This window comes from Pseudomonas sp. B2021, assembly GCF_018135665.1.
GTDB classification, from domain to species: Bacteria; Pseudomonadota; Gammaproteobacteria; order Pseudomonadales; family Pseudomonadaceae; genus Aquipseudomonas; species Aquipseudomonas lactis.
Genome location: NZ_SMOF01000001.1, coordinates 2,654,015 through 2,709,601, shown reverse-complemented (window position 1 = coordinate 2,709,601; position 55,587 = coordinate 2,654,015). Strand labels below are relative to the sequence as shown.

Here is a 55,587-nt window from a genome sequence, read left to right as displayed (position 1 = left end):
CTGCGGTAGGTTAAGGGCCGTCCAGCGCGTCAGAGGCGCCGCAGGAAGGATTTGACGATGTGGCGCGTGGCGTCTGTGGTGTCCAGCTCATCCAGGGCGTTGTAGGCATACCACTGGCAATCGACAATCTCGTTGCACGGCCGTGCCTCGTCGATATTGACTACCGATGCCTCAAACACGTGGTGGACGGTGTCTCGGGCCTTGAGCTCCTGCAGGTACAGCAAGCCGTCCACGTTTAACCCGGTTTCTTCTTCCAGCTCGCGTTCCGCCGCGCCTACCGGGCGCTCGTCTGCTTCCACTTTCCCGCCGGGCAATGCCCATTTTGATCTGGCCTTGCGCACGAAGAGAATATGCCCCTCATGTTCGCAAATGACGGTTGCCCTAATTTTCATCGAATGTGCCCCCGCGCCGAACGAATGTCATAAAAGTGTAATGCAATTGTCATGCTAAGTGGTTATGGCGCGCCAGGGCCGGTATGTGGATACTGCCCGATTGACGAATACGACCGAGGACATTAGATGAAGACCATACGCTGGGGCATGATCGGCTGTGGCAGTGTCACTGAGTTAAAGAGTGGACCGGCTTTCTATAAAGCGCCAGGTTCGGCATTGGTCGCCGTGATGGGGCGGCGTGCCGAGGCGGTGCGCGATTATGCGGCGCGCCATGGCATTGCGCGTTGCTATACCGACGCCCAGGCTTTGATCGATGACCCCGAGGTGGATGCGGTCTACATCGCCACTCCACCCGACAGCCATCTTGAATACGCCTTGAGGGTGGCGGCGGCGGGCAAGCATTGCTGCGTCGAAAAGCCGATGTCGCTGAATGCTGAACAGAGCGCGTTGATGCAGCGCACATTTGAGCGCGCCGGGCTGCACCTGTTTGTTTCTTATTACCGGCGTTCATTGCCACGCTTCCAGCAAGTGCGCACCTGGCTGCAGGAAGGCCGTATCGGTGAGCTGCGCCTTCTGAGCTGGACTTTGTGCAAACCCGCTGCCGTAACAGACACCGACGCCACCAATTGGCGCACCGACCCGGCCATTGCCGGTGGCGGCTACTTTGCCGACCTGGCCAGCCATGGGTTTGACCTGTTCCAGTACCTGGCTGGCGATATCGTTGAGGTCTCAGGCTTTTCGGCGCGACAGGCCGGACGCTATGCGGCAGAAGATGCAGTGACGGCCTGTTGGACATTCGCCAGCGGTGCGTTGGGCATGGGCTGCTGGAACTTTGTGGCGGACCGTCGCGAAGACCGTGTCGAACTGATCGGCAGTCGCGGCCGTATTCAGTTTTCGGTGTTCGAGGACCAGCCGTTACGTCTTGAAGGCGAGACCACCGAAGTGTTGGAAGTGCCGTGTCACACCCATATTCAATGGCACCATGTCTTGAACATGAATGCGCATATTCGTGGCGAGGCCGAGCATCCGTCGCTGGCCATCGAAGCGCTGAAGACCGATATCATCCTGGATAAGGTGCTACACCGTTACTCCCAGCATCCCTAGTCGTGGCGATAGCGTAAGGCTTCACTCTTTTAAAGGAATACCGGGATGAAATACTGGATGGTGTTGTGGCTGCTGATCGCCACCGCGACAACGGCGGCGCCACGCAGCCAAGGGCAGTCGGGCGAGTTTGATTTCTATGTGCTGTCGCTATCGTGGTCACCCACGTTTTGCCTGACGCACCCAGGCAATGAGCAATGCTCGGGCAAGGGCTACGGCTTTGTGCTGCACGGTTTGTGGCCGCAATACGCGCGGGGAGGGTGGCCGGCGTCCTGTACGCCGCAGACGCACTTGAGCGAGGCAGAAATGGACAAGGGCGCGGTGCTGTTTCCCACCCGTGCACTGCTCAAGCATGAGTGGGCCAAGCATGGCACCTGCAGTGGGCTGCCGCCGTTGGAGTATCTGGAGAAGACCGATGTGGCGCTTGGTGCGGTGGTGATCCCGCAGCAACTGCAGCCGTTCAACACGCCGCCGTCATTGCAGGCCAAAGAGATCGAGGCGCTGTTTCGCGAGAGCAACCCACGCATGGGCAACCACGGGATGGCGGTGATCTGCAAGGGTCAGGTGCTGTCGGAAGTGCGGGTGTGCCTGACCAAGGATCTGGCGTTTGCAGGTTGCCCGCGCAGTGTGAAAAGCCAATGCCGTGGAGGCGATATTCGTATTCCCACGCAGCGCTGAGCCGCGCAGGCGCCTAGAACTCGCCGGAATACTTCACCGCAGCTGCCGCGCGTGAGGGGACATTCAGGCTGCGCAACAATGACGACACATGGATACGCACGGTAAACGGCGAGATATTCAGGACCTTGGCAATTTCCTTGTTGGTCTTGCCCTGGGCAATCAGGCGCAGCACTTCCTGCTGACGTGGGGTGAGGGTGTGGGTGTCGAGGGGCAGCAGGCCTGAAGGGGCGAACTTGACCAGCACTTCGCCCTCGCGGATCGCCAGCAGGGCCTGGCCGATCTCGTCCGGGGCGATGTTCTTGCCGATAAAACCGTCGGCGCCCAGGGCCATGACCTGTTCGATCAGCGCGGGGTCGTCGACCATCGACACCAGGACCAAGGTGGTGCGTTTGAGTTGCTGGCGCAGTTCGGCCAGTTGGCTGATGCAGGTCAGGCCGGGAAAGCGCAAATCGAGAATCAAGGTATCGACCTCGCCCGCTTCGCACAGCAACGCATTCACCGTGGCCAGGTCGCCGGCCTCCTGCACCACCGCGCCCGGTAGCAGGCGCTGCACGGTGCGCGTCATGCCTTCGCGAAACATGGGGTGGTCGTCGGCGATGATGATTCGGCCGGTCATTGTGTGCTCCTTCCTGGGGCAAGGTTGTATCCAGGCATGCTAATTTACCACCGGGCCTGTAGGAGCGAGCTTGCTCGCGAAGAACTCACAGGCGCTGCGTTCATTCAGGCAACACGCGTTATCGTTAACGTTTTTCGCGAGCAAGCTCGCTCCTACAGATGATAGGTCAGGGATATGACGATGAGTCTTGAGACCAACTCTGAACTCGATCAGGCTAACCTGCGCATTGTGGTGGCCACCATCGCCATTGTGTATATAAGCTTACTGGGTTTCCTACCTGGGCAATCGCTGGACACCTACCTGCCGGTGATCCTCTATATCTTCGTGTTCCTGCTGGCGTCCATCGTGCTTCGCCAGGTGATCGCACGCTGGCCCGGGCATTACCCGGCGCGGCGGATCTTCGGCATGATCCACGATTACACCGGTACTTCGTTCGGCCTGGTGGTGGGTGGTGAAGCGGCGTTGCCGCTGTATGCGGTGATGGTCTGGGTGAACCTGGGCAATGGCATGCGCTACGGTTCGCGCTATCTGGCGATTGCCACGGCGCTGGCGTTGCTGGCGCTGTTGATCGTGTACCAGCTTACGCCGCTGTGGCAGGCGCAGCCGTTCATGGTGCTGATGCTGATGATCACCAGCACGGTGATCCCGGTGTATGCGCATATTCTGCTGGAGCGCACGCGCAAGGCCTCCGAGCAAGCCATCGCCGCCAACCTGGAAAAATCCCGCTTTCTCGCCCAGGCCAGTCATGACCTGCGCCAGCCGATCCACTCCATTGGCCTGTTCACCGCCTGCCTGCGCGAAGCCCGCTTGGGGGAGGACGAACAGCGCTTGGTGGACAATATCGACCGTTCGCTGCTTAACGTGTCGCAATTGTTCCGTTCGATTCTCGACCTCTACACCCTCGACAACGGGCGCCTGTTGCCCAAATACCAAGTGATTCACCTGGGCGACTTTCTCGCCGACCTGGTGCGCCAGAATGCCGAGGCCGCACGCTGGGCGGGGGTGGAGTTGCGCTTGCGCCCCTGCGCTCATTGGGTGTTGGTCGATCCGGGCATGCTGGCGACCATGGTGCAGAACCTGCTCTCCAATTGCTTCAAATACGGCGCGCAGCGACCGGTGCTGATCGGCGTGCGTGTGCGCGATAACGGCTTGGTAGTAGAGGTACACGACCAGGGGAGGGGGATTGCCAGGGAGCATCTTTCAAAAGTCTTCGAAGAGTTTTATCGCGTGCGTCAACTGCGTGACAAGGACGTTGAAGGCGTGGGCCTGGGGCTGTCCATCGTCAAGCGCCTGGGGCAATTGATGGGGTTGCAGGTGAGCCTGCGCTCGCGCGTTGGCCATGGCACTTCTGTCAGCTTGCATGGCTTGGCCCTGGCGGCCGCGCCGCGCCAACCGGCGTTGCGCGACGATGCACGCCAAGCCGGCCTGCTCACCGGCCTTAAGGTGTGCCTGGTGGAAGATGACTACAACGTGCTGCTCGCCACCCAGGCCCTGCTCGAGCGCTGGGGGTGCCAAGTGCAGGCCGAGTCCACGGGGCAGGGTTTGGTCAGCGACTGCGACATCATCGTCGCCGACTATGACCTGGGCAACCACGCCACCGGTATCGAATGCATCGACCAGCTACGCGAGCAACGTGGCTGGGCGGTGCCAGCGCTGATCCTCACCGGGCACGACGTGGAGAAAATCCAGGCCGCGTTGCATGACCGTCAGATCGCTATCCTGTCCAAACCGGTACGCCCTGTGGAACTGCGCGGCACTCTGCGTGAGCTCAGCCAGGAAAAAATTACTGCATGAATGGTGTTAATCCATTGCCTTTGGCACCCTTGGGCATGCAGTAGGCCGCTGGCTTCATCAGGCCGAAGCTGGCAATCGCGAACGCGCCGCCGCTGGCACCACTGGGCACGGAACAGTTGTACTCGCCGGAGGCCGTGTTAGCCACGTAGTAGGTGGTCATGGAGTCGCTGCGCACATTGGAGATACGTTTTACCGGCTCGCCCAGATTGGTTTCCGACAGCTTCTTGAGATGGTCTTCGGTAGGCTTGATATTGCTGCAACCGGCGACGCCGATGATCAGGGCGCCCAGCAGGGCAAGGCGAGTGACAGGGGAGAGGAGTTTCATGGTGCTTCTTCCTTGGGGTTGTTTTGGTTTTTCCAACGCGCAACGAACCCGCGCGCACTGAATGCGCGGTGTGGGTGAGAACGTTGGAAGTGCCGCGGAATATAGCGCCGCCGTGAGGTAGGGTCGATTAGCACAAATGGGCTAATGGCAGTTTGAGGTCATGGAGGGAGCTTGCGATGCTGGAGATAAAGCGCGCCACGCCGGACGACGCCGAGCGTGCGTTTGAGATTCGTCGCGAGGCCATTCTAGGCCAATGTATTGGCGCTTATAGCGCTGAAAAAATGGCGCTCTGGACTCGAGGTCGCGCCAGTGATGGTTACGGCGCGCTGATGGAAAAACAGTTCTACATGGGATGGTTCAATGGCGAACCTGTTGCCACTGGCATGCTGGATCTTGCCAACCATGAACTCGGCGCCTTGTTTGTATTGCCCGTATTCAGCGGGCGAGGGTTTGGCAAGGCGATGCTTGCTCACTTGGAGCACGTGGCGCAGCAGCAGGCGATTGAGCAGGTGGTGCTGGATGCGACACTGAACGCGGTGAGTTTTTATAGCGCGTGCGGGTATGTGGGCGATGAGCAGGCAGTGTATCGCTCTCCGTCCGGGTTGGTGCTGGCGTGTGTACCGATGGTCAAGCAGTTGCGGGTTATGAATCGCGCTTGAATGCAGCGCGCAATTGCTCGATCACAAGCTCTATTCCTGGCCCTTGTATCTGCGGCGGGGTGGGGCTCTCGCCAAATTCGCGCCATACGAACAGGGTCAGTTCAGCACCATCGGTCACGGGCTCGAGGGGGTGGGTGCCGAAAGCGTTCAGCGAGCGATAGCGCTCGTCCCGCCAGAAGGCTTGCTCTACCCAGTCATAAACGGGAATGCAATGAAAGTGCAGTGGGAAGCCGGGCATATGGCCGTAGCGGCTGATATACAACCATTTCGGCTGGAGTTGGGTTTGCATCACCCGCTGGATGTTGGCGAGCAGGCCGCCCAGTTCTGCCAGTGCGGCTTCAGGCATGTCGGGGAGGGCGTCAATCGGCGCCCTGGCGCTCAGCATCAGGTAACCCGGCAGCTTCGAGGTCAGGTGGTGGTTGAGTTGCCAGTGTTCGGTCTGGTGAAGGATGAAGGCTGGGTTGATTGGCATGTGCACGCGTCCCTGTGGGTTGGAGCGCCAGCATAGCGCGCTGAACCCGTGGCGAGGGAGCTTGCTCCCGTAACGGCCCGCCAGCCGCCCCATATCCACCTGACGCACCACGATCCAACTGTGGGAGCTGGCTTGCCTGCGAAGACGGCCTGGCAGTCAACACAGTTGGATTGTGTACATATCCATTCCTGCGGTAACGGCCACCTAGGGTTCCGCCCTGACGGCGGCTCACTTTGCAAGAGCGGCAAAGTAAGCAAAACGCTCTTGCCCCACCACTCGGCACCTCGCCTAGGCTCGGTGTGCCCGAACGCAGGCTTGAATCCGTGGGCCGCCGCCACGCGCCATCCATGGCGCGGGGCGGCTAACCCGGCGTCCTGCCGGGTTACCCACGAATTCAAGCCTGCGTTCGGCCAGCGTGGTTTAACGGGGCGCCTAAGATCAAGATCACAAGCAGATCAAGAGCAAGAGCGGCTCGCTTCGCATCGTGGTGACGTGGGAGAAAAAGCGGCCTACTCAATGCATCTTGCTATGGTCCATCTTGCTATGGTCCATGCCATCCAAGCCACGCGCCGTTGCCTTCACTTCGACAGCCTGCTTTTCACCCTTGGTATCTTGCACCGTCAGGGTCAGCGGCACCTCGTCGCCTTCCTTGATCTGGGCGGTCAGGCCCATCAGCATCACGTGGTAGCCGTTCGGGTCGAGCTTGACGGCTTTTCCTGCTGGCAGGGCCACCGCATCCACCGGGCCCATGCGCATCACGTCGTCCTTCATGCTCATCTCATGAATCTGCACGTCCTTGGCCACTGGCGAAGCGACGCTCAGCAGTTTGCTGTCGCTGTCGGCGGTGAGGGTCATGAAGGCACCGCTGGATGGCTGACCCGGTACGGAGGCGCGAACCCAGGCGTCGGTCACTTGTACTTGGGCGCTGGCGTGTGCGGCGAGGCCCAGCAGGGTGAGGCCGAGGGTGAGACGCTTGAGGTGTTGAACGGCAGTCATTAGCAGACCTCCATGACGGTGAGCAGGTCTTCTGCGCACTCTTGAGCGGTAAGGGATGCCTGCAAGCCAAGGCGCAGGTTGCCACGGGTGTCGAACACGAAACTGGTGGCGGTGTGGGAGAGGGTGTAGGTGTCGCCGGCGGGGATCTTTTCATAAAAGATCCCGAACTCCTTGGCGGCCACGGCGATTTCTTCCGGGGTGCCGTAGAGCGCTTCGAAACTGGGGTCGAAGGCCTTGACGTAATTGTTGAGAATCTCGGGAGTGTCGCGCTCGGGGTCCAGGGTGATAAACACCACCTGCATGATCTTGCCATCGCGGCCCATCAGTTTCTTGGCTTGGGCGGCGCGGGCCAGGGCGGTCGGGCAGACCGCCGGGCACTGGGTGAAGCCGAAGAACACCACCGGCATGAGGCCGCGGTACGAGCTCAAGGTGACGGTTTCGCCGTCGGTGTTCTTGAGCTTGAAGGTGCGACCCATGATCTTGTCACTGAGGTCCTTGCCGTACTTGAAGTTCAGCTTGGGGCTGTAGTCACAGCCGCCCAGCAGGCTGCCCAGGCCCAACAGGCCCATGCCGGTCAGCACTTTGCGGCGGGTGAATAACGTACTCATCAACTGTGCATCCTGTGAAACGCCTGCAAGGCAGTAGAGCTGCCCCACCAGGCTTTGAAAAGGAGTAACGAGAAGGGTGCAGAGTCTAACAACCCTGGCCCGTGCGCGTAATCTGCGACGTTCTGCCACAGGGGTGTGGCCCATTTCGTCCTTTTGTGGCTTCGGTGGTAGAGTCGCCGCCATGAAATTGCGCCACTCTGACCGCTCACTGATCGCCTGGGCCCTGTACTTCTGCGTGCTGATGAACCTGTTCGCCTGCGGTTTGGGGCATGGCCAGATGATGGGCCAGCAGCTCAACGGCATCGGCGGGCTGTTCTGTTCGGTGGACGGCGGCCAGTCGCCCATTTCCGACAAAGGGTTGGCGAACCCGTCTTTCAGCAACATCTCGAACTACTTTGCCTGCCCGGTGTGTAACGCGGTTACCGTCGCCCTCGTGTTCCTCATCGGCCTGGCCTGGCTGCTCGGTCTTACGCAAACCCCACGTGTCGCCCATGAGCGGCGCAACAAAGCGCCTCCGCGTTATTCCTGGCCTTCGGCCAACCCTCGCGCTTCTCCCGCATCCTGACGTGTGCCTTGGGCTTCCTGTCACCAGGAGGCATTCTCTCGTCACGATGGTGAGTACGTTTTATGAACCCTCAATTGCCTGCCGGCGCCAGCCGCCTGGTCAGCAAGGCGTCGCGGCGCCTGCGTGCGCAGCCGGCGCTGCCTGACTACCCGAGCAATTCGCGCTGTTTCGTGCACCTGGATGCACGCCTGCTGCCTCACTGGCATACCTTGTTCGACATCTGCCCGGCGCTGCTCAGGCTCGACCCACCGGAGGGCTTGAACCTGTTTCGCGCCTTCATGACCTGGGCCTATCACAACCAACCGCCGCTGGACTGGACCTACCATCTGAACGTATGCCGCTGGTTACTGAGTTCGGCGTATCGCACGCAGATCGATGAGGAACCGATCGAAGCCTTCATGGCCGCCGCGGCTGCGCGTTGGGTGCTGACGGACGACAGCGCGGCGGCGGGCATCGTCCTGAGCTGGGGGGATTCGACGCTGTTCGATTGCAAAGGCAGCGTTTCGATAGCCGCACAGCAGCAAGCATTGCCGGTACCCGCATGGGATTTCGCCTGGTGCCCCTTGGATGCGCAAGGCGCGTTCGGCGGCTGGCGGCCGGTGCCCTGATGCACCGCGCCCGGTAAGCCTCACGACACCCTCGGAAGCGCCGCACACGGCGCAGCGTGCGCGGCCCGCAGGCTGGCATCGAGCTGATGACTAGGCTCTAGGCTTCTTTGGTTTTTCAGGTCATCAGCTTATGTCTTCTTTGCATCACAACACGCCCACGCTGACGGTGGTCGACCCGCGAGGGTTGACCGTGCGCAGCGTGGCGTACCATCGCAATACCGCGCAGCAATCACCCAGCGCGCAGGTCACGCGGCAGGTGTTCGACGCTCGCGGCCTGTTGCAGCAACAGTGGGACCCCAGGCTGTTTGAGTTGCACGCTGCCGATCCCGACGTGCCGCCCAATCTGTCTCATCGTTATAGCTTGGGCGGGCAAGTGCTGAGCACCGACAGCGTGGATGCGGGCCGTCGGACGCGCTTGCTCGGCAGTGGCGGCCAGGTCGTGCAACAGTGGGACAGTCGAGGCACGCGCCAGCGGTTCGAATACGACCCGTTGCTGCGCCCCGTCGCGGTATTCGAGCGCGCGGAGGCGGCGGCGTCTGAACGCTGTGTCGAGCGCATGAGTTACGCGGGCATGACGTCCACGGAGGCGGCGCGCAATCGCTGTGGGCGCCTGATTCGTCACGATGACTCGGCAGGCACGTTGCTCGTTGAGCGCTACGACGTGCAAGGCAACCTCACCGAGCAAACCCGGCGCCTGTGCAAGTCGCACACCACGCCCGATTGGCCGCTGCCCGTGAGTGAGCGGGATGCGCAGTTGCAAGCCGAAACCTTCATCACCACCTGGCAGCACGATGCGCTGGGGCAACGCCTGGAGCAGGTCGACGCGCGCGGCAATCGCCAGCAATCTCAATACGGTGTCGACGGCCAGTTGACGAAAAGCGAGATCCTGTTCAAAAGCGGAGCGCGCAAGACCCTGGTGGATCAACGCAGCGTCAACGCCTCGGGCCAGGTGTTGAGCGAACGCTTGGGTAATGGCGTGCTCAGCGTTGCCGAGTATTCGGACACTGATGGACGTTTGACACGCTTGAGCGCCCACCTCAAGGATTCGGCAGGCAAGCGACTACAAGACCTCTTCTACAGCTACGACCGGGTCGGCAATGTGTTGCGCATCCGCGATGCGGCGCAGCCGACCCGCTGGGCCAGCAACGCGCAGGTGGAGGCAGTAAGCACATTCGAGTACGACAGCCTGTCGCGCTTGATCAAAGCCACCGGCCGTGAAAACGCGCGCAATACCGGCACATTCGCATTGCCGGGGCGAGTCACGTTCGGCGCCACAGACGACAACCTCTGGGGCAACTACACACGCCATTATGCCTACGACTCGGCTGCTAACCTGACGCAGATGCGCCATGTGCCCAGCATCGGCAGCGGTTATACCCAACGGATGCAGGTGGGCGAACACAGTAATCACAGCGTGATGGCCCGCGAGGGCGCAAAGGCGCCGGGCCTGGGCGATGGCTTTGACCAGGGCGGCAATCTTATGGCTTTGACGCCTGGGCAGGCGTTGACCTGGAATGGGCGCAACCAGTTGGTCCGCGTCGCGCAGGTGCTGCGTGACAATGGCGAACATGACGATGAAGTGTATCTGTACGACGGCGCCGGCCAGCGAGTCATCAAGCGTCGCGTGGCACATGGCAAGACGCAGACTCACACCCATGAAGTGCTTTATCTGCCAGGGCTGGAGCTGCATCGCCACGGGCCGGATGGCGAGTGGTTGAATGTGTTGCTCGCTCAGGGTGGGCGCCATTCGGTCAGAGGGTTACAGTGGGAACGGCAGCGTCCCGAGGCAATGCCGGATGAGCAACTGCGCTTCAGCCTCGACGACCATTTGGGCAGCAGTACCCTGGAGTTGGACGAGAAAGCCGCTCTTTTGAGTCAGGAGAATTATTACCCGTTCGGCGCAACAGCCTGGTGGGCAGCAAAAAATGCATTGGAAGCGGGCTACAAAACCCGGCGTTATTCGGGCAAGGAGCGCGACGCCAGTGGGTTGTATTACTACGGTTTCAGGTACTACGCACCGTGGTTGTTACGGTGGATCAGCGCAGACCCGGCAGGGGATGTGGATGGGTTGAACCTGTATGCGATGGTGGGAAACAACCCCATGGGTTATTTAGACGACGACGGCTTGCAGCGGCATCCCATCATCGATATTGCCACTCTTATCGTTACGCTGGTGTTGGCAGGGTATGCGGCGCAGATGGACGCACGCCAGCGCGTTCAGTTGGCTGTCCTGGGTTTTGCGCTGGGCATTCTGGGCGTGACGGCGCTTGGCTATCGTCAGTACAGAGAGCAAGTCAGCCTGCGTGCTCGACGCAAAGCGTTTTATCAGCAAGCCTCCCAGGAGTATGCACAGACTCTGGGGGGCGTACATGGCGCCAGTGAAGAGGAAGTCGCTGAGCTGGCGGACTTTTATCTGCAACACCGGCTGTCTACTCCTGACACTGAAAGTCTCGCTTATGGGTTGACCCCAGGCGCACGTGGCGGGCTATATGGCTACATTGGCCCAACCAAGCACAAGGACAGGGCCGACATAGCCTCCCACACGGAAAACAATCCCCATTTTACCTTGGCCAGATTGGGTTTTTTAGGCATGGAGCTTCGCGCCCCGGCACGCAAGGTGGGCGCCAGCCCGCTTCCAGCGGCTGGGCTGACCCACACCGAAGTACAACCGCAAACCAGGGTCACGAGCGTGGGCCGCCGAGGCTCCGCTTCTGAGGAGCCCGCCGCGCAACCGGTAAGCCCAGGACCTTCCTCCGGGCTGGAGCCTGAGCGGCTGGTGATTGACGTTGAGTCTGTTCTCAATGAATTACGCGGCCCTGGCGGTGGGATTCTCAGGAACGTGATCAACCGCCTGGAAGCCCGCACCCTGGACTTTCATACCGGGCATGCCATGGCGGGCGGGCAGAATGTCCGTAGTTTTGACTTGCCGGGCTATCGCGGGCAGCGCGGTCGTGGCGCCTATCGAGTGATGATCCAGCACACCAGCGGGCTCAATTATCGGGCGGTCAGGGTGATGAACCCTCACCGCCGTTAATGCGCGCAACGTCAGTCGCAGGAGCTCGGGCTGTGTAACGGCCCGGCTCTGTTGTCAGGTTGGCGCGCGAGTGTCGTTCTCGTCCTCAGCGATGCTGTACCAGGCCCAGTAAGTCTGACGCCGTGTGTCGCCATTGGCAGTGAGCACGCGCACCGGGCGTCCCAAGGCGTCATAAAAGTGTTGCTCGCTGGGGCGCGCGGTATTGAAGGCCGCATCGTCGATATAGCCGGCACGGTCGGCGAAGTAAGGTCGCCAGGTCCGCGCCAGGCCACCCTGGTTGTCGTACTCCACCCGGCCACTGATCCGCCAACGGTTCGCTGAGTCTGTTTGCTCGGCGCCTGCGCGCAATAGACCGCTGTCTTCGACCTGAAAGGCTGGTCCCGGCGCAGCTTTTTCCTGGGTTTGCCGCACTCGGCCAAAACCGTCGTTGAAGGCCAGGGCGACATGGGTCTGCCGGTCCTGCGAGGTTCCTTGCCAGCGGTCGGCATGCAGCACCACGGCATGCACGGGCACTTGCCTGGTCGCCCGAATCAGGCGTTTGAGGGTTTGATGATGGGCCTGCGGGTCGGTCAGGCTGTTGAGCCGCACCCAGGCCGAGGCGCGAATATGCCCGCTGGGCAGCAGGTAAGCGCTGCTGACCCAGGCTGCCTGGAGACTGGCGGACGGGATTTGTCCCATCCAACTGAACACATCGTAGACGCACGCACTCTGGGCGTTGAGCAAGGCTGTCTGCGGATCGGCCAGCGCCTGCGTCGGCCCGTAGTCGAGCGCGCGGGTGAAGGACTGGCGAGTGTCATGGCCGACAGGTTTGCTCTGCTCTTCGCCCTTGAGGCCGGTCGCCAGCAAATGCCCGTGGGCATCGTAGTGTGCATACCGCTGGGTACGCTGCGCATCGGTCACCAGCACCGGCAAGCCCAAACGATAGTCGTACTGTGCCTGGGTCGAGCAGCCGTCGGCCGATTGCACCTTGATAACGTGCAGCCCATAGGCATCGTATTCAGTGTGCGTGAACCCGTGGCTCAGACTCGCCTGATGACGACGAGGCCGGTAGAAGGTGTCGGCTTGGCCATACCGGGTGTAACCCTGGCCGAGCGACCACAGGGTGATGGCCTCGTCACGCCCAGCGGCGGGCGACAGGAACGCGGTCAGGGGCCGATAGTGCTGTTCGGTCAGCGTGGCAGTGATAGCGCTGTCCTGATACACATCCAGGGCCTGTTGATCGAGTTCGGCTGTTTCGACGTAAGCGAGCAGGGCCTGAAAGTTCGCGGTTCCGGGCGGTAAGGGGGCAGTGTGTTCGGCCAGGCAATAATGCTGCCTCCACAGCCCGCCCAGTTGGCGTTGGGCATCCGGCCCCAGCGGGTTGGACGAGCCCTCGGCGACAAAGTGCTCATAGCTGATGGTGCTACCCGATAACGCCTCTTTGCTCAGCACCAGCGCGTTATTGCGTTGCTGGTAGGGCAGCCGCAAGCGCCAGCGCTGCGCGGCATCCAAGTGGATGAACTCGGCGCAGGTTTCGCTCAGGTAATAAGCCTGCTGCGCCGGGTCGTGCGCGTCGCGCCACCACTGCTGCTCGTGGGCCAGCGCCGCTGGCGCAGAGTCGCCGGCAGTCTTGCGGCGGGCATAATCGACCACCACTTGCTGCAAATTACTCGCGTAGCGGTCCCAGCGCAGATTCAGGGTGTGCTGGCAGCAAGGGTCATCCTTTTGGCGCTCGTAACGACAGGTCATCGATTCCACCAGCAACGGCAGCAGAACGGCCGGCTCGCCGGCCTTGGGCGAAGGCTTCACTTGGCGCACCAGATAGCGCTGTTGCTGCACTGAGTATGGCACTGCCTGCTGCGGCACATCGGCGGCGGCATACACCTCTTCGCGCAGTAGGCTACCCGCCAGCGCACGCTGCATGGCGCGCAAGGTCGAGGCACCGGGTGTGGCGATCAGCGTGTCGCGTGTGTGGCCGGCTTCCAGTTGGCTCAGCAGGGACGGGCCGAGCGTGGGGGCCTGCGGGTCAGCCGCGTAAAACGCTTCGCGCGGTGGGGCCAGCGTGTTGAACCAGCGCTTGGTCAACACGCCTGACGGTGCGTGGGTATTAGGTGGCTGAGCGGTTTGCAGCACCAGGCCGAAGCCGATGAACTGGCGCTCGTCACGGTCATAGCTGGCTTCGCGGTAACAAAAGTATTGGGTCGAGTGGTTGCCACTGACCAGGTCCTTTTGCCGTTGCCGTTTGACCACTGGCAGGGGGAACGCAAGGCTACTGTCCTGGGCCATTCCCAGTGTCTGCCAGTGGTGTTTCTCATCGAGCCATTCCTGGGCGCTGCTGCGGTAGCGCAATTGGGTGGCCGCTCCCATGTTGTTCAGGGTGGCTGTTAACAGATACGGTTTGACGCTGACAAAGTCATAGCGCCAATGCTGCGGTCGGATGTGCGGCACACTCAGGATCAGACTGGAACAGCCCAGGCCTTGAAGGTCGGCGAAGCTGACCTGGCACGTAGCGTCATGGCGCATCCCCTCGGGCCAGCGCAGCGTCATCGGTGCCGATGTCAACCCGTTGCCGGCGCGGTTCATGTAGACCTGTAAGTGGTCGGGTGCCAGGTAAATCAGGTCCACGGCGCCTGATCCATCCAGGTCGGCGAGGCGAATGTTGGCGGCATCGAAGGTGGCAGGGTCGAACGCCAGTGGGGCGAATACAAACCCCTTGCCGAAGCGACCACGCCCGAGGTTGGGCCAGCACTTGAGTTCGTTATGGCGAATGCGTACCAGGTGTTGTTGACCGCTGCCGAGCGGGTCGCAAAAAGCGATCAGCTCTGTCGGCGTATGGCTGAGGGTTGGTAGCCCGTCATCGTCGGGCCCATGGCGCACGTCCTGGCCAGGATCAAAGCCTCCGTCCTGGCGCTGCGCATACAGGCGCACGCTGCGGCTGCCGATCAGGGCCAGGTCCAGCCTGCCGCTGCCCATCAGGTCGGCCAGTTGCCCGTGGGGGTGGAAAAACTCCTGGGGCATCGCCGCAAAAGGCACAAACCCCGACCATTGCCGCTGCGAGTCGAGGCTGAAAAAGCCGCTCAGCCCCGGTTGCGCCACCACCCATTCCAGATGCCCATCGCCGTTAAGATCCGCCAGCGCCTGGCGCGTGGCCTGGGTGCTATCAGCGAGGGGAATGCGTGGCAACGCCTGCCAGGGCCCATACGCCAGCGCATTGCTGTCAGCTGGGCCGGGGGCCCTCAGCGGCTCGCGGTAGTACCAGCTTTTATCGGTGCGGTGCAGGATGCCCGGCAAGCCGTCGCGGTACAGGTCGACCAGCTGGTAATGCTGCCCGTCGTTGATGCCCGCCATGGCGTCGAACGTTTGGTAGTGCGCGGTTTCCAGTGTCGGCCCGAAGACGCTGTAGGCCAGTTCCAAGGGCGGCCAGGCACTGGCGGTGCCTTGGGCGTCATAGGCCTGGTTGTGCACGGCGAACAGGCAACTGCCGATGGCGTGGCGATCGGTGTACTCCAGCAACATGCGCCGCGTCAGCACCGGCTCGGCGCCCAGGCTCGGCTCGTCGGGGAAGTAATGAAACATCAGCACTTGTTGGCACAGCCGCCGGGTGCCGAGCTCAAAGCCATAGGCATAACTGCTGATCGGGTCGTTGCGGACCGGCCAGGCGTGTTGTTCGGCATAGGTCGGCACTTGGCTCAGGCCAGTGTGGCGTTCGCCATAATCCAGCAGCAGTTCGAAGTGCCATTGCTTGTCAGCGAGGGCGTCCGCGCGCCACAGCGCCAGGTGCTCAAGGGGCTTGAGGTTGCCATAGCACACCCGCGCCAGATAACGCTGGGCGCGATAGTCCCTGGCGGCGCTTGGCGGCTGGTCGTCGCGTTTGTAGTGGTAATAGATCTGCTCACCCAGCGGGTTGAAGCTTTCCTGCAACAGCCATTGGGCTACACGTGGGCTGTTGTTCGGGTCCGCACAGCGCGCGATCTGCGTCTTGCCGAACAGGTGCACGCAGCCGTCCGCACCCTGAACCAGCCAGAATCCGGCCTTGTCGCTGGGGGTGGACCAATGCTCGATACGGTCGAAGTGCGCTTCTATCACCGGAAAATAGCGCACCACCCGGTGGGGTTCATCCAGGGCCAGGCCGTTATAGTGGTCCCAGGTTGTGGCCCGAATTGCGCCGTCGGCATCACGCTCAGGGATCATGTCGATACCTTGGGGGCTGGTGAAACGGTCGTCATCACCGTAGGCCGGTACGCCCTTGCGGGTATCACGGCTGATGGCGCCTGCCGACACCGCCCAGCCGAGTCCGAAGGGCCCGTTGCCCTGGGAACTGCGATAACCCAGGCTCAATGCAGGCGTGAAGCCACGGCCCGGCGAAACCGGCAAGGGCACCTCCAGGCACGCTTCGCCCCGTGTGCCCACGGCGCCCCATTGCGCGCTGGGGCCCTGGATGGCGCCACCGCCCTTGGGCAGCGCAGGAATCTTCGGTTCCAGGAGGTCGGGCGGCTGCACGCTCATCGTTGACCTCCGGTGTTTTTAGCGGTGTAGCGCAGGTGCACGATGATATCGGTGAGGGATTCGAGCAGGGCGTTTTGCCGGGTGTGGTTGGGAAAGGTCAGTTGCCAGGCGGAGATGGCCCCGGTGTATTCGAACGGCAGGTAACGCTCGTCACTGTCGAAGTTCAAGGTGAACAATCCGCTGTCGTTGAGCCCGCTGGACAGGGCGATTTGCTGCTTGGCGCGCAGGTCTTTTTTTACCGCAGCTTCGGTGTGTTTGGCCGCAGGGGTGAGGTGCGTGGTGTTGGTGGTCTGGGTGAGGATGGCCTTGATATCTTCATAAGGCCCCAACGTGGCAGGCAGGGACACGCTGAGGTGCTTGACGCGCCGCAGATAGTGGCCGGGGTAATCGTCGTCGAACAGCTTGAGGGTCAGTTCAAAGGTCAAGGTGCCAGTTTTCACCAGGTCAGCTTTAAGCGTGGCCCAGGGCTTGTCGCGCGTCGCCACAGGGTCTTTGCTGTGCAGATGGCGCAACGACACGGTTTTAGTGATCTCCAGCAAACGTTCGTTGTGGGTGAGGTAGGCGCTGCTCATGCTCAGCAGGTTGTGCTTGAGCGCTTCGCCGGCACTCAAACCTCGGTATTGATGGGTCCAGGGCTGGGTTTGAATGAAGTGCTTGTCCCACTGCGCGCGCTCTTCCTGCCAGCAGGCTTCGGCCGCCAGGCACAGTGACAGCGTCGAGTCATAGGCCTGGTAGTAGAAGGTCGACAACTGGCCGTTGAGCCATTGATACAACTGGGCGTTGGTGAAGCGTTTGCCGAGCTGGTCGTACAGGGTTCGTGCTTGGGTGAAGCTGGCCTGGGCCAGGCCCAGTTGCAAGCGGGTATGGGCTTCCTGCTCGGTGTAAGCCTGCAGTTGGGCGTCGACCTGGGCCAGTTCAAGGCGTGCCTGCTCCAGCGTATGGGCCCACTCGGTGGCGCGCCGGGCGAACAGGTCGGCGCGGTCCAGGTGGGCTGCGTTGGCGCGTTTTTCATTGGCAATGCCTTGGGACGCCGCGTGCAGCGCGTGAAAAGCGCCCTCGTAGCGCACGCCGCCGTTGGAGGTGCCGAAAATGTTCGGTATCAGCATGGCCAGGCCCGCGCCGGCTTGTGCCACGGCGGCGGCGGTGTCCCAGCGCGCACTGTCCTGGTACTCCTGGGTGGCCTGCGCTTCGGCCGGGCTGATGCCACGTTTGAGTTGCTGTTCAAAGAAGGCTACCCGCGCTTGGACAATGCTGCGCCCTGCCAACAGCGCCTCTTTGTTCCTCGCATCGAACTGCACGGCCTGGGCCTGTTGCTCGACGGCCAGCCTGGCCAAGTCCCAGGCTTGCTGTTGCTGGGTTTCCAGGTACTGGGCCTGCTCCTTGCGTTCGAACAATGACAACAAGGTCGTCCCCAATTGGATAAGGTTGTCGACTGCCTGCAACGCGTGCCCCAGCAGTACCTGGAAGCGATAGTGCGCGGCCTGAGCGGTGCGCAGCGACGGACGCAGGCTGACGCCGGCAGATCCTTGCTGGTAGGCAGCGAGCAGCGTTTGCGGCGACAGCGTGGCGGTGTACAGCGGCAGGCTCAAGGGCTTGCCGGTCAGGTCCAGATGATGGCGCAGGTTGTGCAGGCGAGATTCGATTTTGTCCCAACGCAGCAGCAAGTCTGGGCTCAGGGACCGACACAGCCGCGAGGTGTTCGCAGGCACTGCCTTGCTGTCGAGGGTGGAAGGGTTTTGCAGTTTGTCCAGGGTCGTGGTTGCCCAAGGATCTACCGGGTTGAGTGGCGGTCTTGGCCCGAGCAAACCCTTGGCGCGGATGTACCACAATTTGGCTTCGGCCAGGCTGTCACGGGTCAGTTGCCGGTAGGCCGCATCCCCGCGATTGAGCAGAATGTCGACGTACAACAGATACAGCGCCTGGCGAAAATGTACTGCACTGCTTTTCGCCAATGGATGGGACAAGGAAGAGGCGCGGTGCCCTTGTGGCGTACTGGCAAGCAGCGCGGGCAGGCGCCAAACGTCAGATGGGTGGACGGGATCGAACACGTAGCGTATCCACGTTTCGGCCTCGGCGTATTGCTGTTCCTGGTTCAGGCGTTGCGCCAACAGCCAGGGCAGGTAGAGAAACAACTCCCAGTAATACACGCCATAAGGGCCCTGGAAGTCCAGTGAGCTGGTGTCTTTTTCGTCCGGCAATGGCGGCTCGCGCCAGGCATCCGGCGCCAAGGCGAACAGCTGCTGCAAACCTGCGCCAGCGGTTTTTGCCAGGAGCCCCGCCACGCAGGTGTTGGTGCGTATGGGCGCTCGTTTGTTTTCAGGCTTATCAAGAGACTCGATGGTGGACCCGTTGAAGTCGATGAACTCTGCCGTGCCATAGGGCGGGGTAGCGAGTCGCCGGATAAACGGAGCCAGTGGAATGATCGGGGTGCTGTTATTGGGCGGCAGGGTGAAGGTCGCGGTTTTCAACGCGTAGCCCAGGATGATGGGGTCGGGGTAGTGCACATCGCTCTCCAGCAGCAATACGCCGTGAATCAGCGTCAATGAGGAAACCGTCGTGCTAGTGAGATCCTCGTGGTAGGGGTGCAAGGTCTTGGGGGAGAGTTCTATCTGCGCTTCAAGTGTGTGCGTCTCGGACAGTTCGGTGAAGGTGTCGCGCAGGGTGCGCCGGGAGGCGTCTGCCAGGCCGACGAGTACCGTGTTATTGCGGTGGGGGCTTTCTGGTAAGGCGCTTTGTCCCTGCTTCGGATACATCAATACGGGTTTGTACAGGCGTTGTTTCTGTTGAACCTGGACCTTGTCTAGCAACAGATCGTAGGCGTGGCTGTTGGACTCCGCCTGGTGGTTGTAGAACGACAGGGTAGCGGTGTAGGTCGCGTCCGGGGTGTTGAAAAAATAGTCGAAGGCTTCCTCGCTGATGCGTTTGTCGCGCAGATTGAATGTCGTGCTTTTCGGGTTTTCTTCATCTTTTCCAATCTGCGGCAGGGTAAAGGTCGCCGGCTGATTCGCTGCATTTTTTATGAAGTGGGCATAGCTGACCCCGGTCTCATTGCACTTGAGGGTCAAGTCGATACGCACGTTGGAGAAGGTTGCCAGCTTGGCGCCCTCCAGAAATATTTCAGCGGTGGGGCCTAAAGCCAGCGTCGCGTTTTGGGCAGGCCCGCTGGTGCTGAGTGTGATGGTCAAATTGACCAGTGCATCTGCCTTGCTGAACCTGACAGTGCGGTGCGGCTCGAAGCGTTTTTCCAGGCGGGTGGTGACCTCCAGCACTGACGTCGTGCGGTCGAACCGGATATCGCTTTCAGCCGAAAGACTGCGGATATGCTGCTGATGGTCTTCGTAATTCCAGCCATTGGTGGTGTGATGGGGCGTTTGGTTGTCCAGGGTATCGACTTTGACCTGGACCGTTTCGGGCGCCCTGAACTGAAATCTGGCCCTGTTGTGGTGCCCGAACAGGGCCAGGTAGCGCCCGGCCAGTTCCGACTCTTTATGCCAGGAGAACATCCGCCGCGTGCTGCCCAGGGTTTCAAGCCAATGAACGTTGAAGTGTTGATCCAGCCGCACCGCTTGAAAGAAATGCCGATGCAGGCCGTTGTGCGAGGAAGCCGTTTGATGGTTCGGCTGTGCGCTCAGGCCCAGGAACAGTGACGGCGGTTGGCTTTTTGAATCGAGTACGGCGATGGACGCCGTGGCGCTCATCAGGTCTTCCGAGCTCAATTCGTCCAGGCCCTGTGCCAGGCTGTATTCCTGAATGCAGGCCTGCGGCACGCTCCAACTGTCATCCAGTTTTTTATAGGAAAAGTACAAGCGCAACTGTAGATAGGTCGTCTTTATCCGGGTTTCCAGCCGTTGCTGGTATTCCTTCTCCGATTCGACATCGCCTCGTCCAATCGGGGTGATATCTCTCGACGACGATGTGGGGTTGATGCATTGAGCCCACACCACGAAGAGGCGCCCATTGAACACCACCGGACGAATCGTCTGCTCGGGGACGTTATCGTCAATCGACAGCGGCAGCATTTGCCAACCGGACCAGGCTGCCGGGGTGGCCGCGTCGCCCGAGGCCATCTTCAGCGTGCGCCAGTAATAGGTGTTTTCCGAGCTGGACTTGCCGGTGAAGTAATAAGTACTGCTGGCGAAGCTGTCTTTATCACCGTCTATATAGCCATTGAGGGTCTTGATGTTGGCGAGCGTTTCGAAGCCGCTTAAGTAACCGTGGACGGCGGTGTGCAGCGGTGCAGGCTCGATACGAAATTGATTGAGCTGGTTTTCCAGTTGCCTGAAGTTGTCGCTTTTATCATGACGCAAGGTGGGGCTCAGAAAGCTTGCCGGGTAGTGCTGGAGTTGCTGGTGCGCACGCCACAGCGAATAGGACTGCAACTGGTCCTGCCACTCGGTCTGTTCGTCAACGCTCATGCCCTGTCCGTCGTAGCCAGGCTCCAGGCCCAGGTAAATGCCGTTGATGTACTGCTGCACGCTGGCAATTGCACTGGCGATACGGGTGGTGGGTACCGTATGGCTGACTTGAGGGTCGAGCAGCCAGTAGGCATAGACATCGTCGACGGTCTTGACGGTGTCGGCTACAGCCGTGTCTTCAGGCAGTACGCTATTGAGGTAGAACCCCAGCATCGCATCGCGCAGGTGTTCGTTGAGGTGTTGCGTGAGGGTGTCAGACATGGTCATTCCTTGAACCGGTCGAAATACAACGGGGTTATGGCGCTGCGGCGAACAATGCGGAGCCGACGTGTTGCCAGTCTTCATTCATCAAGGTGGCATGCAAGTCGGTCGCCTTGAGCAAGGCCCTGGCAGAGAGCCCGGTGAGCCTGACGGCTTCATGGCAACGCAGGAGCCAGTCCAGGTCGGCCAGGGTCTTCACCTGCTTGGCAGGCAGGTATTCAACGAGCAGGTTGATTTCATCGACATCCCACTGCAGCAACGCGGCCAGTTGCGCGGTGCATGCTCCATCGTCAGTCAAGGTGGAGCCTTTATCGGAGGATGAATTGGCGCACTGCAAGTAGGCGAGCACGCTGTCCTGTGCCAGCCCGTAGGTGTTGAGGCAATGGGCAAAGCGTTGCAGCAGGTACAGCGTGTTCAGCGTCAGCTTGAGCAACGAGGCCGGTGTGTGGTCCGGGCTCAGCCAGTGCGGATGGAGCACAAACGCCTGCAGGGCCTCACGGCTCACCGCCAGCCCCAATGACGCTTCGGCATCCGGCAGGCTCAGCAGCACATTTTTGTGCAGCTCCGTAGTGGATTCGGCAGTGGCAGTGCGGGCAATCTGGCGGACCACGAGTTTGCGCCATTGCAGGTGCGCTGCCGGGTCGCCGGCAAGGTGCACCGGGTCACTGAGCAGCGTGTCGATTTTCTCTTTCAACGGCTGCATTTGTTGGTAGAACGCGCCCAGCTTCTTGGCCACTGCTTGTTTGGCGTCGTTGTGCAGAACCGCGTTGTGTTCTGGGTCCAGGCTCAGGGGGTGGGTTTCGATAAGCTGCACCAGCCCATTGGGCAGCTCTTTGGGCGGCGCAGGCTTGAGCAGCGGTTGGCTGTGCAGCAGCCCTTGTACGATGAGGGCATGCCAGGCAATGGGCGCGGCCTTGGTATCGGCCTCGGGCTGGGGCAATGACAGGTCAGCGAGGTCTTCTTGCGCCAGCAGGCCATGTCGGGTCAGCTCGACCATGTCATCGAGTTGCGTGATGTACGCCTGCACTGGGGGCGGCGGGGATTGGGCGTCCAAGAGCAATTGACGGCGAAGCTGATCAACCGTTTGCCCAGTGTCATTGAGCCAGGTGACCAGCCAGTCCATTTGCATCAGCACATCGAGCAGGTCGGCGGGTGCATTCACGCCCGAGCGACGCAGGCTCGGGTTGACCAGTTGGCCGGTGTAATCCTTACCGCCCAGCAGCGCCGCCACATGGTAGCTGTCGAGCACTGACAGCCCGAACAACTGCGCGATCCGGGCTTGGCGATATAGCGCGCTATAAAATGTAAGCGTCGGGCAAGCAGCGGGCAGATGCAGGCGGGCCTGCTTGATCAGCCAGTGCAACGAGGCCGGGGTGTCGCTCAGGTGCAGGCCGGTGCAGAGCTGGTGGCGGAGCGTTGTGGGGATTTCCTCCCTCAAGGCCAGGGTCGGCCTGTCCAGCGTCAATGCCTGGCCAGGCAACGGGCCGGGGTTGAACAGCTGGTCGTACAGCGACAGGCGAGTACCGGGTGCCCACACCGGTATCTCATCCAGCACGGCGGCAAAGGCTTGCAATGACAGGCTGTAGCGGCGTTCCAGATAGCGATAGACGCCCAGTGCGCGCAGGGTATTGTCGTTGGCGGGCCGCGCCGGGTCGCCCTCGTGTTCACGCCGCACCACGCTCGTCGACAGGGCGTCGAGTGCGTCGAAGGGCAATTGCGTCCAGCGTTGCAGGCGGATCATTCGGTGCAGGCGCTGGTAACGTTCCCATGAGGTATTGAGCAGGCGCGCACCACCCTTGTCCTGTGTAGTGATCGACAGGGACGACTGGGTCGCGCCGGCCTCGGTGATCGGCCCGTTCACGTACGCGGCACCGTTGTGCAGGCGCAGCTTGGCCGGCGGCGTTGGCAGGGCGCTTGCCAGAACATTGCTCGACAGCACCGGCACATACTTGCCGCAGGCCAGTAGCGCTTCGGTCTGATCGGCGGTGAGTCCGGTTTTCTGCAACCAGTGGGACAACTCCTCAAGGGGCTGCTCCTGGGTACCATAGTGCTGGGTAAAAAAATCTTCTGCCTGTACGTCTCCCGTTCTTATTAACAAAGGCTCCGTCAATAACACCTGCTGGGCAGGGCTCAGCCCGGACAGCAAACGTTGCGCTTCATAGGCCTCGTGCCTGACCACGCCGTAAGTGTTTTGCGCACGCTGGCTGGTGGGCAGCTTGAGGCTGATGCGGTAACTGAGTTCGCCCAGCTGTAGCTTGCCGCCGGACAAACCGAGCCAGCACTGGCGATGCGCACGTTCGAACGGCAGCACGAAGGGGAACCGTTGCTTGCCAAGCACCTCATCAAGGGAACGGCCGCGGTATTCACGGCGGGTTTGTTTGAGGTGAGCGTCGATCTGGCGCGACAGGGTTTCGTTGATCATCGAGAGTTGAGGAATCACAGCGCTGAGGCTACGTTCGTCCAGGGGCAGTGTCTTGAGTTCGGGGCGACGCTGGTCGAGGGTGACCTTGGGCTGTATGCCTTTACCGCTTTTTTCCAGCGCTTGGGCAAACAGGTATAACGCCTTCAGGTAGGCGATCGGGGAGTCGATTGCCGCCATGGAAGAGGCCGAACACAGCAGGTGCCAGTCCTCTTTGAACAGGTGGGTATAGGTGGGGGAACGCGCGTCCATTGTGATGAATCTCCTGAAAGCCCGCGGCCACTGCCGAGGGCCATGGCACGCTAGCATGGGGCGCCAGGCCGGCTCGGTCGGCCGGATCGCTGAGTGAGCGAGGAGAAATCATCGGTGTAGATCGATAGCGCGACAGTGCCTGTGGGTCACTGTCGCGCGAACCTTGCGGCGAGGAGGTAGCCGTTACGCGGCCAGCGGTTTTTTCGCCATGGCTTTTTTGTGCGCGGCCTTCATCGCTTCCATCTCGGCCCCCAGCTCTTCGAGCAGCGCTTTACCCAGCAGTTTCTTGGCCTGAGGGAACATCTCGGTTTCTTCTTCTTCGATATGGTGCTCAAGCAACTCCTTGACCACTTTGACGCGACCGGAAAACTCGGTGGACGAGGGGTCGGTTTTTTTCAAGTCCGGCAGTACCAGCGAGTCGACGGTGCGGTGCTCTTCCTTGGCTTCGTGGTACATGATGTCCTGTTCCTTGCCCCCGGCTTTTCTGAACGCGGGGTAGAGGATCTCTTCTTCGAGTTGGGTATGCAGGGTGATCTCCATTTCGAGTTTGGCCAACAACTCGGTACGCTTTTTTACCCCGCGTTCAGTGGATTCGCTTAACTGGGTCAGCAGGGTCTTGACGCGTTCATGGTCGGCTTTGAGCAGGTCGATGGCGTTCATAGGTAACCTCACGGGGGGGATGCGGGCGTGTCGAAGTGCACGCCTCGTGGTGAGGAAGGTTGCATCAGGCGTACCAACTTTTATTGTTAAAAATTATCTTATAAATCAGTTGGTTGTATTTTTCTGTGTGCTTGGAGGTCGTGCAGCTTGCATGGTCGGGCCGGGTTGAGATTGCACAACGCACAACGGGTTGCTGACGCTCCAGCGCAACGGGCGGCCATAAAGTGTGGCCAGGAAAATTCTAATGGAACCCTTGGGGCATCTGCTTGACCTAACGCTTAGACTTCAGGAGGTGAATCATGCAAATTGAATATATCTGGATCGTATTGGCGGTGGTTCTGCTGCTCTTGGAACTCTGGGCGATCAATATCGTTTTGCGCAGCACTGGCGGATGGGAGACCAAGGGGTTGTGGGTGGTGGTGCTGGTGTTCGTGCCGCTGCTGGGGTTGATTGCGTGGGCAATGTTCGGGCCCAAGCGTGAGATGGCGCAGCAGCGTAAAAGCTGAAGCGGTGAGTGATAAAAAACAGGCGCCCATCGGGCGCCTGTTTTCATTGCGGTCAACCGATCAGCCGCCGACGGCCTTGGCAATCGCCTCATTGAACGCCGGTAGATCGTCCGGCGTGCGCGAGGTGATCAAGGTCCAGCCATTGGCCTGGCACTCTTTAACCTCGGCATCCACCACGCCGGCAGCGCCGGCGTTTTCAAGGTCGATGCGCACGCTTTTATAGGCAGTCAGGGTTTTGCCCTTGACCACGCCAGCGTCGATCAGGGTCCATGGCCCGTGACAGATTGCCGCGATGGTCTTGCCGGCCTGCACGAACTCATTGATCAAGCGCAACGCGGCGGCATCCTGGCGCAGCGTATCGGCATTGACCGTGCCGCCCGGGATGACCAGCGCATCGAAGTCGGCGCTGACAACATCCGACAGTTGCACGTCGGATTCCACGGTCTGGTCTTTTTCCGTGTCGCCGACAAATGTCTGGGTAGTGCCCCCTTTGCTGGAGGCGTGCGTCACGGTCGCGCCGTAGCCACGCAGCGTCTCCAGCGGCTTGAGCAGTTCGTCGCGCTCGATACCGGTGTTGGAGGTGATGACGAGGATGTGCTTGCCGTTGAGTTGCGAGCTCATGGTCGAGTGTCTCCTGGGGTCATGGATCGATTAATGGGCGTATTTGGTTTGCAGTTCCTTGGCCATTTTCAGGTGGGCTTCAAGGGTGGGCAGGGTCTTGGTGGCGAAGGCTTTCAGCTCGGGATTGTCCGAGGAGGCCGCTTCTTTCTTGAACAGTTCGACGGTTTTTTCATGGGCCACCACCTGGTTGTTGGCGTAGGCCTTGTCGAAGGATTCATCGCGCATTTCCAGGATGGCTTTTTTCGCCTTGTCGGTGAGCGCAGCGTCATCGGGTACTTCGATATCGAGTTTTTTCGCCAGGGCCATCAGTTCCTGATTGGCTTTGGTGTGGTCGGTGACCATATGCTCGGCGAAGGTTTTTACGTCCGCCGAGCTGCTTTTTTCCAGGGCCAGCTTGCCCGCTTCCACCTCGGTGATGCCGCCCTGTGCGGCGTTGTCGACAAAGTCGTTGGAGGTCGCCGCCATTGCGGTGGACATCGAGCCAGCAATCAGCATGAAGGTAAGGCCCATCGGTTTCATCAGTCGAGTTTTCATGGTGTCTCTCCTTGGAAATGGCGGGATGCCGTTACCTGACTGTTGAATCGAGAGGTGGGTAAAAGGTTTAAATTTTTTTGCGCTTTTTTGCCCAGTGGTGAGGCGAGGCAATTGACTTGAACCAATCCGGATTCGCAGGGTTCTGCTGCACAGGGCCGTCATCTCAGCGGCTCGCCATTGCCAGGAGGATTGCACTATGACCGTTCATAAGACTACCGATAAAACCCCCGACCCCATCAGCTCTGAAGACGCGCAAAAAGGTAATGCCGAGGCCACCAAAGGGCAGACGCTTGAACCAGCCAATCCCAAGACCGAAACCATCGACAAAGTCGTGACGCCGACCTCGATCAAGGACATTGAACGGCAAACGGATGCAATCAATGAGAAGCTCAACAACGGGCGTTGAACCTGCTGAGTTGATCGGTGGCGAGGGCGCTTGCTCCCGTGGCGGCCTGAAAGCTGCCACTGCTGCTTTTTTATAAATAAATATAATAATTAGCTTAGATTAAAATGTGCTTTTTATTATTTATGACCATCCCCTAGTCTTGCTTGGAGTCCCTTTAGGCCATCCAGGAAGATTTGCCATGAGCAGCGTCACGCCGATTTCCAGTGTCTTGAGCAATGTGCGCCAGCGGGTCACACCGCAAGAGTGGGAGGTGCGGGTCAAGCTGGCCGCAGCCTACCGACTGGCGGCGTTGTACAAGTGGACTGATCATATCTACACGCATTTCTCGGCCCGGGTGCCAGGGCCCGAGGCGCATTTCCTGATCAATGCTTTTGGGCTGTTGTTCGACGAAATCAGCGCCTCCAACCTGGTCAAAGTGGATCTGGACGGCACTATCGTCGATGACCCCACCGGCCTGGGCATCAACTACGCCGGCTATGTGATCCATAGCGCCATCCACGGCGCGCGCCATGACTTGCAAGCGGTGCTACACACCCACACCCGCGACGGTATAGCGGTGTCGGCCCAGAAGCAGGGGTTGTTGCCGATCTCACAGCACTCTATCGCGTTCTCGGGTCGTGTGGCTTACCACGGCTACGAGGGCGTGGCCCTGGACCTGGATGAGCGTGAACGGCTGGTGGCGGATCTGGGCGACAAGAGTGTGATGATCCTGCGTAACCACGGCTTGTTGACGGGCGGCGTCAGCGTCGAGCATGCCTTCCAGCAACTACAAAGCCTGGAGCGGGCCTGCAACATCCAGATTGCGGCACAGGCAGCGGGGAATGCCGAGTTGATCTTCCCACCCGCAGAGGTGGTGACAAAGGTTGAACAGCAAGCCAAGGTATTCAGCAATGGCGAAGGACCGGGCGTGGCGCGGCATTGGAATGCGCTGGTGCGCCAGCTTGAGCGTACCGATACCGACTACAAGAACTGAGTCGCTTATGGATGGTTCCCACGCTCGCGTGGGAACCATCGTTGTTCTGTACTATCAAGCCACTTGTTGAGCCCGTTCCCGTTCGGCGACCAGCTGACGAGTGAGGGGAATCAATATCTTGCCGTAGTCAATCGCATCATTGAGCGGGTCAAACCCACGAATCAGGAACGTGGTAATCCCCAGGTCGTAATAGTCCAACAGCGCCTCTGCGACTTGTTCCGGCGTGCCCACCAATGCTGTGGAGTTGCCTTGCGCTCCGAGCAACCCGGCAATCGCGGTCCACAAGCGTTTATCCAACCGTGAACCTTGCGCCGCCGCCGCCAGCAAGCGTCGCGAGCCTTCATTTGGCGGTTCGCGGCGCACAAAACCAGCCTTTTCGGCCAATGCCGTGGCTTGTTGCAAGATTTGCTCGGCACGCTGCCACGCCAATTCTTCGGTCGCGGCGAGGATCGGTCGCAACGACAAACTGAAGCGAATCGTACGCCCATGCCTGGCCGCTTCGGCGCGCACCTGAGTCACCACCTCGCGCACCTGCTCATAGGTTTCGCCCCACAGCGCATAGACATCCGCGTGCTTGCCGGCCACCGCAATCGCCGCCGCTGAAGAACCGCCGAAATACAGCGGGATATGCGGCTGTTGTGGCGACTTCACCGTGGAGTGGGCGCCTTCCACCTGATAATAAGTGCCGGTGAAGTCGAACGGCTGCTCACGGGTCCATTCCTGACGCACGACGCTCAAGTACTCATCGGTGCGCGCGTAGCGTTCGTCCTTGCCGATATGGCTACCGTCGGCGCGCAGTTCGCGGTCGTCGCCACCGGTGATGATGTGCACGGCGGTACGACCACCGTTGAACACATCCAGGGTGGCGAACTGGCGTGCAGCCAAGGTGGGTTGGACAAAACCTGGGCGATGGGCGATCAGAAACTGCAACTGGGTAGTGACGCTGGCGGCATGGGCCGCGATCAGCGTGCTGTCCGGGCTGTTGGAATGGAATGCCACCAGTGCGCGGTCGAACCCCGCCGCTTCGTGGGCGCGCGCCACGGTTTCGACGTAATCCGGTTGCAGGGTAGGGCCGCTGCGCGGGTGGATTTCCGAGGCGTGGTGGCCGCCGATATAGCCAATGAATTCAATGCTCATGGTCAGGTCCTTGTCGAGGTGGGTAAACAAGCCTCCACCGGGCAAGGGGTCGGTTCGTAGGGGGAAAATAGAGGGCACGGGCACGGCTGTAAAATGCCGATTGGTTCTAACCTAATTATTAAAATAAAAAATCATGAGTCTCTTCCTTTATCAGTAAATTGCATTTAGTCAATAACCTCGCGCATCGCAATGCTGGGTTGTGCTGCCTGGCTCGGCGCACCCGTTCGGTCCGCCAGGTAACGCGCCGGCGGTTGGCCCATGGCCTTGCGGAACATGGTGATAAACCCGCTGGCATTTTCATAACCCAGGTCCAGCGCCACGCTCTGCACACTTTCGCCGTTGGCCAGGCGCTGCAGTGAAAGGATTACATGCAACTGCCGGCGCCAGCGACCGAAGCTCAGGCCGATCTCTTCCAGCAACAGGCGGGTCATGCTGCGTTCGCTCATGCCGATGCGCACGGCCCATTCGCCCAAGGTGGATTTGTCGCCGGGGTTGGCCAATAGGCTGTTGGCCAGCCGATGCAAGCGCGGGTCTTGGGGCATCGGCAGATGCAGGGCTTCGATGGGGGCCTGGGCCAACTCATCGAGTAATGTCGCCACCAGCCGGCCCTGGGCGCCGTCTTCGTCGTAGAGCTGCGGGAAACTCACCGCCTTGCCGATCAACTCATGCAGCAATGGCGACACCGACAGTGTGCAGCATTGCCGGGGCAGGGCGCGGGCGGCGTCCGGGTTGATCAACAGGCAATACACGTCCGCTTCGCCAGCGCCACGGGCCGCGTGGGTCACCCCGCCGGGAATCCACAACGCGCATTGCGGCGGCACGATCCAGATACCCGCCTCGATCACACAATGCACCACGCCGCGCAAGGTGTAGATCAACTGCCCGTGTTGATGGTGGTGAGGGGTATGTTCCCAGCGCTCGGAGGTACTCGAGGCGCCCACGGCCACTATCGAGCGAGGGATGGCGGCGGCGTCGCGAACCCGGCAGGGGTCGTACAGGTCGAGGCGGTGATGAACCATGGTGGGAACTGCCTTGGCTGGATTGCGAAACATTCTGGCTATTCTGTGCAATGCTGTCCAGCGACCTGCGCTCTATGATGAGAGCCAATCTCATCCAAGGAGCTTTGCCATGCGACTCGACAGTTCAACTTTCCCCGTGGTGAAAATCTTTTTCGACGCGCCTAACGACGGCGGGCCGGAAGATGCCTTACTGACCTTCGAACATTTGTTGGCCCGTGAGCAGCCCTTCTTGCTGCTGCACGAAAAAACCGTGGATGAAAACAATCACGAACACGCCCACGAAGAGCGCAAGCGCGCCTCTATCTGGATGAAGAAAAACAAAGCAGCCTTGCGCGCCTACGTCAAAGGCATGATCCAGGTGGAGCCCAGCGCCGCCAAGCGCCTGGCTCTCAAGCCCTTCGCCGTGACGTTCGGCAAGGCCTGGGGCTACCCGCTGCTGGTGGTGGAATCCAAGGACCGCGCCTGGGCGCTGGCCCAGGACGTGCTGGACACAGAAGTGTCGGATGTGGCGCATTTCTAAGCCTGGCCAAAGCTCGACAGCGTCCACAATTGAACTACCTTGATTGACGAGCCTTCCCACTCGGTAATCAAGCATGCGCACTTTATGGACGCGGTATCTGGCGTTGCTGGAAAACGACCTGAGCACGCAGATTTTTGACAACGTCAAGAACCTGTTGGTCTGCGCGCTGTTGTTTGCGGCGGGGACCAACGCGCTGGTGGGGCCGCACGATTTGCTGATCGGTCTGTTTGCTTCCAGCGTCGCGGGGTGGGGCTTGATTGTGCTGTCGACGCTGCTGATGTTGTTGAACGTCAGCGACGGCATTCGCCGGCTGGCCAAGTTGCGTTATCACTTGGCGTTGCAACTGTTATTGATCCTGATCTACGTGGTGGTTGCCGAGCGGGTGGTAGAGATTGTGTGGGTGTTGCGCGCCCACTGAAGTATCCTCCGCGCCTCGTTTATCACTGATTCAAACAAAGATGACAGGACAAGCTATGCAGGCGCTGCTGGAGTCGATCCTCGACGAAGTGCGCCCCTTGATCGGCCTCGGCAAAGTTGCCGATTACATTCCCGCGCTGGCCGACGTGCCCGCCCACCAACTCGGCATCGCGGTCTACGGCAACGACGGCGCGGCTTACTGCGCCGGTGATGCCGATACGCTGTTTTCGGTGCAGAGCATTTCCAAGGTCTTCAGCCTGGTGCAGGCCATCGACCATGGTGGCGAAACCATCTGGGAACGCCTGGGCCACGAGCCCTCGGGGCAGCCGTTCAACTCCATGGTGCAGCTGGAATTCGAACGTGGCCGCCCGCGCAACCCCTTTATCAACGCTGGCGCGCTGGTGATCTGCGACATCAACCAGTCACGCTTCGCCGTGCCGATTCTGTCGATGCGCGACTTTGTACGGCGGCTGTCGGGCAACCCGCAAATCCTGGTCAATAGTGTTGTGGCCGAGTCGGAAGCCCAGCATGGTGCGCGCAATGCGGCCATGGCCTACTTGATGAAGTCGTTCGGCAACTTTCATAACGATGTGGACGCGGTGCTGCACAGCTACTTCAACTATTGCGCCTTGCAGATGAGCTGCCTGGACCTGGCCCGAGCGTTCAGCTTTCTGGCCAACGAAGGCGTGAGTGCCCACAGTGGCGAGCAGGTGCTGACGGCGCGCCAGACCAAGCAAGTGAACTCGATCATGGCTACCAGCGGGCTGTATGACGAGGCGGGCAATTTTGCCTACCGCGTGGGCCTGCCGGGCAAGAGCGGGGTCGGCGGCGGGATCGTCGCGGTAGTGCCGGGGCAGTTTACGGTGTGCGTGTGGTCGCCGGAGTTGAACGCGGCGGGCAACTCGCTGGCGGGGATGAAGGCGTTGGAGTTGTTGAGTGAGCGGATTGGGTGGTCGGTGTTTTGAGATCGTTCTTGTGGGAGCTGGCTTGCCTGCGATAGCGGTTTTTCAGTGCCATCGATCACTGTAGGAGCGAGCTTGCTCGCGAAAAACGCCCAGGCTCTGCGGTCATCCAGGTTGCCCGCGTCATCGTTGACGATCTTCGCGAGCAAGCTCGCTCCTACAGTGGGTAAGGGCGCGGCGCGAGCATCAGGTCAAGTGGCTGGGTGGGTGTCATCCAGCGCCTTGTCTACGAGCAACTGCACACCTTCGAGCATGCGGCAGATGCCCAGCGCTACGTTGCGTTGGGTACCGTCGATCTCAAAGGCTAGATGAGTAGCGATGTCACTGATGGAGGCTAGATCCTGGGAGGCGTTGATCAGCAGGGTTTCGGTGCCTAGGCCGGGGCGCACATTGAAGAGTTGTTCTGGTGGGTTGGGGCTGTCTTTGATCATGGTGAAACTCCAAGGGATATGGAGCTGCCACGGTTCGCGGTCAAACGAATTAGGGTGGCAGCTATACGCGGGTTGACCGACCGGTCCCAAGGAGCCCGGCATACCCGGAGGTATCCCGCGTACAGCTGCCGCGACACGATACAGCAGGCGTAAAGAAAACGCCTGATTCGATGTGGCACAGATGCAGTTGGGAGTCGGACGGTCAAATCCGGCCGCTGAATTGGCAGCGACGGCCCAGAGGTTAGTCAGTGAACTTCCGAGCGACAACCTGAAACAACTGTGGGAAAGGTCCGAGACCATACCCCACTGTAGGAGCGAGCTTGCTCGCGAAAAACGCCCAGGCCCTGCGGTCATCCAGGTTGCCCGCGTTATCGTTGACGATCTTCGCGAGCAAGCTCGCTCCTACAGTGGGTTAGTGGCGGGGTTTGTTGAGGCGTGGCACGATCATGCCCACCTCACGCTGATAGCGCCGATACCGCTCACCAAACAGCGCCACCAAATCCCGTTCTTCGAAACGGGCGCCGATGAAGAGATACGCCGACATCCCCAGCGCAAACAGCAGATGCCCCACGGTCATATGCGGCGTTGCCCAAAAGGCGATCAGGAAGCCCAGGTACAGCGGATGACGCACGACTTTGTAGAGCAGCGGCGTCCGGAATGTCAGGCCTGACGGTGGGGCGTTGCGCCAGCGATCAATGGCCTGTTTCAGTCCGAACAACTCGAAGTGACTGATCAAGCAGGTCGCCAGCACCACGATGCCCCAGCCCAGCCAGAACAGGCCGGTCAGCAGTGCCTTGGCCCAGGCGGCGTCAACTTCCCAAACGGTGTGCGTAATGGGCCGCCACTGCCAGAACAGCAGCGCGAGCATCAGGCTGGAGAGCAGCACATAGGTGGAGCGCTCCACCGCTGCCGGGGCGAAGACTGCCAGCCAGCGCTTGAAGCGTTTACGCGCCATGGCGCTGTGCTGGACGCCAAACACAATAATCAGTGACGTATTGATCATGAGTGCCAGCGCCCAGTCGATGCGCGCGCCGGAGTCGATGTGTTTGGGTACGACCACAGCCCCCATGAAGCCCATCATGTAAAGCAAGGTGAATAAGAAAACCAGGTAGCAGCAGGTGCTATAGACCAAGCCAGCCAAGCGTACCGTGAGGGTGTTTGAAGAGGCTTGCCGTTTCATGGACGAATCCTTTCGCACATGGTGAATGGGTGAGCCAATCGATGACTGGCTCGCTCAGGCTAACGGCATTCACGCAATCGGTAACCTGTTGGAATTGACAGTTGCAAGAGCATTTGGCGATTTAACCGACGTTCAACCGATCCAACAAGCTATACCAGGCCACGCCCGCGCCAATGTAGAACCGCTGCAAGCGATGCAAGGGCAAACGCTGCAAGGGCGTTATCGGGTAGGCGAAGCCTGCCGTGTTGTCGCACAACCGCCCGGCCAATTGCTGGCCCAGGCTGGTACACAACGCGATCCCGCGCCCATTGCAACCCAACGCCAGGGTGAGCCCCGGCGCCGGTTCGTGGACATGGGGCATGAAGTCCCGCGTGATTGCGATGCGCCCGGCCCAGCGGTAGTCGAATTCCAATGGCCCCAGTTGCGGAAACAGCAGCGCCAGGGAGCGCTCCAGGTGGGCAAAGTCGGCCGGTCCGGTGGGGTCGTTGAACAGGCCGCGGCCGCCCATCAGCAGGCGCCCATACGCGTCTTTGCGAAAATACAGCAGCAAGCGTTGCGCGGTCGACACGGTTTCCTGGCCTGGCAAAATGCTTTCGGCTGCGCGGCCACTCAATGGTTTGGTGGCGACGATAAAACTGTTGGCCGCAAGGACGCTCTGGGCCATGCCGGGCCATAAGTGATCGCTGTAGCCATTGGTGGCCAGCACCACTTGATCTGCCGTGACCTGCGCACCGCCGGCTGTCTGCAGTTGCCAAGCCGAACCCTGGCGCTGCAGGCCTGTCACCGCGCTGTGGCCATGCACCCGTGCGCCGGCCGCCAACGCCGCTGCCACCAACCCGCGGGCATACGCCAAGGGTTGAATGGCCCCGGCACGGCCATCCAGCCAGCCGCCGGCAAACGCCGAGCTGCCCATGCGTGACGCCACCGCCGTGGCATCCAGGCGCTGAACTGGTACGCCGCGTCGGGCCCATTGTTCGGCCCGAGCATGCAGCCCGGCCACCGCCTTTTCACTGTACGACACCTGCATCCAGCCCTTGCGCACCGGCGCGCAATCGATGCCATGGCGTTCGATCAGCTTGAACACCAGGTCCGCCGAGTTCGACACCGTGGCGATCAACGGCTCGGCGCGTTCCGGCCCGTACTTCTGTACCAGCTGCTGCGGGTCATATTTGAGCGTGGGGTTGACTTGCCCACCGTTGCGCCCCGAGGCACCCCAGCCTGGCTCATGGGCCTCCAGCACACACACGCGCACGCCACGCTCTGCCAAGTGCAGCGCCGTCGATAAACCGGTATATCCGGCTCCGACAATCGCCACGTCGACCTTCACCGACTCGTTCAATGCCGGTGTTGGCACCACTGACGGCGCAGTCGCCGACCACAACGATTTCATGACAGGCTCCGCGTGTTGCCTGTGGGGTGCAGCACGCGCCGCAGGAAATCCTGGGTACGCGCATGCTGCGGGTTGCCCAGCACCTGTTCAGCGGGGCCGCTTTCGACGATGTAGCCGCCGTGCAGGAAGCACACGCGGTCGGCCACTTCGCGGGCAAAGCCCATTTCGTGGGTGACCACGATCATGGTCATGCCTTCATCGGCCAGGGTGCGCATTACCGCCAGCACATCGCCGACCAGTTCCGGGTCGAGGGCCGAGGTGGGTTCGTCGAACAGCATGGCGTCGGGTTTCATCGCCAGGGCGCGGGCGATGGCAACGCGTTGCTGCTGGCCGCCGGAAAGCTGTTCGGGGTAGGCGTCGGCCTTGGCGCTCAGGCCGACTTTTTCCAACAGCACCAGGGCTTCTTCGCGGACTTGGCGGGGCGATTCGCCTTTGACGTACACCGGGCCTTCCATTACGTTTTCCAGCACCGTGCGATGGGGGAACAGGTTGAAGCGCTGGAACACCATGCCCATGCGGCTGCGCAGAGCGTGTACGGTCTTGCTGCCACGTTGTACGGTTTCGCCGAACACGTTGATATGCCCGCCGTCGTAGGCTTCCAAGGCGTTGATGCAGCGCAGCAGGGTGGATTTTCCCGAGCCCGAGGGGCCGATCAGGCACACCACTTCGCCCTTGGCCACGTCGAGGTCGACGCCGTGCAGGACGTGGTGGTCACCGTAGTGTTTTTGCAGCTGGCGAATCTCGATCATGCTTTTTTCCTCCGGCCCAGGTACTGCTCCATGCGACGCAGGCCATACACCAGCGGCAGGCTCATCAACAGATAGAGCAGGGCGACCAGGGTGTAGACGGTCATGTTCTGGAAGGTCGATGAGGCGATCAGTTGGCCCTGGCGCGTCATCTCGGCGACGGTGATGGTCGACACCAGCGAGGAGTCCTTGAGCATCATCACCAGGGTGTTGCCGTAGGGCGGCAGGGCGATGCGAAACGCCTGGGGCAGGATCACCCGGCGCATCATCAGCCCCGTGCGCATCCCTAAGGCTTCGGCGGCTTCACGTTGGCCTTGTTCGACGGCGATGATGCCGGTGCGGAAGTTCTCTGCCTGGTACGCCGAGTAGGCGATGCCCATACCGATCACCCCGGCATAAAACGCCGTGAGATGGATGCCCATGTCCGGCAGCACGAAGTAGATGTAGAACAGCTGCACGATAATCGGCAGCCCCCGGATCACGTTGATGATGGTGCTGGCGGTCCAGGACAGCGCGCGAATCGGCGACAGCTTGAGCAGCGCCAGCACCAGGCCGAGGGCGCTGCTGAGCAGGAACGACAGCACGGTGATCTGGATCGTCACCCAGGCGCCTTGCAGCAGGATCGGCAGGAAGTCCTGGGCGTTCTGCAGGAACTCAGCCAGGTTCATGGGCGCTCCTGGGCGTCCAGCCCCCATTTCTTGAGGATGCTGTCCAGCGTGCCGTCGGCCTTGATACTGGCGATGGCGGTGTTCAGGCGCTCAAGGGTTGCGGCATCGCCCTTGCGCACCACCAGGCACACTTCGCCGACGTTAGTGGGCTTGTAGTCAGGCGCCAGTTTCACGCCTTTGAACAGCTTTTGACGGATCTGGTAGGCCACCACCGGCTGGTCACCCACGGCGGCCTTGATGCGGCCCAGGGACAGGTCGCGAACCATCTCACCGATGGAGTCGTAGGTGCGGATCTCCTTGAAGATGCCCAGCTTGTTCAGTTGGTCGTAGAAGATTGTGCCGGCTTGCACGCCGACGACCTGGCCTTTGAGCGGCATAAGGTCAGGGTAGGCGGCATCGTCGTCGGCGCTGATGATCAGCCCTTCACCATAGGCGTAAACCGCGGCGCTGAAGTCGACCACTTGGGTACGCTCCGGGGTCTTGAGCATGCCGGCGGAAATAAAGTCCAGCTTGCCGGATGTCAGGGACGGGATCAGCGCGGCAAAGTTGGTCTGCTCGATCTGGCTGCTGAACCCGCCGGCCTTGCCGACGGCTTCCGCCACGTCGACCATCACGCCCTGGATGCTGTTGCTCTTGATATCCAGGAAGGTAAACGGCGAACCACTGGCGGTTGCACCGACTTTGTACGAGGACGCACTGCCTGCGTGCGCGACGCTGATGCAGAGCGTGGCGCACAGGCCGAAGGCAAGGCGGCGAAACAAGGGCGAAAGACTGTTCATCGGGTTACTCCAGACGGAAAACGGAAAGTCAGTACCGCAAGCGGCTGCCGATGAAATCGCAAGCTCTATGCCATTTCGAATCAGAAAAATCGTAAATGATGGTAGAAAGTTTTAAAAATGAACCTTTCGTATCGATATGCGATATTTAATGGTCATTAATCAGCTTTTAAGGTAGAAATATCACCACGCCTGAGCCACCTGCCCGCGAGTTCGCCATGTCCGAAGACCGCAACAGTTTGCACAACCAATCCCTGGAAAAAGGCCTGTCGGTGCTCAAGGCTTTTAGCGCACAGCGCCGTAGCATGAGCCTTGCAGAGGTGGCAGAGGCCGCCGGCATGACCAAAAGCTCGGCCCAGCGCATGGTGTTCACCCTCGAAAGCCTGGGTTACCTTCGGAAACACTCGCGCACACGCCATTACCAACTCACCCCTCGGGTATTGGAGCTGGGCTTCAGTTACCTGGATGCGCATTCGTTGATCGAAGTGGCCAACCCGTTCTTGTCCGAGTTGACCCGATTGACCGGCGAGACGTCGTGCCTTACCGAGCCGGCGGGCTACGACATGACGTACATCGCGCGCTTTGTTAGCGCAGGGTTCGTGCCGGTGCATATGCCGATTGGCTCACGGGTGCCGATGTACTGCACGGCGTCGGGGAGGGCGTATTTGAGTGCGTTGCCGCAGGAGGAGGCGTTGGCGTTGATCGAGAACAGCCAGCGAGTGGCGCATACCAGCCGCACGCTGACCGACGTCGAGGCGATCATGGCCTCCTTGGAGCAGGTGAGGGCGCAGGGCTATGCGGTGAACACTCAGGAACTGTTCCTCGGCGACATGACCATCGGCGCGCCGGTGCTGGGCGGCAATGGCCGGCCCGTGGCCGCAGTGCATGTGGTGGCGCCGACCAGCCGCTGGTGCCAGGCGGATGCCGAACGGCAACTGGCGCCGGCGCTGTTGCAGTGCTCAAGGGCGTTGAGTAATTCGGCGCGGAATCTGGAATGAACCGAAGCTCCGTTTGCGCTGCAGATTCAGTGTGGGAGCTGGCTTGCCTGCGAAAGCGTCAGTTCAGTGACAGATTAATTGACTGACACGCCGCCATCGCGGGCAAGCCAGCTCCCACATTTTGATCCTCATTGTTCTTCGCGCTGTAGGTGAGCCCACACAAAAAATGCGCCCCTGGGGGCGCATTCTTTTTGCTCGGTCAGCTATCGCCTATCAGGCCGTCGCATCCCAGGCCCGATCACCGTTCTCGTCTTTGATCCGAGTCGGCAAGCCCATCACATCCAGCGCCTTGAGGAACGGCTCAGCTGGCAGTTCCTCGACGTTGGCCATGTGCTTCACATCCCACTCGCCACGCGCCACCAGCAGCGCAGCGGCTACCGGTGGTACGCCTGCGGTGTAGGAGATGCCCTGGCTGTCGGTCTCGGCGTAGGCCTCTTCGTGATCAGCCACGTTGTAGATGAACATCTCACGCGGCTGGCCATTCTTGGTGCCTTTGACCAGGTCACCGATGCAGGTCTTGCCGGTGTAGCCAGGCGCAAGCGAAGACGGGTCGGGCAGCACGGCCTTGACCACTTTCAACGGCACCACTTCCAGGCCTTCGGCGGTCTTGACCGGCTGTTCGGAGAGCAGGCCGAGGTTTTTCAGCACGGTGAACACGTTGATGTAGTGTTCGCCGAAGCTCATCCAGAAACGCACGTTGGGCACGTCGAGGTTTTTCGACAGCGAGTGCACTTCATCGTGGCCGGTGAGGTAGAGGTTTTGCGAGCCGACTACGGGCAGGTCGTCGGTGCGTTTGACTTCGAACATGGTGTTGCTGGTCCACTGGCTGTTCTGCCAGCTCCACACCTGCCCGGTGAATTCGCGGAAGTTGATTTCCGGATCGAAATTGGTGGCGAAGTATTTGCCATGGGAGCCGGCATTGACGTCGAGAATGTCGATCGAATCAATGCGGTCGAAATGCTGTTGCTGCGCCAGCGCGGCATATGCGTTGACGACACCTGGGTCGAAGCCCACGCCAAGGATGGCGGTGATGTTCTTCTGTTTGCATTCTTGCAGGTGGTTCCACTCGTAGTTGCCGTACCACGGTGGGGTTTCGCAGACCTTGCCCGGCTCTTCGTGGATGGCGGTGTCCAGGTAAGCCACGCCCGTGTCGATGCAGGCACGCAATACCGACATGTTGAGGAACGCGGAACCGACGTTGATGACGATCTGCGATTCGGTCTCGCGGATCAGGGCCTTGGTCGCTTCCACGTCCAGGGCGTTCAGCGTGAAGGCTTGGATATCGGCGGGAACCTTGAGGCTACCTTTGGCCTTGACGCTGTCGATGATGGCCTGGCATTTGGAGATGTTGCGCGACGCGATAGCAATACGACCGAGTTCGTCGTTGTGCTGCGCGCACTTGTGGGCCACCACCTTGGCGACACCTCCTGCACCAATGATAAGAACGTTCTTTTTCAATTGCTTTATCTCTCCTTTATCCGCCAGCTCAGGACAGGCTGGACAGGTAGTCGTCGTAACCAAATTCACGAACCACCTCGACTGTACCGTCGAGTTGTTTCACTACGATGGACGGCATTTTCAGGCCGTTGAACCAGTTTTTCTTGACCATGGTGTAGCCTGCGGTGTCGATGAACGACAGCCGATCGCCGATGGCCAGCGGACGATCAAATTGATACTCGCCGAAGATGTCCCCGGCCAGGCAGGATTTGCCGCACACCATGTAGGTGTGTTCACCCTCGCTCGGCGCCAGCTTGGCGTTGAGGCGATAGATCAGCAGGTCCAGCAGGTGGGCTTCGATGGAGCTGTCTACCACGGCGAGATTTTTGCCGTTGTAGAGGGTGTCGAGCACGGTGACTTCCAGGGAGGCGCTGTTGGTGATCGCCGCTTCGCCGGGTTCCAGGTAGACCTGCACGCCGTACTTCTCGGAGAAGGCTTTGAGCCGCGCGCAGAATGCGTCCAGTGCATAGCCTTCACCGGTGAAATGGATGCCGCCGCCGAGGCTGACCCACTTGACCTTGTGCAGCAGCGTACCGAAGCGTTCCTCGATGGTGCCGAGCATCTTGTCGAACAGGCTGAAGTCGCCGTTCTCGCAGTTGTTGTGGAACATGAAACCGGAGATCTGGTCGATCACGCCATCGATCTTCACCGGGTCCCACTCGCCCAGGCGGCTGAACGGGCGCGCCGGGTCGGCCAGCAGGTAGTCGGAGCTGCTCACCTGTGGGTTTACGCGCAGGCCGCGGGTCTTGCCTTCGCTGCGTTCGGCAAAACGCTGCAGCTGGCTGATGGAGTTGAAGATGATCTTGTCGCAGTTCTCCAGCATCTCTTCGATTTCATCGTCGGCCCAGGCCACGCTGTAGGCGTGCGCTTCACCTTCGAACTTCTGGCGACCGAGCTTGAGTTCATACAGCGACGACGAGGTGGTGCCGTCCATGTATTGCTGCATCAAGTCGAATACCGACCAGGTGGCAAAGCACTTGAGCGCCAGCAGAGCCTTGGCGCCGGACTGTTCGCGCACGTAGGCAATCTTCTGCATGTTGACCAGAAGCTTCTGTTTATCGATGAGGTAGTACGGCGTTTTGATCATTTTTGAGAGCCTGCGGCGGTGCCTGCCAAAAAAGGACACGCATTGTGCCCGCACTTGGAACAGATCGAAAGGTTAGCCGGCGGTTTTTGCGCGCCACGTTAAGCATAGGGCGTAAGTATGACCGTTCATAAGAATCACCCCGTCCCCCTGTGGGAGCGCTCGAACCTAAGCGAGGCCGCGATGACGCCAGCCCTGGCACCGCAAACCCTACAGTAGCGCCGCTAAAATCAGGCCCACCTAAAAATGAGCAAATCTTGTGATGATCCAGAACAAAATGAGTTTGTCTCAAGAAACCCCTCTGCCGACAATGACCGCCATCAATCACACCATCGGAGTTGTAAGTCATGGCAGTCGCTCATTCCCTCGGGTTTCCACGCATTGGACGCGATCGTGAACTGAAAAAAGCGCAGGAAGCGTTCTGGAAGGGAGAGCTCGACGAAGCCGGCCTGCGCGCCGTTGGCCGTGATGTGCGCAGCACCCACTGGGCGCTGCAACAGCAAGCCGGCATCGAACTGTTGCCGGTGGGTGATTTTGCCTGGTACGACCAGGTGCTGACCCACTCGCTGATGTTCGGCGTGGTGCCTGAGCGATTCCGCCCGGCCGATGGCCAGGCCACTCTGCATACCTTGTTCGCCATGGCCCGTGGCGTCAGCGACAGCTGCTGCGGCGGAGCCCATGCCCAGGAGATGACCAAGTGGTTCGATACCAACTATCACTATCTGGTGCCGGAGTTCAGCGTCGATCAGCAATTCCACCTGGCGTGGGACCAACTGTTCGAAGAGGTCCAGGAAGCGCTCGACCTGGGGTACCGCGTCAAGCCCGTGGTGATCGGCCCGCTGACCTACTTGTGGCTAGGCAAGGCCAGGGGCGCTGACTTCGACAAGCTCGACCTGCTCGAACGACTGCTGCCGCTGTATGGCCAGATCTTCCAGCGCCTGGCCGATTTGGGCGTGGAGTGGGTGCAGATCGACGAGCCGATCCTGGCGCTCGATCTGCCCCAGGACTGGAAGAACGCTTTTGAGCGCGCCTATAACCTGATCCAGCGCGACCCGCTGAAAAAATTGGTGGCCACTTACTTCGGCGGCTTGGAAGAAAACCTCGGCCTGGCCGCCAACCTGCCGGTGGATGGCTTGCATATCGACCTGGTGCGTGCGCCGGACCAGTACCCGACCATCCTCGACCGCCTGCCAGCGTACAAGGTGCTGTCCCTGGGTGTGGTCAACGGCCGAAACGTGTGGCGCTGCGACCTGGAAAAAGCCCTGGCTACCTTGCAGCATGCCCATGAGAAATTGGGCGATCGTCTGTGGGTTGCGCCGTCCTGCTCGCTGCTGCACAGCCCGGTGGATCTTGAGCGGGAAGACCAGTTGGATGCCGAACTGAAAAGCTGGCTGGCCTTTGCCGTACAAAAGTGCGCGGAAGTGGCGCTACTGGCCAAGGCAGTTGACCAGCCGTCAGCACCTGACGTACTCGCCGCCCTGGCCGAAAGCCGCGCCGTGCAGGGGGCTCGTGCTGCATCGTCACGTATCCATAAACCCGCTGTTCAGGCCCGTGTCGCCGCCATCACGGCGCTGGACAGCCAGCGTCAGTCGCCGTTTGCCCAGCGCATCGAAAAGCAACGGGCCGGGCTTAACCTGCCGCTGTTCCCGACCACCACCATCGGCTCGTTCCCACAGACCGCGTCGATCCGCCTGGCGCGCCAGTCGTACAAGACGGGCAAGTTGAGCGAAGCCGAATACATCGAAGCCATGCACAGTGAGATCAAGCATGCGGTTGAGGTGCAGGAAAATCTTGGGCTGGATGTGCTGGTGCATGGTGAAGCCGAGCGTAACGACATGGTCGAGTACTTTGCCGAGCAACTTGATGGCTACGCGTTCACCCGCTTTGGCTGGGTGCAGAGCTATGGTTCGCGCTGTGTGAAACCCGCGGTGATTGTCGGCGACTTGATGCGCCCGAAAGCCATGACCGTGGAGTGGATTCGCTATGCCCAAGGGCTCACCGACAAAGTGATGAAGGGCATGCTCACAGGCCCGGTGACCATGCTGATGTGGTCGTTCCCACGGGAAGACCTGAGCCGCGAAATGCAGGCCCGGCAACTGGCCCTGGCGATTCGTGACGAAGTGGTGGACCTGGAAGCGGCCGGCATCAAGATCGTGCAGATCGACGAAGCGGCCTTTCGTGAAGGCTTGCCGTTGCGCCAGGCGCAGTGGCAGCACTACCTGGACTGGGCCACCGAAGTGTTCCGCCTGTGCGCCAGTGGCGTGGGCGATGAAACCCAGATCCACACGCACATGTGCTACAGCGAATTCAACGACGTGATCGAGTCCATCGCCGCCATGGATGCCGACGTGATCACCATCGAAACCTCACGCTCGGACATGGAGCTGCTCGACGCGTTCGAAGCCTTCGCCTACCCGAATGAGATCGGCCCGGGGGTCTACGACATCCACTCGCCACGGGTGCCGGATGCCTCGGAAATGGCCAATTTGCTGCGCAAGGCCGCCAAGCGGATTCCGGCAGAGCGTCTATGGGTGAACCCTGATTGCGGCTTGAAGACGCGAGGCTGGCCGGAAACGGAGGCGGCGCTCATCCACATGGTCACCGCCGCTCGCCAACTGCGTGCCGAACTGGCCTGATTCCTGAGCCCGGCGCGGTTAAAAACTGTGGGAGCGGGCTTGCCCGCGAATGCGGTCTTTCAGTCACAACAGCAGTGGCTGACACACCGCTTTCGCGAGCAAGCCCGCTCCCACAATTTGCCTGCATCAGGTCAGAGGTATTTGAGCCACGCCAGGTCCCGCCGCCGGGCTTTCAGGCCGGCGAACCAACGCACGGGCAAGTACAGAGCAATCGGCAACAGCAGCGCTGCCAGCCACACCGCACCGATACCGTCGAAGCCAAAGTAATTGCCATGGTTGAGGCCAAACAATGCAACGCAGGCGACATAGAGGATTTTCAACACGTACAGGTGCAACAGATAAAAGAACATCGGCGCCGCGCCGAACACTGCCAGTACGCCGATCCAGCGCTTATGCCCGGCGTGTTCAAACGCCAGCAGCAACAGCAAGCCAATCCCCAGGGTCAACGCCAGGAACAACAGCGAAGGCGGATATTTGGTGATATTGAAAAAGCTCATCAGCGTCAGCACGCTGCTGTCATACACCTGCCAAGGCTGCTCGCCATAGCCGTTGAGCGCTCGCACCAACCCAAAGCCCACCAACGCGCCCACCCCCGCGACCAGTAAATAACGCTGACGCACAGCCGGCAGCGTGGCATTGGCAAACCATGGCCCGAGGCCGTAACCCAGGGCAATCACACCGATCCATGGCAGTACCGGGTAGGTGGTGCGCAGGCGCAGGTTTTCAGAGATTTCAATCCAGTTGCGTTCATGCAAGATCGTCCACGGCACATGCCACATCGAACCCGCTGCAAAGTGCAGCCCATCGAGCAGGTTGTGCCCGGCGATAATCATCAGCGCCAAGCCGATCAGCCAGGCACGCGGTAGCCAAACCAACGCGGCAAGCGCGATCATGCTGATGCCGATGGCCCAGATCACTTGCATATAGATCACGCTGGGCGGCAGTTGGAAGGTCCACGCGAAGTTGACCAGGGTGAATTCCAGCACCACCAGGAACAGCCCGCGCTTGAACAAAAATGCCGACACGTCGCGACGGCCCTGATATTTCTGGCCATACAGCCACGCCGACAATCCGGTAAGCAGCACAAACACCGGCGCACACAGGTGGGCGAGGGTGCGGCTGAAAAACAACGCTGGCTCGGTGCTGTCAATGTTCATGGGGTCGCTGACCTGGCGGTGCAGCAAGAAGGTTTCCCGCACGTGGTCCAGCAACATGAACAGGATCACCAGGCCGCGCAGGGCGTCGATGGACAGCAGGCGTTTGCGTAAAGTCATAGCGTCAGTCATAAGTTAAGGATCACACGCAGGCACAATATTGACGTTATTCTATAACATTAAGCGAGGTAAGCATGACCCCTCAATCGGCCGAAGCGGTAATCGCGTTCTGGAAACAGGCGGGGCCCAAGCGTTGGTTTGCCAAGGACGAAGAGTTCGATGCGGACTTTCGTGACCGCTTCCACGCCACCCATATGCAGGCGGCGCGGCGTGAACTCGAACACTGGTTGACCACGGCGGATGGCGCGCTGGCGTTACTGATCCTGCTGGACCAGTACCCGCGCAACGCCTTTCGCGGCACGGCACACATGTTCGCCACCGACCCGCTGGCCCGGTTGTATGCGCGAAAGATGGTGGACGCGGGGTTGGATCAACAGGTTGAACCTCAGTTGCGCGCGTTCTGCTATTTGCCTTTTGAACATTCGGAAGACCCACAGGACCAGCAACGGTCTCTGGCCCTGAACCGGCAGTTGGATAACAGCACCTATCACTGGGCCAAGGAGCATGCCGATATCATTGAGCGGTTCGGGCGGTTTCCGCATCGCAATGGGGTGTTGGGGAGGACGACCACCGCTGCGGAACAGGTTTTTTTGGATGAGGGTGGGTTTGCGGGATAGGTACAGGAGGGGGCGCTTGCTCAAGCGCCTTTAACGGGTCCCCGATGTGTTGCGTTGGCTAGTATGGAGCTAAACCGTAGTCATTGTTACCTGAGGAAATAGCCTACAAAGTTTTGGGGCTAATCCCATACTTTGTCTGCTTGTAAAATGCTCTCGCGTGTTAAAACATCGCTGCCAAGTTAACTAATTTTGGTGGGGGGGCACGTGCAGTCGAATGTAAGGGTGCTGACTTTAGCCTGTAGTACTACCATGATGGCTCAGTTGGGCGTGACGCTTTATTTGCCCGTCACGCCTGATATTGTTGATGCTTTCGGTATGAGTGATGCCGAAGGCTACACTGCCTTACTAATCTATTTGGGCGGTGCCGCAGTTCCGTTGGTTTTTGCCGTACAACTTATTCGATTTTTTGGCCGGTCAGTCGTTCTGCTGGGGTTTTGTGGCGTCTTCTTTAGCGGAAGTATTTTATCTATATGGGTCCATGATAATGATGGTTTTTATCTTTCCAGGCTGCTCCAAGGCATTGGCGGTGGTGGAGCAGCCTTAATTGGGCGCGCATTGTTAACCGAGATCTACTCGGGAGCACGCCTGGCGAAGCAGTTGTCTTTTTTATCCTATTCATTTGTTTTTGCCTTGGTGGTAGGACAACTCGCAGGCGGCTTTTTAATTTCTTTTTTTCGCTGGGAAGTAGTGGCAGTAATCATGGCTTTTGGCTCAGTTATAACCCTTGTCCTAGTGCTGCTGGCAGCAGGGGTTTTGTCGGTTCTGGACATGGATAGAACGCGTCGCGTCAGCTGTTCAGGGTATGCAGGCATCATCAGTCGGCCCAGCTTTTATTTGCCGGTCATAGTCGGTGGATGTAGCTATGGGGTGTTTGTCGTGTATCAAGGTGTGGGCGTCTTTGTCTTTGACGTGCTTTTGGGGTGGGGAAGTGTGCAATACGGAATGCTCGGAGTATGGCTAGGGCTCGCCTATTTTTCGGGGGCGCTGACTGTAAGGTATGCATTGAATTTTACGAGTGTTTATGCACTTTCAATCACAGGTAGTAGTGTGTTGGTTGTAGCGACGTCAGTATTTCTATTTACAACTTTTGGATATTTGGATCGCCAATTTACGGTGCTGGCATATTTTGCAGCCTGGTATGCCCAGGCAATGATGTATCCCTGTGTCGCGTCTCTTGCAGTAAAAAAATACCCTGGAATGGAGTCAATGATGCTGTTCAGTTTTTTACAACAGCTGGTAGCCCTGCTGTTCGGAACGTTGGCGTCATTGCTCATTCCTCTTGGCACGCAGGGCGTAGCTTTACTCGCTTTAAGTTTAGGGGTGGGGGCGTTGTTGACGGTTCTCCTGTCAGTGCAAGAGGACTGATAGGGGGACTCTCAGGCTTCTGCCGCCGCCCGCTGCTCTACCTTCGTACGGCGAAACCGCCGTACCCCCTTAAGGTCAATCGCCCACCGCAACGCTTCAGTGGCCGAAGGGCGCGGGCCTTGGGTGATCGCCTGTTCATCCTTGCCCAGTGCACTGAGGTAACCCTGTGTACCGCCTCGTTCGCTCCAGTAATGGGTGTGGCTGAGCCAGGATCTGGCCAGCCAGCCTTTGCCATTGCCCACGGTCACCGGCAAGTCCAGCACGCCGCCGCCCATCACCGGCTTGACCGGGCCGCCGACGATGTCGCCGAATACGCCGAAGGGGGCAGGGAAGTACAGGTTGGTCCAGCGCGTGACGGCAAAGGCTGCGGCGTGGTGCAGGTAGTGCGGGGTGAAGGGCTTTTGGCCGAGCATCAGCGGTTGGCGGGCGTTGTAGCCGTAGCCTTGGGTGTCTTCGGTAGGCGGGCAGGCCGGGGCTTCGCGGCGCTCCATGCGCTGCTGGAAGTCACTGACGCTGCGGCCCAGCAACAGGCTGGCGTGGGCCATCGGGCTGCCGACGGTGACCAGGTCGGTGATGCGCCAGGGGTTGCCCAGGCCGCGCTGTTCAACGAACGCCTCGGCCTGTTGCTGACGAAAATTCAACAGGCTGCCCAGGCTGCCGTCCAGCAAGGCGCCGGCTGCGGGCAGGGCTTCCTTGACCACCGGTTGCAGCGGTTCGCGGTTGGCATAACGGGACGCCAGCTCACGGTTGCTGGGGTTCAGTTGGGTCAATTGGTCGTGGTATTCATGCCAGAGGTAGCCGACGATGTCGTAGGCAATCACGCTGCCCAAGCTGTGGCCCACGACGATGATGCGCTCGTAGTCACCCTGATTGTGCAGGGCGCGCAGCAGGTCTACACCATCAGCACGGATCTGCTCGCGCACCATTACGTTCTGCGGGTTGGGGCTTAAGTAGCGCGCGGCGTCTCCCAGGTACGCCAGCGCCGAATAGCGCAGCCCCAGTCCCATGGCCGCGAGGAGCAGGGGGATCAGCGCGAAGGGGTTGTCGTTGGCGGGCAACTGACCCCAGGCTGCGGCCAGTGCGCCGCTGGCAATCAATAGCAGTAACGCCAACACCGTCCAGCGCGTGCTACGCCAGATCGGCACGATGGCGTCGGGAATGTCGCAACGCGGGCGCTTGAAGATGTCCCACAGCCAGCCCAGCAGATGGCCGAGCTTGGTGCCCTGCATCTTGTGGGCCCAGTAGTACTCATAGAAATCTGTCGAGGTGCGGCCCGAGGACTTCAGTACGCGCAGGTCGAAGTTGCGCGACAGCCGATCCGGCTTGCTCCAGTACAGAGGTTTGCCATCGGGGGCGTCCGTGGGGATCATCGCTTCGACAAAGCCGCGCAAGGTGTCCATTGGGCGCTGCTCACCGATGCCGTGGATAACCACAACTGCTTGCTTCATGTGCTGTTCCTTCCTTGAAAATCAGCGGTAGCCATAATATTGCCACTACCCGCGCTATTCCCGCCAGGAATGCCCCCATAAAAACCCTGCATTGTCTTTATCGGCCCGGATCTCGTAGCGTGATGGCTCATCCCAGGAGATTGCCCATGAGCCAAGGCCCGCTGCACCTCTACGTTGATTCGCTGTTTACCAGCCCTTATGCCATGTCGGTGTTTGTCGCCTTGCGCGAAAAAGGCCTGGCGTTCGAGACCCTCACCCTGGACCTCGATGCCCGGCAGAACCAAGCGGCAGATTTCGCCCAACGCTCCCTGACCCAGCGCGTGCCGACCCTGGTAGATGGTGATTTTGCGCTGTCGGAGTCTTCGGCCATCACCGAGTACCTGGACCAGGCCTACCCCGAGACCAGCGTGTACCCGGCGGATGTGCAGCAGCGGGCGAGGGCGCGACAGGTCCAGGCGTGGCTACGCAGCGACCTGCTGCCGATTCGCCAGGAGCGCTCGACGCTGGTGGTGTTCTGTGGGCAGAAGAGGCCGCCGTTGTCAGCAGACGCTCAAGCCGCCGCGACCAAGTTGATCAGCGCGGCGCAAGCGTTGCTGGCGGATAACCGCGAGTACCTGTGCGGCCAGTGGTCGATTGCCGATGTGGACCTGGCGGTGATGCTCAATCGCCTGATCCTCAATGGTGACGCCGTACCCACGCAACTGGTGGCCTACGCGCAACGCCAGTGGCAGCGGCCGTCAGTGCGGGAGTGGGTCGAGCTGCGACGGCCCGCGCTCTAGCTCTGCCTGCTGGGCGACACGCCGGTCGAGGTCTTCCCAATCAGCCATGCCCAGCACGCGCATGGTGTTCAAACCGCGCAAGTAGCCGCGCAGTTGCTCGGCGCTGGCGCTGCCTTTTGCGGCGTCGGCGTTTGAGTCCAGCAGCACGGTTTCGTACTCGACCAGGTAGTCGGCGACCCGCTCGCGAAACTCTGGCAGTACTGCCTCGCGGATACGATCGAAGATTTTCTGGTAGGGCTTCATGGCGGGGTCCTTATAGATTTTATGGGCGGCCTGACACTATCGGTTCAAATGATAGTCACCATCAAGGATCACAAGTTCTGTTTTTTCGCCAAACGCGCAGAATCGGCACATCGAGACGCAGCCCAAGGAAAATGCGCGATGAGGACGATTATCCAGTTGGCTTTGATGGCCCTGATGCTGGGCACCGCGGTCATGACCACCCCGGCGATGGCCGATCAAGTGCGTACAGGCCATTTGCTGCCCCTGGTGGGTAGCGTAGACTCCCTGCAGCGTGCCCAGTCGGTGGGGGTGTTGTTCAGTGAAAACACCCGCGACAACCTCAGCTACCTCGAACGCTACCACGCCATGGCACTGAACGGCGCCAAGGATGCGCTGGATGGGCGGATTCGCGAGGCGTTCGTCAACAGCTCCGACCCGGAACTGGCGATCGACTGGTTGATGCACTCGTTGCAGGGCACTTTTGCCTCGGTGACGGTCTATAGCAGCCTGGATGCCCTGGTGCAGGCGCACCCGGATGTGGTGGTGGTGCTCGATACCCATAACCAATTGCTCACCCAGCGTAATGACCGGGTCGAGGCGCGCTTTGTCGCACGCTTCTTTGATGCGAACCTGCAGTTTATCGCCAAGGCCGAAGGCTCGGTGGACAAGCACGTGCCGTCCGTGTGGGTGCATGACAAGGCGGCCCCGGAGATTGCTGCACTGATCGAGCAACAACGCGATGTACAGCAAGATGCCCTGAAGCAGTTCGATGCGTCGCTCAAGGCCCTGGTTCGCGCAGGTTGACCCGCGAATGGTTGTGAACCCTATTTGGTTATTTTCAGGAATGAATATGCGCTCTTTCTTCGCCCCGGCCCTGGCTTGTGCTTCGTTGTTGCTGACCGGCTGTATCACGGCGCCCAATGCCCCATCGCTGACCCTGCAAACCAACAAGACCCCCGACGGCTATGTGCAATGCGTATTGCCCAAGCTGGAAAAGCATGGCATCACCTCGACCGTTACCCAGAACTCGCGCCACGCCAAGGTGCTGTTGACCAGCAAGATTGCCGCCGATGATGTGCTGGAGGCCTACAAGTCCCAGGACGGCACCAAGGTGTTCCTGTATGAGCGCAAGCCGCTGGCTTCGGCGATCAAGCCGTCACGGCTTGAGCAGGCCGCCCAGGATTGCAAATAAACCCGCACATGCACCGCAACCCCACCCTGTAACCAATGTGGGAGCTGGCTTGCCTGCGAAAGCGGTGGTTCAGTTGAAGATTCAGTGGCTGACACACCGCCTTCGCGGGCAAGCCCGCTCCCACAGGGTATTGGCCCCATTTGGCTCAGGGTTTGGCTTCGTTGCTGAAGCTGTCGACGGCCTTGACCAGCCCTTGCGCCGCCAACGCCACCAACTCACCGCCTTTCTCCACGGTGGCCAACGCCGGGTCCGAGCCCATGCGGCCGTCAGGGAAGCGCGCACGGAAGTCCAGGGCTTCGCGAATCGGGCCGGTGTTGGCGATTTGCGGTGAGTACTCGGCAGATTTGATCGAGTCCGGATACGCCCACTGCGTCACGGCAATTTCCGACGGCGTGGCGTGGCTGCCATGCCCGACCGGGAATTGACGCTGGGCCAGGTCAGTGACGCCTTCCAGGTCCCACCAATTCACCAGCTTCAGCGCGAACCCGGCCGGGCGGCGGGCGAAGCTGGCTTCGGCGTACAGCTCTGAGAACGCCGCTTCAATCGTGGCGATATTGCCGCCGTGGCCGTTGAGGAACAGGATCTTTTCGAAACCATGCCCGGCCAGCGAACGCACCCAGTCGCCAATCGCAGCGATAAAGGTGGAAGGGCGCAGGGAGATGGTGCCGGGAAAGCCCAGGTGGTGTTGGGCCATGCCGATATTGAAGGTCGGGCCGACGAGGATGTCGGCGTGCTTCTGGGCGTGGTGGGCGATGATCTCCGGGCACATCCAGTCAGTGCCCAACAGGCCAGTGGGTCCATGTTGCTCGTTGGAGCCGATGGGAATCACCACCGTGCGGCTGCGTTCCAGGAACTGCCCGATTTCGATCCAGGTGGAGGTGTGTAGAAGCATGCGACGCTCTCTTTTATCTATGGGGACAGGCTATCCGCCACGGATTGTACGACTACTCGCCACCTGTTGGGGTTTGCAATTGAGGTAGGTCGATGACTTCAGCCAGCGCTGGTCGGGGTACCACGAAAACATGAACTGCCCGTCCTTGAGCTTGTCCACCACTTGGCGGGCGACCTGCGGGCGCACGGCCGGGCAACCCTGGCTGCGGCCAATGCGGCCTTCGCGCTTGCTCCACAACGGGCTGACGTAATCGGCGGCATGAATCACGATGGCGCGGTCGCGGGCCTGGTCATTGAAGCCCGGCTCCAAGCCATCCATGCGCAGCGAGTAGCCATGGGCGCCCAGGTAGCTTTCCTGGGTGCGGAACAACCCCAGGCTCGACTGGTGGCTGCCTTCGAGATTGGAGAACTGGGTGGCGAAGTTTTCCCCGGACTTGGCACCGTGGGCCACCAGGTCGCGCAATACCAAGGTCTTTTTGCGCAAGTCGAAGATCCACAGGCGACGGGCGGTCGAGGGCTGGGAGTAGTCAATAACCGCTAGGCGATCGGAACGTTCCTCGCCGTTATTGACCGCGCACTGCACGGCGCTCAGGGCGCTTTTGAGGACGGTGGGATTGAGTTCTGGAGCAGAGCGCGCCAGGCTGCTATACAGGGAAAGAGAGGTGCCATTGGCGGCGAGCGCAACATTGCTCAATAAAGCCAGGCACCCGGTGATCAAGCCCAGGCTGGTTAGCCTGCGCCTGCGTATAAAAGTCAGCATCTACAGTCGAGTCCCCGCTGTGGAGTGGAGCTAAGTCAATTGTTCAAAAAACACGCATGTTACTTGAGCATTTGCCTGCTCGTTGCACCATTGGTCGCTACAGCCGAAACGCTGCCGTTAGAACCACTGCCCGTCACCACCCCTGCACCGGTCGCGCTCGCGCCGCTGCAACAGGCCTTGGCGCAGTTGACCAGTGTCTGCCCGCACCTTGCGCCGCGTATCGATGCCGCCGCGTTGGCGCGCCTGCAAACCTTTTACCAGCAGCAGGGCGATGCCCCGCTATGGGCGGCTGACGAACGCCGGCAAGCCTTGCATGCCCAGTTGCTGATGCTTGCCGACGATGGCCTGGACCCCACCCACTATAGCTTGCCTGCGGCGGATGCCACGGCCAACGTGCTGTGCAGCGATATCGCCAACAGCCAGCAGTACCTGCAAGCTCTGCAGGATTTGCACTACGGGCGCCTGCAGCAATCGCGCTTTGAGCCCCTCTGGCATTCCCAGCCACCCAGTGGCGATCCGAATACCGAGGTGCTGGCGTTCGCCGCCACCGGCCTGCGAGACATGGCCCAAGCCTTCGATCAGGCCCGGCCCAGCGCCGATTTGTACCGCAGCCTGCGCAATGCCTATGCCGGCGTGCGCCAGCAACCGCTGCCCCATTGGGACCCGGTCGCCGAGGGCACGTTGTTGCGTCCTGGGATGAATGACCCTCGCGTGCCGGAACTGGCGCGGCGCCTGCACAGCGGCGGCTACCTGGCCCAGTTACCCAGCGGCAACGGCAAGCAGTACCAGGGCGAACTGGTCAAGGCGGTGAAAGCCTTCCAGCTCAGCCACTCGTTGCAGGCCGACGGCGTGATCGGCGCCGGCACCGTGGCCGAACTCAATATCAGCCCGGCGATGCGTCGTGAACAACTGCGCATCAACCTGGAGCGCTTCCGCTGGCTGGCCCAGGACCTGGAGCCTGAAGGCGTCGTGGTCAATGTGGCCGCCGCGCAACTGAGCGTGTACCAGAGCGGCATCCCGGTGTGGCAAACCCGCCTGCAAGTGGGCCGGGCCGAACGCCAGACGCCGTTGCTCAAGTCGCGCATCACCCGGCTGACCCTCAACCCCACCTGGACCATCCCGCCGACCATCATGCGCGAGGACAAACTGCCGGCCATCCGCCTCAACCCTGAATACCTGCGCCAGCAAAACCTGCAAGTGCTCGACGCCGAAGGTCACCCGTTGACCCCCGACCAGGTCGACTGGGCGCGCCCCGGCAATATCCTGCTGCGCCAGCAGGCCGGCCCGCGTAACCCGCTGGGCAAGATTGTGATGCGCTTTCCCAACCCGTATTCGGTGTACCTGCACGACACCCCCAGCCAACCGTTGTTCACCAAGGGCCCGCGGGCGTTCAGTTCGGGATGCGTGCGGGTCGAGCAACCGTTGTTATTGCGCGACCTGCTGGTAACGCCGGCCGAACGCACTCGCACCGATGAGCTGTTGGCGACCGGCGAAACCCATGAATTCAGGTTGGCCACGCCGGTACCGGTGCTGTTGGGGTATTGGACGGTAGAAGTGGATCGCCAGGGTGAGTTGGTGTACGCGCCGGATATTTATGCGCGTGACCCGGCGTTGATCAAGGCCATGGGCAGCGTGTTGTAGCGCCCATGGTCTTGATACGCATGTAGGAGCGAACTTGCTCGCGAAAAACGCCAACGATAACGCGCGCTTCCTGAATAAACGCGGCGCCCGTGAGTTTTTCGCGAGCAAGCTCGCTCCTACATTGCGTTAGGGTTCTATTCCGGCATCAATTGTTGGCGGCATTCGAGCACCAACCGGGCGCCGCCCAACTCACTGGTGCCGACCTCCAGCTTGAAACCGTGCAGATTGATGATCGCCGCCACAATCGACAGGCCCAGGCCAAAACCGCCTTGCTGATCACTCTCATCGACCCGATAGAAGCGCTGGAACACCGACGCACGCTCGGCGGCTGGAATGCCTGGCCCGGAGTCGAGCACTTCGATGCGCGTACTGCCCAGGTCGTTGACTGCCCGCAGGATCACCTTGCCCTTGGGCGGGGTGAACTTGATCGAATTACTCAGCAGGTTGGCCAGGGCTTCGAATAGCAGCGCACGGTCACCGGTAATCCACGGCAGTGAGTCAGGCGCCTGCAACACCAACTCCAGTTCGCCTTCTTCGGCCAGGGGCAGATAGAAGTCATGCAGCTCGCGCAGCAACGGCAGCGGGTCCAGCACCAGGAAGCCCGAGCGGCGCTGGTGGTCTTCCAGTTCGGAAATGCGCAGCAGCCCGCGAAAGCGCGCCATCAGGGTGTCGGTTTCGGCGATGGCGTCATCGAGTTTTACCGCGTGGGCCGAGTCTTCCTCGGCTTGTTGCTTGATGCGGTAAAGCTGGGCGCGCAAGCGGGTGAGGGGGGTGCGCAGGTCGTGGGCGATGTTGTCGCACACGCCCTTGACCTCGTTCATCAGTTTTTCGATGCGGTCGAGCATCGCGTTGACGATGGCGGCGAGCATGTCTAGCTCGTCGCGCCGGTCGGACAGCGGCAGGCGGTGCGTGAGGTCGCCGGCGACGATGGCCTCGGCGCTGGCCTGAATCCCACGAATGCGCCGCAACGGGCGACGGCGCAGCAGGTGCCAGCCAGCAGCGCCGGGGATGATGGTCAAAGAGAGCGCCCACAGCAGGGCGTGCCAGATAATCCGTGTGACCCCGAACAGCGAGCCGTTGGCGCGCACCAACACCAGCCAGCGGCCGTCTTCGGTGTGGGTGGCCACCGCGTCGCAGCTGTCCTTGGGCAGTTTGGGGTCATCCGATTGCACGCAATTGGTCAGGGCGTGGATCTTGCCATCCAGCGGCAAGTCGGGTGGTACGGTGCGGATCGGCCCGCTCAAGGGACGAAAGTGCTCATCGAACAGGCCATAGGCGTCCACGCCCTTCATGTCGAAGGTCATGCTGGTGGTGAGCGCCTCCACCAGCTCTTCGCCGTCAAAACGCTGGAACAGGTGCTGGCGTTGCAGCAGGGAATGGCGCGACAAGTCGCTGAGGTAGCCCGACACTTCGTAGTACAGCACCCCCATGAGGATGCAGCTCCAGGCCACGAACAACGAACTGTACAGCGCCAGCAAGCGGCTGCTGGAAGAGCGCCAGCCTTTAGAGGGGTTCAGCAATGACATAGCCCGAGCCTCGTACCGTGCGGATCAGCGGCGTGAGGCCCGGTGGGTCGATTTTCTTGCGCAGACGGCCAATGTGCACGTCGATCAGGTTGGTGCCGGGGTCGAAGTGATAGCCCCAGACTTCCTCGAAAATCATCATCCGCGACAGGATCTGCCCGGTGTTGCGCATCAGGAACTCAAGCAGTTTGTATTCGGTGGGTAGCAGGGTCAGCGGCTGGTCGGCGCGGCTGGCTTCGCGGCTGATCAGGTTCAGTTCCAGGTCGGCCACGCGCAGGGCGGTTTCGAATTCCTGGACCGTGCTTTTACGCCGCAGCAGCACCTCGACACGGGCGGCCATTTCATCCGAGGCGAACGGTTTGGTCAGGTAGTCATCGCCGCCAGCACGCAGGCCGCGCACGCGCTCGTCGACATCGGAGAGGGCGCTGATCATCAGGATCGGCGTGGACACCCCAATGGTGCGCAACGTGGTGACGATGGCCAAGCCATCGAGTTCGGGCAGCATGCGGTCGAGGGTGATCAGGTCGTAATCACCACTCACAGCGCGGACCAGGCCCTCGCGGCCGTTGTCCACCCAATCTACGTCCAGTCCATGGCTACTCAGCTCGGCGACAATCTCGCGGGCCGTTACGGCGTCATCCTCGATGGTCAAAATGCGGGTCATAGGATTACCTGGTGAGCGTTCACACTAGAAGTGGCGACATCTTGCCAAGAAGTCGCTGAATGTTTCCTAAATAAAACTTCATCTTCCTGAAACTGACACTACATCGAACACTGTGGGAGCTGGCTTGCCTGCGATGGCGGCCTACCAGCCGACACCTATCTAGCTGACGCCCCGCGATCAAATTGTGGGAGCGGGCTTGCTCGCGAAGGCGGCCTGGCAGTCGACACAGTTGGATTGTGTGCATATCCATTGCTGCGGTAACGGCCGCTTAGGGTTCCGCCCTGACGGCGTCTTACTTTTGAAAAGCCGGAATGCCGGCCCAGACAAAAGTAAGCAAAACGCTCTTGCCCCACCACTCGGCACCTCGCTT

Annotated in this window: 51 protein-coding genes and 1 pseudogene (1 of these 52 running past the window's edge); 22 read left to right on the top strand and 30 right to left on the bottom strand. The window is 60.5% G+C overall.

Translation table 11 applies throughout. The annotated features are described in order from the left end of the window. Positions 1–14: the 3' end of a DUF1652 domain-containing protein gene (locus tag E1K68_RS12030; protein ID WP_003191753.1), read on the top strand. The gene continues 235 nt to the left of window position 1, outside the view; the window shows 14 of its 249 coding nt (coding positions 236–249); the start codon falls outside the window, past its left edge; the stop codon is at positions 12–14. A 15-nt stretch (positions 15–29) separates the two neighbouring features. Here the strand turns inward: E1K68_RS12030 and E1K68_RS12025 are convergent, their stop codons facing one another. After that, positions 30–392 carry an NUDIX domain-containing protein gene (locus E1K68_RS12025; RefSeq protein WP_003191752.1) on the bottom strand — a complete coding sequence of 121 codons (363 nt, stop codon included), beginning with the start codon at positions 390–392 and terminating at the stop codon, positions 30–32. Positions 393–518: 126 nt separating this feature from the next. Between E1K68_RS12025 and E1K68_RS12020 the strand changes: the two genes are divergently transcribed. After that, positions 519–1,496 carry a Gfo/Idh/MocA family oxidoreductase gene (locus E1K68_RS12020; RefSeq protein WP_212614144.1) on the top strand — a complete coding sequence of 326 codons (978 nt, stop codon included), beginning with the start codon at positions 519–521 and terminating at the stop codon, positions 1,494–1,496. Positions 1,497–1,541: 45 nt separating this feature from the next. After that, positions 1,542–2,171 (top strand): ribonuclease T2, encoded by a 630-nt coding sequence (locus E1K68_RS12015; protein WP_003191750.1) that lies wholly within the window; start codon positions 1,542–1,544, stop codon positions 2,169–2,171. A 13-nt stretch (positions 2,172–2,184) separates the two neighbouring features. Here the strand turns inward: E1K68_RS12015 and E1K68_RS12010 are convergent, their stop codons facing one another. Then, positions 2,185–2,787, bottom strand: a complete 603-nt coding sequence (locus E1K68_RS12010; RefSeq protein WP_003191748.1) for a response regulator transcription factor — start codon at positions 2,785–2,787, stop codon at positions 2,185–2,187. 180 nt (positions 2,788–2,967) lie between these two features. On the opposite strand from E1K68_RS12010, the gene E1K68_RS12005 reads away from it, so the two are divergent. Next, complete coding sequence (locus tag E1K68_RS12005; RefSeq protein WP_003191747.1) at positions 2,968–4,581, top strand: hybrid sensor histidine kinase/response regulator; 1,614 nt, start codon at positions 2,968–2,970, stop codon at positions 4,579–4,581. Here E1K68_RS12005 and E1K68_RS12000 read toward each other — a convergent pair. Next, entirely contained in the window at positions 4,571–4,906 is a 336-nt protein-coding gene (locus E1K68_RS12000; protein WP_003191746.1) for a hypothetical protein, read from the bottom strand. The two genes, E1K68_RS12005 and E1K68_RS12000, sit on opposite strands and share 11 nt — an antisense overlap. Before the next feature lie 176 nt (positions 4,907–5,082). Between E1K68_RS12000 and E1K68_RS11995 the strand changes: the two genes are divergently transcribed. Continuing rightward, complete coding sequence (locus tag E1K68_RS11995) at positions 5,083–5,565, top strand: GNAT family N-acetyltransferase (RefSeq protein ID WP_003191745.1); 483 nt, start codon at positions 5,083–5,085, stop codon at positions 5,563–5,565. On the opposite strand, the gene E1K68_RS11990 is transcribed toward E1K68_RS11995, so the two are convergent. From E1K68_RS11990 to E1K68_RS11980, 3 genes are all read right to left on the bottom strand, one after another. Continuing rightward, the gene (locus tag E1K68_RS11990) at positions 5,549–6,037 is read right to left on the bottom strand and encodes a hypothetical protein (protein ID WP_003191744.1); all 489 of its coding nucleotides are present in this window, start codon (positions 6,035–6,037) and stop codon (positions 5,549–5,551) included. The two genes, E1K68_RS11995 and E1K68_RS11990, sit on opposite strands and share 17 nt — an antisense overlap. A gap of 513 nt (positions 6,038–6,550) precedes the next feature. Further along, complete coding sequence (locus E1K68_RS11985; protein ID WP_003191742.1) at positions 6,551–7,033, bottom strand: copper chaperone PCu(A)C; 483 nt, start codon at positions 7,031–7,033, stop codon at positions 6,551–6,553. Next, complete coding sequence (locus E1K68_RS11980; RefSeq protein WP_003191741.1) at positions 7,033–7,641, bottom strand: SCO family protein; 609 nt, start codon at positions 7,639–7,641, stop codon at positions 7,033–7,035. The genes E1K68_RS11985 and E1K68_RS11980 overlap by 1 nt, the downstream gene beginning before the upstream one ends. A gap of 181 nt (positions 7,642–7,822) precedes the next feature. Between E1K68_RS11980 and E1K68_RS11975 the strand changes: the two genes are divergently transcribed. The 3 genes from E1K68_RS11975 to E1K68_RS11965 all read left to right on the top strand — a co-directional run bounded on the left by E1K68_RS11975 (position 7,823) and on the right by E1K68_RS11965 (position 11,848). Then, the gene (locus E1K68_RS11975; RefSeq protein WP_212614143.1) at positions 7,823–8,206 is read left to right on the top strand and encodes a DUF2946 domain-containing protein; all 384 of its coding nucleotides are present in this window, start codon (positions 7,823–7,825) and stop codon (positions 8,204–8,206) included. A 62-nt stretch (positions 8,207–8,268) separates the two neighbouring features. Further along, positions 8,269–8,814, top strand: a complete 546-nt coding sequence (locus E1K68_RS11970; RefSeq protein ID WP_212614142.1) for a putative natural product biosynthesis protein — start codon at positions 8,269–8,271, stop codon at positions 8,812–8,814. Between the two features lie 130 nt (positions 8,815–8,944). After that, complete coding sequence (locus E1K68_RS11965; protein ID WP_212614141.1) at positions 8,945–11,848, top strand: RHS repeat protein; 2,904 nt, start codon at positions 8,945–8,947, stop codon at positions 11,846–11,848. A 54-nt stretch (positions 11,849–11,902) separates the two neighbouring features. Here the strand turns inward: E1K68_RS11965 and E1K68_RS11960 are convergent, their stop codons facing one another. The 4 genes from E1K68_RS11960 to E1K68_RS11945 all read right to left on the bottom strand — a co-directional run bounded on the left by E1K68_RS11960 (position 11,903) and on the right by E1K68_RS11945 (position 24,340). Further along, entirely contained in the window at positions 11,903–16,333 is a 4,431-nt protein-coding gene (locus E1K68_RS11960) for a SpvB/TcaC N-terminal domain-containing protein (protein ID WP_212614140.1), read from the bottom strand. Then, the gene (locus E1K68_RS11955; protein WP_212614139.1) at positions 16,330–21,009 is read right to left on the bottom strand and encodes a neuraminidase-like domain-containing protein; all 4,680 of its coding nucleotides are present in this window, start codon (positions 21,007–21,009) and stop codon (positions 16,330–16,332) included. Before E1K68_RS11955 ends, E1K68_RS11960 begins: the two co-directional genes overlap by 4 nt. 34 nt (positions 21,010–21,043) lie before the next feature. After that, positions 21,044–23,680, bottom strand: coding sequence for a Tc toxin subunit A (locus E1K68_RS11950; RefSeq protein ID WP_212614138.1), 2,637 nt, complete (start codon positions 23,678–23,680; stop codon positions 21,044–21,046). A 183-nt stretch (positions 23,681–23,863) separates the two neighbouring features. After that, the gene (locus tag E1K68_RS11945) at positions 23,864–24,340 is read right to left on the bottom strand and encodes a hemerythrin domain-containing protein (protein WP_003191732.1); all 477 of its coding nucleotides are present in this window, start codon (positions 24,338–24,340) and stop codon (positions 23,864–23,866) included. Positions 24,341–24,639: 299 nt separating this feature from the next. On the opposite strand from E1K68_RS11945, the gene E1K68_RS11940 reads away from it, so the two are divergent. Further along, the gene (locus E1K68_RS11940) at positions 24,640–24,846 is read left to right on the top strand and encodes a hypothetical protein (RefSeq protein WP_003191730.1); all 207 of its coding nucleotides are present in this window, start codon (positions 24,640–24,642) and stop codon (positions 24,844–24,846) included. Positions 24,847–24,906: 60 nt separating this feature from the next. On the opposite strand, the gene E1K68_RS11935 is transcribed toward E1K68_RS11940, so the two are convergent. Continuing rightward, positions 24,907–25,467, bottom strand: a complete 561-nt coding sequence (locus tag E1K68_RS11935; protein WP_003191729.1) for a type 1 glutamine amidotransferase domain-containing protein — start codon at positions 25,465–25,467, stop codon at positions 24,907–24,909. Between the two features lie 30 nt (positions 25,468–25,497). After that, positions 25,498–26,001 carry a DUF4142 domain-containing protein gene (locus tag E1K68_RS11930; RefSeq protein ID WP_034135757.1) on the bottom strand — a complete coding sequence of 168 codons (504 nt, stop codon included), beginning with the start codon at positions 25,999–26,001 and terminating at the stop codon, positions 25,498–25,500. A gap of 196 nt (positions 26,002–26,197) precedes the next feature. Here E1K68_RS11930 and E1K68_RS11925 point away from each other — a divergent pair, with 196 nt between their 5' ends. After that, positions 26,198–26,407 carry a hypothetical protein gene (locus E1K68_RS11925; protein ID WP_003191725.1) on the top strand — a complete coding sequence of 70 codons (210 nt, stop codon included), beginning with the start codon at positions 26,198–26,200 and terminating at the stop codon, positions 26,405–26,407. 178 nt (positions 26,408–26,585) lie between these two features. After that, positions 26,586–27,380: a class II aldolase/adducin family protein gene (locus tag E1K68_RS11920; protein ID WP_003191724.1), complete on the top strand. Its 795-nt coding sequence runs from the start codon at positions 26,586–26,588 to the stop codon at positions 27,378–27,380. 54 nt (positions 27,381–27,434) lie between these two features. Here E1K68_RS11920 and E1K68_RS11915 read toward each other — a convergent pair whose 3' ends face one another. Both E1K68_RS11915 and E1K68_RS11910 read right to left on the bottom strand, forming a co-directional pair. Further along, positions 27,435–28,517 (bottom strand): LLM class flavin-dependent oxidoreductase, encoded by a 1,083-nt coding sequence (locus E1K68_RS11915; protein WP_032900700.1) that lies wholly within the window; start codon positions 28,515–28,517, stop codon positions 27,435–27,437. Between the two features lie 164 nt (positions 28,518–28,681). After that, positions 28,682–29,536, bottom strand: a complete 855-nt coding sequence (locus E1K68_RS11910; RefSeq protein WP_094775195.1) for a helix-turn-helix transcriptional regulator — start codon at positions 29,534–29,536, stop codon at positions 28,682–28,684. A gap of 109 nt (positions 29,537–29,645) precedes the next feature. On the opposite strand from E1K68_RS11910, the gene E1K68_RS11905 reads away from it, so the two are divergent. The 3 genes from E1K68_RS11905 (at position 29,646) to glsB (ending at position 31,438) form a co-directional block, all read left to right on the top strand. After that, on the top strand, positions 29,646–30,056 hold the full coding sequence (locus E1K68_RS11905; protein ID WP_003191721.1) for a hypothetical protein: 411 nt from the start codon (positions 29,646–29,648) through the stop codon (positions 30,054–30,056). Between the two features lie 73 nt (positions 30,057–30,129). Then, positions 30,130–30,474, top strand: coding sequence for a hypothetical protein (locus tag E1K68_RS11900; protein ID WP_003191720.1), 345 nt, complete (start codon positions 30,130–30,132; stop codon positions 30,472–30,474). 55 nt (positions 30,475–30,529) lie between these two features. Continuing rightward, positions 30,530–31,438 (top strand): glutaminase B, encoded by a 909-nt coding sequence (gene glsB / locus E1K68_RS11895; protein ID WP_003191719.1) that lies wholly within the window; start codon positions 30,530–30,532, stop codon positions 31,436–31,438. Positions 31,439–31,494: 56 nt separating this feature from the next. Here the strand turns inward: glsB and E1K68_RS27785 are convergent. From E1K68_RS27785 to E1K68_RS11865, 7 genes and pseudogenes are all read right to left on the bottom strand, one after another. Then, positions 31,495–31,584: pseudogene (locus E1K68_RS27785) on the bottom strand (outer membrane lipoprotein carrier protein LolA); the annotation flags it as partial. Positions 31,585–31,626: 42 nt separating this feature from the next. Next, positions 31,627–31,866: a DUF6124 family protein gene (locus E1K68_RS11890; protein WP_098951248.1), complete on the bottom strand. Its 240-nt coding sequence runs from the start codon at positions 31,864–31,866 to the stop codon at positions 31,627–31,629. Between the two features lie 412 nt (positions 31,867–32,278). Next, complete coding sequence (mddA, locus tag E1K68_RS11885; RefSeq protein WP_212614137.1) at positions 32,279–33,046, bottom strand: methanethiol S-methyltransferase; 768 nt, start codon at positions 33,044–33,046, stop codon at positions 32,279–32,281. A gap of 121 nt (positions 33,047–33,167) precedes the next feature. Continuing rightward, on the bottom strand, positions 33,168–34,436 hold the full coding sequence (locus E1K68_RS11880; RefSeq protein ID WP_003191714.1) for an FAD-binding oxidoreductase: 1,269 nt from the start codon (positions 34,434–34,436) through the stop codon (positions 33,168–33,170). Then, the gene (locus E1K68_RS11875) at positions 34,433–35,185 is read right to left on the bottom strand and encodes an amino acid ABC transporter ATP-binding protein (RefSeq protein WP_003191712.1); all 753 of its coding nucleotides are present in this window, start codon (positions 35,183–35,185) and stop codon (positions 34,433–34,435) included. Before E1K68_RS11875 ends, E1K68_RS11880 begins: the two co-directional genes overlap by 4 nt. Beyond that, complete coding sequence (locus E1K68_RS11870) at positions 35,182–35,850, bottom strand: amino acid ABC transporter permease (RefSeq protein ID WP_003191710.1); 669 nt, start codon at positions 35,848–35,850, stop codon at positions 35,182–35,184. The genes E1K68_RS11875 and E1K68_RS11870 overlap by 4 nt, the downstream gene beginning before the upstream one ends. Then, positions 35,847–36,629, bottom strand: a complete 783-nt coding sequence (locus tag E1K68_RS11865) for an ABC transporter substrate-binding protein (RefSeq protein ID WP_212614136.1) — start codon at positions 36,627–36,629, stop codon at positions 35,847–35,849. Before E1K68_RS11865 ends, E1K68_RS11870 begins: the two co-directional genes overlap by 4 nt. Positions 36,630–36,844: 215 nt before the next feature. Here E1K68_RS11865 and E1K68_RS11860 point away from each other — a divergent pair, with 215 nt between their 5' ends. After that, positions 36,845–37,624, top strand: a complete 780-nt coding sequence (locus tag E1K68_RS11860) for an IclR family transcriptional regulator (protein WP_003191707.1) — start codon at positions 36,845–36,847, stop codon at positions 37,622–37,624. Positions 37,625–37,837: 213 nt separating this feature from the next. On the opposite strand, the gene E1K68_RS11855 is transcribed toward E1K68_RS11860, so the two are convergent. Together E1K68_RS11855 and E1K68_RS11850 are read right to left on the bottom strand one after the other, a co-directional pair. Continuing rightward, a complete protein-coding gene (locus E1K68_RS11855) occupies positions 37,838–39,082 on the bottom strand; it encodes a saccharopine dehydrogenase family protein (protein WP_003191706.1) in 1,245 nt (414 codons plus the stop codon). A 28-nt stretch (positions 39,083–39,110) separates the two neighbouring features. Then, positions 39,111–40,208 (bottom strand): carboxynorspermidine decarboxylase, encoded by a 1,098-nt coding sequence (locus E1K68_RS11850; protein ID WP_003191705.1) that lies wholly within the window; start codon positions 40,206–40,208, stop codon positions 39,111–39,113. 344 nt (positions 40,209–40,552) lie between these two features. Here E1K68_RS11850 and metE point away from each other — a divergent pair, with 344 nt between their 5' ends. After that, positions 40,553–42,841 (top strand): 5-methyltetrahydropteroyltriglutamate--homocysteine S-methyltransferase, encoded by a 2,289-nt coding sequence (gene metE / locus E1K68_RS11845; RefSeq protein WP_212614135.1) that lies wholly within the window; start codon positions 40,553–40,555, stop codon positions 42,839–42,841. 131 nt (positions 42,842–42,972) lie between these two features. On the opposite strand, the gene E1K68_RS11840 is transcribed toward metE, so the two are convergent. Continuing rightward, a complete protein-coding gene (locus tag E1K68_RS11840; RefSeq protein WP_212614134.1) occupies positions 42,973–44,127 on the bottom strand; it encodes a DUF1624 domain-containing protein in 1,155 nt (384 codons plus the stop codon). A 62-nt stretch (positions 44,128–44,189) separates the two neighbouring features. On the opposite strand from E1K68_RS11840, the gene E1K68_RS11835 reads away from it, so the two are divergent. After that, positions 44,190–44,732, top strand: coding sequence for a DUF924 family protein (locus tag E1K68_RS11835; protein ID WP_212614133.1), 543 nt, complete (start codon positions 44,190–44,192; stop codon positions 44,730–44,732). A 249-nt stretch (positions 44,733–44,981) separates the two neighbouring features. Continuing rightward, positions 44,982–46,097: an MFS transporter gene (locus E1K68_RS11830; protein ID WP_212614132.1), complete on the top strand. Its 1,116-nt coding sequence runs from the start codon at positions 44,982–44,984 to the stop codon at positions 46,095–46,097. A gap of 11 nt (positions 46,098–46,108) precedes the next feature. Here E1K68_RS11830 and E1K68_RS11825 read toward each other — a convergent pair whose 3' ends face one another. Further along, the gene (locus E1K68_RS11825) at positions 46,109–47,545 is read right to left on the bottom strand and encodes a hypothetical protein (RefSeq protein ID WP_212614131.1); all 1,437 of its coding nucleotides are present in this window, start codon (positions 47,543–47,545) and stop codon (positions 46,109–46,111) included. A 146-nt stretch (positions 47,546–47,691) separates the two neighbouring features. On the opposite strand from E1K68_RS11825, the gene yfcF reads away from it, so the two are divergent. Continuing rightward, positions 47,692–48,324, top strand: coding sequence for a glutathione transferase (yfcF, locus tag E1K68_RS11820; protein WP_057711776.1), 633 nt, complete (start codon positions 47,692–47,694; stop codon positions 48,322–48,324). Here the strand turns inward: yfcF and E1K68_RS11815 are convergent. After that, on the bottom strand, positions 48,283–48,567 hold the full coding sequence (locus tag E1K68_RS11815) for a hypothetical protein (RefSeq protein ID WP_003191695.1): 285 nt from the start codon (positions 48,565–48,567) through the stop codon (positions 48,283–48,285). The genes yfcF and E1K68_RS11815 overlap by 42 nt on opposite strands. 138 nt (positions 48,568–48,705) lie before the next feature. On the opposite strand from E1K68_RS11815, the gene E1K68_RS11810 reads away from it, so the two are divergent. Both E1K68_RS11810 and E1K68_RS11805 read left to right on the top strand, forming a co-directional pair. Beyond that, complete coding sequence (locus E1K68_RS11810; protein WP_034135747.1) at positions 48,706–49,350, top strand: hypothetical protein; 645 nt, start codon at positions 48,706–48,708, stop codon at positions 49,348–49,350. A 46-nt stretch (positions 49,351–49,396) separates the two neighbouring features. Further along, the gene (locus E1K68_RS11805; protein WP_034135746.1) at positions 49,397–49,738 is read left to right on the top strand and encodes a hypothetical protein; all 342 of its coding nucleotides are present in this window, start codon (positions 49,397–49,399) and stop codon (positions 49,736–49,738) included. Between the two features lie 145 nt (positions 49,739–49,883). Here E1K68_RS11805 and E1K68_RS11800 read toward each other — a convergent pair whose 3' ends face one another. Both E1K68_RS11800 and E1K68_RS11795 read right to left on the bottom strand, forming a co-directional pair. Continuing rightward, on the bottom strand, positions 49,884–50,630 hold the full coding sequence (locus E1K68_RS11800; RefSeq protein WP_212614130.1) for a creatininase family protein: 747 nt from the start codon (positions 50,628–50,630) through the stop codon (positions 49,884–49,886). A gap of 30 nt (positions 50,631–50,660) precedes the next feature. After that, complete coding sequence (locus E1K68_RS11795; RefSeq protein WP_003191690.1) at positions 50,661–51,389, bottom strand: murein L,D-transpeptidase catalytic domain family protein; 729 nt, start codon at positions 51,387–51,389, stop codon at positions 50,661–50,663. Positions 51,390–51,428: 39 nt separating this feature from the next. Here E1K68_RS11795 and E1K68_RS11790 point away from each other — a divergent pair, with 39 nt between their 5' ends. After that, positions 51,429–53,030 (top strand): L,D-transpeptidase family protein, encoded by a 1,602-nt coding sequence (locus E1K68_RS11790; protein ID WP_003191689.1) that lies wholly within the window; start codon positions 51,429–51,431, stop codon positions 53,028–53,030. 134 nt (positions 53,031–53,164) lie between these two features. Here the strand turns inward: E1K68_RS11790 and E1K68_RS11785 are convergent, their stop codons facing one another. Then, on the bottom strand, positions 53,165–54,556 hold the full coding sequence (locus E1K68_RS11785; protein ID WP_003191688.1) for a HAMP domain-containing sensor histidine kinase: 1,392 nt from the start codon (positions 54,554–54,556) through the stop codon (positions 53,165–53,167). Further along, a complete protein-coding gene (locus tag E1K68_RS11780; protein WP_003191687.1) occupies positions 54,534–55,217 on the bottom strand; it encodes a response regulator transcription factor in 684 nt (227 codons plus the stop codon). Before E1K68_RS11780 ends, E1K68_RS11785 begins: the two co-directional genes overlap by 23 nt. Between the last annotated feature and the right edge of the window lie 370 nt (positions 55,218–55,587).

What these genes read in the sequence shown, in the direction of transcription:
- E1K68_RS12025 (WP_003191752.1), bottom strand. Translation starts at nt 392, where the DNA reads ATGAAAATTAGGGCAACCGTCATTTGCGAACATGAGGGGCATATTCTC.
- E1K68_RS12020 (WP_212614144.1), top strand. Translation starts at nt 519, where the DNA reads ATGAAGACCATACGCTGGGGCATGATCGGCTGTGGCAGTGTCACTGAG.
- E1K68_RS12015 (WP_003191750.1), top strand. Translation starts at nt 1,542, where the DNA reads ATGAAATACTGGATGGTGTTGTGGCTGCTGATCGCCACCGCGACAACG.
- E1K68_RS12010 (WP_003191748.1), bottom strand. Translation starts at nt 2,787, where the DNA reads ATGACCGGCCGAATCATCATCGCCGACGACCACCCCATGTTTCGCGAA.
- E1K68_RS12005 (WP_003191747.1), top strand. Translation starts at nt 2,968, where the DNA reads ATGAGTCTTGAGACCAACTCTGAACTCGATCAGGCTAACCTGCGCATT.
- E1K68_RS12000 (WP_003191746.1), bottom strand. Translation starts at nt 4,906, where the DNA reads ATGAAACTCCTCTCCCCTGTCACTCGCCTTGCCCTGCTGGGCGCCCTG.
- E1K68_RS11995 (WP_003191745.1), top strand. Translation starts at nt 5,083, where the DNA reads ATGCTGGAGATAAAGCGCGCCACGCCGGACGACGCCGAGCGTGCGTTT.
- E1K68_RS11990 (WP_003191744.1), bottom strand. Translation starts at nt 6,037, where the DNA reads ATGCCAATCAACCCAGCCTTCATCCTTCACCAGACCGAACACTGGCAA.
- E1K68_RS11985 (WP_003191742.1), bottom strand. Translation starts at nt 7,033, where the DNA reads ATGACTGCCGTTCAACACCTCAAGCGTCTCACCCTCGGCCTCACCCTG.
- E1K68_RS11980 (WP_003191741.1), bottom strand. Translation starts at nt 7,641, where the DNA reads ATGAGTACGTTATTCACCCGCCGCAAAGTGCTGACCGGCATGGGCCTG.
- E1K68_RS11975 (WP_212614143.1), top strand. Translation starts at nt 7,823, where the DNA reads ATGAAATTGCGCCACTCTGACCGCTCACTGATCGCCTGGGCCCTGTAC.
- E1K68_RS11970 (WP_212614142.1), top strand. Translation starts at nt 8,269, where the DNA reads ATGAACCCTCAATTGCCTGCCGGCGCCAGCCGCCTGGTCAGCAAGGCG.
- E1K68_RS11965 (WP_212614141.1), top strand. Translation starts at nt 8,945, where the DNA reads ATGTCTTCTTTGCATCACAACACGCCCACGCTGACGGTGGTCGACCCG.
- E1K68_RS11960 (WP_212614140.1), bottom strand. Translation starts at nt 16,333, where the DNA reads ATGAGCGTGCAGCCGCCCGACCTCCTGGAACCGAAGATTCCTGCGCTG.
- E1K68_RS11955 (WP_212614139.1), bottom strand. Translation starts at nt 21,009, where the DNA reads ATGTCTGACACCCTCACGCAACACCTCAACGAACACCTGCGCGATGCG.
- E1K68_RS11950 (WP_212614138.1), bottom strand. Translation starts at nt 23,680, where the DNA reads ATGGACGCGCGTTCCCCCACCTATACCCACCTGTTCAAAGAGGACTGG.
- E1K68_RS11945 (WP_003191732.1), bottom strand. Translation starts at nt 24,340, where the DNA reads ATGAACGCCATCGACCTGCTCAAAGCCGACCATGAACGCGTCAAGACC.
- E1K68_RS11940 (WP_003191730.1), top strand. Translation starts at nt 24,640, where the DNA reads ATGCAAATTGAATATATCTGGATCGTATTGGCGGTGGTTCTGCTGCTC.
- E1K68_RS11935 (WP_003191729.1), bottom strand. Translation starts at nt 25,467, where the DNA reads ATGAGCTCGCAACTCAACGGCAAGCACATCCTCGTCATCACCTCCAAC.
- E1K68_RS11930 (WP_034135757.1), bottom strand. Translation starts at nt 26,001, where the DNA reads ATGAAAACTCGACTGATGAAACCGATGGGCCTTACCTTCATGCTGATT.
- E1K68_RS11925 (WP_003191725.1), top strand. Translation starts at nt 26,198, where the DNA reads ATGACCGTTCATAAGACTACCGATAAAACCCCCGACCCCATCAGCTCT.
- E1K68_RS11920 (WP_003191724.1), top strand. Translation starts at nt 26,586, where the DNA reads ATGAGCAGCGTCACGCCGATTTCCAGTGTCTTGAGCAATGTGCGCCAG.
- E1K68_RS11915 (WP_032900700.1), bottom strand. Translation starts at nt 28,517, where the DNA reads ATGAGCATTGAATTCATTGGCTATATCGGCGGCCACCACGCCTCGGAA.
- E1K68_RS11910 (WP_094775195.1), bottom strand. Translation starts at nt 29,536, where the DNA reads ATGGTTCATCACCGCCTCGACCTGTACGACCCCTGCCGGGTTCGCGAC.
- E1K68_RS11905 (WP_003191721.1), top strand. Translation starts at nt 29,646, where the DNA reads ATGCGACTCGACAGTTCAACTTTCCCCGTGGTGAAAATCTTTTTCGAC.
- E1K68_RS11900 (WP_003191720.1), top strand. Translation starts at nt 30,130, where the DNA reads ATGCGCACTTTATGGACGCGGTATCTGGCGTTGCTGGAAAACGACCTG.
- glsB (WP_003191719.1), top strand. Translation starts at nt 30,530, where the DNA reads ATGCAGGCGCTGCTGGAGTCGATCCTCGACGAAGTGCGCCCCTTGATC.
- E1K68_RS11890 (WP_098951248.1), bottom strand. Translation starts at nt 31,866, where the DNA reads ATGATCAAAGACAGCCCCAACCCACCAGAACAACTCTTCAATGTGCGC.
- mddA (WP_212614137.1), bottom strand. Translation starts at nt 33,046, where the DNA reads ATGAAACGGCAAGCCTCTTCAAACACCCTCACGGTACGCTTGGCTGGC.
- E1K68_RS11880 (WP_003191714.1), bottom strand. Translation starts at nt 34,436, where the DNA reads ATGAAATCGTTGTGGTCGGCGACTGCGCCGTCAGTGGTGCCAACACCG.
- E1K68_RS11875 (WP_003191712.1), bottom strand. Translation starts at nt 35,185, where the DNA reads ATGATCGAGATTCGCCAGCTGCAAAAACACTACGGTGACCACCACGTC.
- E1K68_RS11870 (WP_003191710.1), bottom strand. Translation starts at nt 35,850, where the DNA reads ATGAACCTGGCTGAGTTCCTGCAGAACGCCCAGGACTTCCTGCCGATC.
- E1K68_RS11865 (WP_212614136.1), bottom strand. Translation starts at nt 36,629, where the DNA reads ATGAACAGTCTTTCGCCCTTGTTTCGCCGCCTTGCCTTCGGCCTGTGC.
- E1K68_RS11860 (WP_003191707.1), top strand. Translation starts at nt 36,845, where the DNA reads ATGTCCGAAGACCGCAACAGTTTGCACAACCAATCCCTGGAAAAAGGC.
- E1K68_RS11850 (WP_003191705.1), bottom strand. Translation starts at nt 40,208, where the DNA reads ATGATCAAAACGCCGTACTACCTCATCGATAAACAGAAGCTTCTGGTC.
- metE (WP_212614135.1), top strand. Translation starts at nt 40,553, where the DNA reads ATGGCAGTCGCTCATTCCCTCGGGTTTCCACGCATTGGACGCGATCGT.
- E1K68_RS11840 (WP_212614134.1), bottom strand. Translation starts at nt 44,127, where the DNA reads ATGACTGACGCTATGACTTTACGCAAACGCCTGCTGTCCATCGACGCC.
- E1K68_RS11835 (WP_212614133.1), top strand. Translation starts at nt 44,190, where the DNA reads ATGACCCCTCAATCGGCCGAAGCGGTAATCGCGTTCTGGAAACAGGCG.
- E1K68_RS11830 (WP_212614132.1), top strand. Translation starts at nt 44,982, where the DNA reads ATGATGGCTCAGTTGGGCGTGACGCTTTATTTGCCCGTCACGCCTGAT.
- E1K68_RS11825 (WP_212614131.1), bottom strand. Translation starts at nt 47,545, where the DNA reads ATGAAGCAAGCAGTTGTGGTTATCCACGGCATCGGTGAGCAGCGCCCA.
- yfcF (WP_057711776.1), top strand. Translation starts at nt 47,692, where the DNA reads ATGAGCCAAGGCCCGCTGCACCTCTACGTTGATTCGCTGTTTACCAGC.
- E1K68_RS11815 (WP_003191695.1), bottom strand. Translation starts at nt 48,567, where the DNA reads ATGAAGCCCTACCAGAAAATCTTCGATCGTATCCGCGAGGCAGTACTG.
- E1K68_RS11810 (WP_034135747.1), top strand. Translation starts at nt 48,706, where the DNA reads ATGAGGACGATTATCCAGTTGGCTTTGATGGCCCTGATGCTGGGCACC.
- E1K68_RS11805 (WP_034135746.1), top strand. Translation starts at nt 49,397, where the DNA reads ATGCGCTCTTTCTTCGCCCCGGCCCTGGCTTGTGCTTCGTTGTTGCTG.
- E1K68_RS11800 (WP_212614130.1), bottom strand. Translation starts at nt 50,630, where the DNA reads ATGCTTCTACACACCTCCACCTGGATCGAAATCGGGCAGTTCCTGGAA.
- E1K68_RS11795 (WP_003191690.1), bottom strand. Translation starts at nt 51,389, where the DNA reads ATGCTGACTTTTATACGCAGGCGCAGGCTAACCAGCCTGGGCTTGATC.
- E1K68_RS11785 (WP_003191688.1), bottom strand. Translation starts at nt 54,556, where the DNA reads ATGTCATTGCTGAACCCCTCTAAAGGCTGGCGCTCTTCCAGCAGCCGC.
- E1K68_RS11780 (WP_003191687.1), bottom strand. Translation starts at nt 55,217, where the DNA reads ATGACCCGCATTTTGACCATCGAGGATGACGCCGTAACGGCCCGCGAG.